Annotated in this window: 47 protein-coding genes, 1 tRNA gene and 1 pseudogene (2 of these 49 only partly in view); 24 read left to right on the top strand and 25 right to left on the bottom strand. The window is 72.9% G+C overall.

All coding sequences use genetic code 11. The features are described 5' to 3' along the window. Together QWJ41_RS04665 and pyk are read left to right on the top strand one after the other, a co-directional pair. Window positions 1–679, top strand: partial view of a glutamate synthase subunit beta gene (locus QWJ41_RS04665; RefSeq protein ID WP_302706019.1) — the 3' portion only. Its footprint begins 788 nt before the window's first position; the window shows 679 of its 1467 coding nt (coding positions 789–1467); the start codon falls outside the window, past its left edge; the stop codon is at window positions 677–679. Window positions 680–771: 92 nt separating this feature from the next. Further along, the gene (gene pyk / locus QWJ41_RS04670) at window positions 772–2229 is read left to right on the top strand and encodes a pyruvate kinase (protein WP_302706021.1); all 1458 of its coding nucleotides are present in this window, start codon (window positions 772–774) and stop codon (window positions 2227–2229) included. Between the two features lie 12 nt (window positions 2230–2241). On the opposite strand, the gene QWJ41_RS04675 is transcribed toward pyk, so the two are convergent. Both QWJ41_RS04675 and QWJ41_RS04680 read right to left on the bottom strand, forming a co-directional pair. Then, window positions 2242–2820 carry a transcriptional regulator gene (locus QWJ41_RS04675; RefSeq protein ID WP_302706023.1) on the bottom strand — a complete coding sequence of 193 codons (579 nt, stop codon included), beginning with the start codon at window positions 2818–2820 and terminating at the stop codon, window positions 2242–2244. Window positions 2821–3057: 237 nt separating this feature from the next. Continuing rightward, window positions 3058–3133: transfer RNA gene (locus QWJ41_RS04680), tRNA-Leu, on the bottom strand. Window positions 3134–3236: 103 nt separating this feature from the next. Here QWJ41_RS04680 and QWJ41_RS04685 point away from each other — a divergent pair. From QWJ41_RS04685 to QWJ41_RS04705, 5 genes are all read left to right on the top strand, one after another. Beyond that, a complete protein-coding gene (locus QWJ41_RS04685) occupies window positions 3237–3887 on the top strand; it encodes an ANTAR domain-containing response regulator (protein WP_302706025.1) in 651 nt (216 codons plus the stop codon). Between the two features lie 213 nt (window positions 3888–4100). Continuing rightward, complete coding sequence (locus QWJ41_RS04690) at window positions 4101–5399, top strand: ABC transporter permease subunit (protein ID WP_302706027.1); 1299 nt, start codon at window positions 4101–4103, stop codon at window positions 5397–5399. A gap of 14 nt (window positions 5400–5413) precedes the next feature. Beyond that, a complete protein-coding gene (locus tag QWJ41_RS04695) occupies window positions 5414–6610 on the top strand; it encodes a branched-chain amino acid ABC transporter permease (RefSeq protein ID WP_302706029.1) in 1197 nt (398 codons plus the stop codon). Further along, a complete protein-coding gene (locus tag QWJ41_RS04700) occupies window positions 6603–7616 on the top strand; it encodes an ABC transporter ATP-binding protein (protein WP_302706031.1) in 1014 nt (337 codons plus the stop codon). Before QWJ41_RS04695 ends, QWJ41_RS04700 begins: the two co-directional genes overlap by 8 nt. Beyond that, window positions 7613–8395 (top strand): ABC transporter ATP-binding protein, encoded by a 783-nt coding sequence (locus QWJ41_RS04705; RefSeq protein ID WP_302706033.1) that lies wholly within the window; start codon window positions 7613–7615, stop codon window positions 8393–8395. The genes QWJ41_RS04700 and QWJ41_RS04705 overlap by 4 nt, the downstream gene beginning before the upstream one ends. 475 nt (window positions 8396–8870) lie before the next feature. On the opposite strand, the gene QWJ41_RS04710 is transcribed toward QWJ41_RS04705, so the two are convergent. From QWJ41_RS04710 to QWJ41_RS04735, 6 genes are all read right to left on the bottom strand, one after another. Continuing rightward, window positions 8871–9476, bottom strand: a complete 606-nt coding sequence (locus QWJ41_RS04710) for a cadmium resistance transporter (protein WP_302706351.1) — start codon at window positions 9474–9476, stop codon at window positions 8871–8873. Further along, complete coding sequence (gene cmtR, locus QWJ41_RS04715) at window positions 9473–9832, bottom strand: Cd(II)/Pb(II)-sensing metalloregulatory transcriptional regulator CmtR (protein ID WP_068123217.1); 360 nt, start codon at window positions 9830–9832, stop codon at window positions 9473–9475. The genes QWJ41_RS04710 and cmtR overlap by 4 nt, the downstream gene beginning before the upstream one ends. A 99-nt stretch (window positions 9833–9931) precedes the next feature. Continuing rightward, window positions 9932–11581, bottom strand: coding sequence for a 3'-5' exonuclease (locus QWJ41_RS04720; RefSeq protein WP_300401234.1), 1650 nt, complete (start codon window positions 11579–11581; stop codon window positions 9932–9934). Next, window positions 11578–13611 carry a hypothetical protein gene (locus QWJ41_RS04725; protein WP_302706036.1) on the bottom strand — a complete coding sequence of 678 codons (2034 nt, stop codon included), beginning with the start codon at window positions 13609–13611 and terminating at the stop codon, window positions 11578–11580. Before QWJ41_RS04725 ends, QWJ41_RS04720 begins: the two co-directional genes overlap by 4 nt. Window positions 13612–13764: 153 nt before the next feature. Next, a complete protein-coding gene (locus QWJ41_RS04730; protein WP_302706038.1) occupies window positions 13765–15090 on the bottom strand; it encodes an ABC transporter substrate-binding protein in 1326 nt (441 codons plus the stop codon). 187 nt (window positions 15091–15277) lie between these two features. After that, a complete protein-coding gene (locus QWJ41_RS04735; RefSeq protein WP_302706040.1) occupies window positions 15278–16057 on the bottom strand; it encodes a DUF554 domain-containing protein in 780 nt (259 codons plus the stop codon). Window positions 16058–16203: 146 nt separating this feature from the next. Here QWJ41_RS04735 and QWJ41_RS04740 point away from each other — a divergent pair, with 146 nt between their 5' ends. After that, window positions 16204–16770 carry a GNAT family N-acetyltransferase gene (locus QWJ41_RS04740; RefSeq protein WP_302706042.1) on the top strand — a complete coding sequence of 189 codons (567 nt, stop codon included), beginning with the start codon at window positions 16204–16206 and terminating at the stop codon, window positions 16768–16770. Here QWJ41_RS04740 and QWJ41_RS04745 read toward each other — a convergent pair. Continuing rightward, complete coding sequence (locus QWJ41_RS04745) at window positions 16767–17186, bottom strand: hotdog fold thioesterase (protein WP_302706353.1); 420 nt, start codon at window positions 17184–17186, stop codon at window positions 16767–16769. The two genes, QWJ41_RS04740 and QWJ41_RS04745, sit on opposite strands and share 4 nt — an antisense overlap. Before the next feature lie 58 nt (window positions 17187–17244). Here QWJ41_RS04745 and polA point away from each other — a divergent pair, with 58 nt between their 5' ends. After that, complete coding sequence (gene polA, locus QWJ41_RS04750) at window positions 17245–19965, top strand: DNA polymerase I (protein ID WP_302706044.1); 2721 nt, start codon at window positions 17245–17247, stop codon at window positions 19963–19965. Window positions 19966–20022: 57 nt separating this feature from the next. Here polA and QWJ41_RS04755 read toward each other — a convergent pair whose 3' ends face one another. Continuing rightward, on the bottom strand, window positions 20023–21297 hold the full coding sequence (locus tag QWJ41_RS04755) for an MATE family efflux transporter (RefSeq protein ID WP_302706045.1): 1275 nt from the start codon (window positions 21295–21297) through the stop codon (window positions 20023–20025). 79 nt (window positions 21298–21376) lie between these two features. Between QWJ41_RS04755 and QWJ41_RS04760 the strand changes: the two genes are divergently transcribed. Together QWJ41_RS04760 and QWJ41_RS04765 are read left to right on the top strand one after the other, a co-directional pair. After that, window positions 21377–23104 (top strand): MmpA family trehalose lipid delivery protein, encoded by a 1728-nt coding sequence (locus QWJ41_RS04760; RefSeq protein WP_302706046.1) that lies wholly within the window; start codon window positions 21377–21379, stop codon window positions 23102–23104. A 67-nt stretch (window positions 23105–23171) separates the two neighbouring features. Then, entirely contained in the window at window positions 23172–23351 is a 180-nt protein-coding gene (locus tag QWJ41_RS04765) for a hypothetical protein (RefSeq protein ID WP_302706047.1), read from the top strand. Window positions 23352–23370: 19 nt separating this feature from the next. Here QWJ41_RS04765 and QWJ41_RS04770 read toward each other — a convergent pair whose 3' ends face one another. After that, entirely contained in the window at window positions 23371–24534 is a 1164-nt protein-coding gene (locus tag QWJ41_RS04770; RefSeq protein ID WP_302706048.1) for a glycosyltransferase family 4 protein, read from the bottom strand. A gap of 41 nt (window positions 24535–24575) precedes the next feature. Between QWJ41_RS04770 and QWJ41_RS04775 the strand changes: the two genes are divergently transcribed. Together QWJ41_RS04775 and QWJ41_RS04780 are read left to right on the top strand one after the other, a co-directional pair. Further along, window positions 24576–25343: a class I SAM-dependent methyltransferase gene (locus QWJ41_RS04775; RefSeq protein WP_302706049.1), complete on the top strand. Its 768-nt coding sequence runs from the start codon at window positions 24576–24578 to the stop codon at window positions 25341–25343. Then, window positions 25340–29545: an alpha-(1->3)-arabinofuranosyltransferase domain-containing protein gene (locus QWJ41_RS04780; RefSeq protein ID WP_302706050.1), complete on the top strand. Its 4206-nt coding sequence runs from the start codon at window positions 25340–25342 to the stop codon at window positions 29543–29545. The genes QWJ41_RS04775 and QWJ41_RS04780 overlap by 4 nt, the downstream gene beginning before the upstream one ends. On the opposite strand, the gene QWJ41_RS04785 is transcribed toward QWJ41_RS04780, so the two are convergent. Further along, window positions 29431–30663 (bottom strand): acyltransferase family protein, encoded by a 1233-nt coding sequence (locus tag QWJ41_RS04785; RefSeq protein ID WP_302706051.1) that lies wholly within the window; start codon window positions 30661–30663, stop codon window positions 29431–29433. The genes QWJ41_RS04780 and QWJ41_RS04785 overlap by 115 nt on opposite strands. Then, window positions 30660–32477, bottom strand: coding sequence for a hypothetical protein (locus QWJ41_RS04790; protein ID WP_302706052.1), 1818 nt, complete (start codon window positions 32475–32477; stop codon window positions 30660–30662). The genes QWJ41_RS04785 and QWJ41_RS04790 overlap by 4 nt, the downstream gene beginning before the upstream one ends. A gap of 106 nt (window positions 32478–32583) precedes the next feature. On the opposite strand from QWJ41_RS04790, the gene QWJ41_RS04795 reads away from it, so the two are divergent. After that, window positions 32584–33507, top strand: a complete 924-nt coding sequence (locus QWJ41_RS04795) for a PorA family protein (RefSeq protein ID WP_302706054.1) — start codon at window positions 32584–32586, stop codon at window positions 33505–33507. Window positions 33508–33547: 40 nt separating this feature from the next. Here QWJ41_RS04795 and QWJ41_RS04800 read toward each other — a convergent pair whose 3' ends face one another. After that, window positions 33548–34408, bottom strand: coding sequence for a class I SAM-dependent methyltransferase (locus tag QWJ41_RS04800; RefSeq protein ID WP_336623275.1), 861 nt, complete (start codon window positions 34406–34408; stop codon window positions 33548–33550). Next, the gene (locus QWJ41_RS04805) at window positions 34405–35097 is read right to left on the bottom strand and encodes a hypothetical protein (RefSeq protein ID WP_302706056.1); all 693 of its coding nucleotides are present in this window, start codon (window positions 35095–35097) and stop codon (window positions 34405–34407) included. Before QWJ41_RS04805 ends, QWJ41_RS04800 begins: the two co-directional genes overlap by 4 nt. Window positions 35098–35155: 58 nt before the next feature. Between QWJ41_RS04805 and QWJ41_RS04810 the strand changes: the two genes are divergently transcribed. Continuing rightward, on the top strand, window positions 35156–36112 hold the full coding sequence (locus tag QWJ41_RS04810; RefSeq protein WP_302706057.1) for a phosphotransferase family protein: 957 nt from the start codon (window positions 35156–35158) through the stop codon (window positions 36110–36112). A gap of 121 nt (window positions 36113–36233) precedes the next feature. Here the strand turns inward: QWJ41_RS04810 and QWJ41_RS04815 are convergent, their stop codons facing one another. Next, window positions 36234–38867: a hypothetical protein gene (locus QWJ41_RS04815; RefSeq protein ID WP_302706058.1), complete on the bottom strand. Its 2634-nt coding sequence runs from the start codon at window positions 38865–38867 to the stop codon at window positions 36234–36236. Between the two features lie 449 nt (window positions 38868–39316). On the opposite strand from QWJ41_RS04815, the gene rpsA reads away from it, so the two are divergent. Then, a complete protein-coding gene (gene rpsA, locus QWJ41_RS04820; protein WP_302706059.1) occupies window positions 39317–40819 on the top strand; it encodes a 30S ribosomal protein S1 in 1503 nt (500 codons plus the stop codon). A gap of 101 nt (window positions 40820–40920) precedes the next feature. On the opposite strand, the gene QWJ41_RS04825 is transcribed toward rpsA, so the two are convergent. After that, the gene (locus QWJ41_RS04825) at window positions 40921–41088 is read right to left on the bottom strand and encodes a hypothetical protein (RefSeq protein ID WP_193670284.1); all 168 of its coding nucleotides are present in this window, start codon (window positions 41086–41088) and stop codon (window positions 40921–40923) included. 91 nt (window positions 41089–41179) lie between these two features. Here QWJ41_RS04825 and QWJ41_RS04830 point away from each other — a divergent pair, with 91 nt between their 5' ends. Beyond that, window positions 41180–42124, top strand: a complete 945-nt coding sequence (locus QWJ41_RS04830; RefSeq protein WP_302706062.1) for a helix-turn-helix domain-containing protein — start codon at window positions 41180–41182, stop codon at window positions 42122–42124. Between the two features lie 12 nt (window positions 42125–42136). Here QWJ41_RS04830 and QWJ41_RS04840 read toward each other — a convergent pair. The 3 genes and pseudogenes from QWJ41_RS04840 to QWJ41_RS04850 all read right to left on the bottom strand — a co-directional run bounded on the left by QWJ41_RS04840 (window position 42137) and on the right by QWJ41_RS04850 (window position 46578). Then, window positions 42137–43788 (bottom strand): annotated as a pseudogene (locus tag QWJ41_RS04840) (SLC13 family permease). Between the two features lie 22 nt (window positions 43789–43810). Continuing rightward, the gene (locus tag QWJ41_RS04845) at window positions 43811–45085 is read right to left on the bottom strand and encodes a class I adenylate-forming enzyme family protein (protein WP_302706067.1); all 1275 of its coding nucleotides are present in this window, start codon (window positions 45083–45085) and stop codon (window positions 43811–43813) included. 335 nt (window positions 45086–45420) lie between these two features. Then, window positions 45421–46578 (bottom strand): hypothetical protein, encoded by a 1158-nt coding sequence (locus QWJ41_RS04850; protein WP_302706069.1) that lies wholly within the window; start codon window positions 46576–46578, stop codon window positions 45421–45423. 599 nt (window positions 46579–47177) lie between these two features. Here QWJ41_RS04850 and QWJ41_RS04855 point away from each other — a divergent pair. Together QWJ41_RS04855 and QWJ41_RS04860 are read left to right on the top strand one after the other, a co-directional pair. Further along, the gene (locus QWJ41_RS04855; protein WP_302706071.1) at window positions 47178–48071 is read left to right on the top strand and encodes a DMT family transporter; all 894 of its coding nucleotides are present in this window, start codon (window positions 47178–47180) and stop codon (window positions 48069–48071) included. Between the two features lie 64 nt (window positions 48072–48135). Next, complete coding sequence (locus tag QWJ41_RS04860) at window positions 48136–48639, top strand: hypothetical protein (RefSeq protein ID WP_302706073.1); 504 nt, start codon at window positions 48136–48138, stop codon at window positions 48637–48639. Here QWJ41_RS04860 and QWJ41_RS04865 read toward each other — a convergent pair. Both QWJ41_RS04865 and QWJ41_RS04870 read right to left on the bottom strand, forming a co-directional pair. After that, the gene (locus QWJ41_RS04865) at window positions 48636–49067 is read right to left on the bottom strand and encodes an SRPBCC family protein (RefSeq protein ID WP_302706075.1); all 432 of its coding nucleotides are present in this window, start codon (window positions 49065–49067) and stop codon (window positions 48636–48638) included. The two genes, QWJ41_RS04860 and QWJ41_RS04865, sit on opposite strands and share 4 nt — an antisense overlap. Before the next feature lie 43 nt (window positions 49068–49110). Further along, window positions 49111–49533 carry an SRPBCC domain-containing protein gene (locus QWJ41_RS04870; protein WP_302706077.1) on the bottom strand — a complete coding sequence of 141 codons (423 nt, stop codon included), beginning with the start codon at window positions 49531–49533 and terminating at the stop codon, window positions 49111–49113. Between the two features lie 116 nt (window positions 49534–49649). Between QWJ41_RS04870 and coaE the strand changes: the two genes are divergently transcribed. Both coaE and QWJ41_RS04880 read left to right on the top strand, forming a co-directional pair. Then, window positions 49650–50240: a dephospho-CoA kinase gene (gene coaE, locus QWJ41_RS04875; protein WP_302706078.1), complete on the top strand. Its 591-nt coding sequence runs from the start codon at window positions 49650–49652 to the stop codon at window positions 50238–50240. Next, window positions 50237–51580, top strand: coding sequence for a glycoside hydrolase family 3 N-terminal domain-containing protein (locus QWJ41_RS04880; RefSeq protein WP_302706079.1), 1344 nt, complete (start codon window positions 50237–50239; stop codon window positions 51578–51580). The genes coaE and QWJ41_RS04880 overlap by 4 nt, the downstream gene beginning before the upstream one ends. Window positions 51581–51589: 9 nt before the next feature. Here QWJ41_RS04880 and QWJ41_RS04885 read toward each other — a convergent pair whose 3' ends face one another. Both QWJ41_RS04885 and QWJ41_RS04890 read right to left on the bottom strand, forming a co-directional pair. Then, on the bottom strand, window positions 51590–52558 hold the full coding sequence (locus tag QWJ41_RS04885; RefSeq protein WP_302706081.1) for a sigma-70 family RNA polymerase sigma factor: 969 nt from the start codon (window positions 52556–52558) through the stop codon (window positions 51590–51592). 271 nt (window positions 52559–52829) lie between these two features. Further along, window positions 52830–55001 (bottom strand): S9 family peptidase, encoded by a 2172-nt coding sequence (locus QWJ41_RS04890; RefSeq protein WP_302706083.1) that lies wholly within the window; start codon window positions 54999–55001, stop codon window positions 52830–52832. 37 nt (window positions 55002–55038) lie between these two features. Between QWJ41_RS04890 and QWJ41_RS04895 the strand changes: the two genes are divergently transcribed. The 3 genes from QWJ41_RS04895 to QWJ41_RS04905 are packed head-to-tail and all read left to right on the top strand — an operon-like array spanning window position 55039 to window position 57250. Beyond that, window positions 55039–55743: a LamB/YcsF family protein gene (locus tag QWJ41_RS04895; protein ID WP_302706085.1), complete on the top strand. Its 705-nt coding sequence runs from the start codon at window positions 55039–55041 to the stop codon at window positions 55741–55743. Continuing rightward, window positions 55740–56390 carry a 5-oxoprolinase subunit B family protein gene (locus QWJ41_RS04900; protein ID WP_302706086.1) on the top strand — a complete coding sequence of 217 codons (651 nt, stop codon included), beginning with the start codon at window positions 55740–55742 and terminating at the stop codon, window positions 56388–56390. The genes QWJ41_RS04895 and QWJ41_RS04900 overlap by 4 nt, the downstream gene beginning before the upstream one ends. Next, a complete protein-coding gene (locus QWJ41_RS04905; protein WP_302706088.1) occupies window positions 56387–57250 on the top strand; it encodes a 5-oxoprolinase subunit C family protein in 864 nt (287 codons plus the stop codon). Before QWJ41_RS04900 ends, QWJ41_RS04905 begins: the two co-directional genes overlap by 4 nt. On the opposite strand, the gene QWJ41_RS04910 is transcribed toward QWJ41_RS04905, so the two are convergent. Next, a protein-coding gene (locus QWJ41_RS04910) for a DNA polymerase IV (protein WP_302706090.1) crosses the window boundary here: on the bottom strand, window positions 57234–57418 show its final stretch. The gene runs 1183 nt beyond the window's last position; the window shows 185 of its 1368 coding nt (coding positions 1184–1368); its start codon lies off the right edge, out of view — the gene reads right to left on this strand; the stop codon is at window positions 57234–57236. The genes QWJ41_RS04905 and QWJ41_RS04910 overlap by 17 nt on opposite strands.

Consider the following 57418-nt stretch of genomic DNA (forward strand, 5'->3'; position numbering starts at 1 on the left):
CTTCCTGCCGCAGGCCAACCGCGTCGCGGTCGGCGAGAGCGTGGAGGGCCAGGTCACCGCCGAGGGCAAGCACGTGGTGATCATCGGCGGCGGCGACACCGGTGCCGACTGCCTGGGCACCTCGACGCGCCAGCAGGCGGCCTCGATCACCCAGCTCGAGATCATGCCGGAGCCGCCGGGCACCCGCCCGGAGGGCCAGCCGTGGCCGACCTACCCGATGACGTTCCGGGTCTCCTCGGCCCACGAGGAGGCGGGGGAGCGGGTCTACGCCGTCTCCACGAAGCGCTTCATCGGCGACGACGACGGGCACGTGCGCGCGCTCGAGCTCGTCGACGTCGTCCTCGAGGACGGTCGCCCGACCGAGGTCGAGGGCAGCAGCCGCGAGATCCCGGCCGACCTGGTGCTCTTCGCGATGGGCTTCACCGGTCCCGAGCGCGAGGGCCTGGTCGAGCAGCTCGACCTCGAGCTCGACGAGCGGGGCAACGTGCGGCGCGACGCGTCGTACGCCGCCTCGCGCCCGGGTGTCTTCGTGGCCGGTGACTGCGGTCGCGGCCAGTCGCTCATCGTGTGGGCGATCGCCGAGGGCCGCGCGGCGGCGTCGTACGTCGACGCCTACCTGACCGGCGAGACCGCGCTGCCCGCGCCGGTCAAGCCGACCGACCGCCCGCTGACGGTCTGACGCGCGCCCGCCGGGCCGGGGGTCCCCGGTCCGGCGGGGCGCGTGGCGGTGACCCCTGTTTGAACGTTCCAACGGACAGGTAGGGTGAGCGCGTGCGTAGAGCCAAGATCGTCTGCACCCTCGGTCCCGTCACGTCCTCGCGCGAGAGCATCCGTGCCCTCGTCAGCGCCGGCATGGACGTCGCCCGACTCAACATGAGCCACGGCAGCCATGCCGACCACGCCGAGGTCTACCGCCTGGTGCGCGAGGCCGCCGACGAGACCGGCCACGGCGTCGGGATCTTCGCCGACCTCCAGGGCCCGAAGATCCGGCTCGAGACCTTCGCCGAGGGCTCGGCGCGGCTCGAGGTCGGGGCGGAGTGGACGATCACCACCCGCGACGTGCCGGGCGACGACGAGATCTGCGGGACGACGTACAAGGGCCTGCCCGGTGACGTGGCCCCGGGCGACCCGCTGCTGATCGACGACGGACGGGTGCGCCTCGAGGTGCTCGAGGTCGGCGAGACCGACGTGCGCTGCAAGGTCGTCGTGGGCGGCAAGGTCAGCAACAACAAGGGCATCAACCTGCCCGGCGTCGCGGTCTCCGTGCCGGCCCTGTCCGAGAAGGACATCGAGGACCTGCGCTTCGCGCTGAGGCTCAGCGTCGACTTCGTCGCGCTCTCGTTCGTGCGCGACGCCGCCGACGCCGAGGACGTGCGTGCGATCATGCGCGAGGAGGGCGTGCTCGTCCCCGTCATCGCCAAGATCGAGAAGCCGCAGGCGATGGACAACCTCGACGAGATCATCGCGGCCTTCGACGGCTTCATGGTCGCCCGGGGCGACCTGGGTGTGGAGTGCCCCCTCGAGGACGTCCCCTTCCTGCAGAAGCGGATCATCGAGCAGGCCCGACTCAACGCCAAGCCCGTCATCGTCGCCACCCAGATGCTGGAGTCGATGATCAGCGCCCCGGCGCCGACGCGGGCCGAGGCCTCCGACGTGGCCAACGCGGTCCTCGACGGCGCCGACGCGGTGATGCTGTCGGGCGAGACCAGCGTGGGGGACCACCCCGTGACCACCGTCGAGACGATGGCGCGCATCATCACCTCCACCGAGAACCACGCCCTGGCCAGCAACGGCTCCGGCGTGGCCACCATCGACTGGGACCCCCACACCCGCTCCGGCGTGATCGCCAAGGCGGCCGCCGAGGTCGCTGAGCGGGTCGGGGCGAAGTACGTCGTCGCCTTCACCACCAGTGGCGACACCGCCCGGCGGATGGCGCGGCTGCGCGGGCGGGTGCCGCTGCTGGCCTTCACGCCCGAGAACATCGTGCGCTCGCAGCTGTCACTGACCTGGGGCGTCGAGACGTTCCGCACCGTCGAGGTGGAGCACACCGACGAGATGGTGCGCCAGGTCGACGAGCAGCTGCTGCAGATCGGCCGGGTCGCCGAGGGCGACCTGGTCGTCATCATCGCCGGTGCGCCCCCGGGCATCCCCGGGTCGACCAACGCGCTGCGGATCCACCAGATGGGCGACGCCATCAACGAGGTGGCCCCGGCCTACCGCCGCGGCTGAGCCCCGCCCCGGTCAGGTCTTCGGCCCGACCAGCTCGTCGAGGCGGGCGACCCCGGCGCGTGTCGAGACGCTCACGGTGCTCGGCCCCGACCGGCGCCACGCCACGCCCGCGAGGTCGAGCGCCCAGCAGCAGAGCCCCAGGATGTCCTCCGACCTGTTGCTGAACTGCCAGCGCGGGTAGTCGTAGCGCTTCAGCTCACCGGCCACCCGCCTGGTCGCCCAGTTGCGGACGCGGGCGCCGTCGGAGTGCAGCAACCCCCGGAGGAAGTCGCCAGGAGCCTGGCACACGGCCTCCTCCTGCCACGGCTCGAGGACGATGGGCCGTTCGTGCTTCCTGCCGGGGCCGTGCTGGGGAAACAGGCACGGCCAGTGCTGCCAGTGCGCCTGGACCACGACGACCCCCGGCGCCTCGACCAGGAAGACGCGGCAGTGCGGACGCACGGCTGTGATGAGGTGCTGGACGTCGGCGACGATGCCGGGATACGTCGCATCGCACGACACCCGGAGCGCGTGGTACCTGGCGGCTCGGGAGATGTGGCCGTCGCCCAGGTAGTAGCCGAGCAGGGCCGGGTACCCACTCCCGAGCGCCACGCCCGCACAGCGTGGGCACTCTCCTCGCCGCGGAGTGGCCGGGGGTCGGGACCAGTCCCGGACCGTCGACCTCGCCAGGCCCAGCTGTCGAGCGGCCTCAGCGACGCCCACGCCAGCCGCGAGCAGCTCCTCGGCGGCTCTGCGGTGAGCGGGTGGGTGCATGATCACCAGCATCGGCGAGAGCACCGACAGTGGCTGCGCTGTGGCGGGCAGCGGTCGCGCGACGACGCGCTGCCGTGGTGCCCCGGGTGGGATTCGAACCCACACTGGCGGTGGTTTGAGCACCGTGTCTCTGCCGTTGGACTACCGGGGCGACAGGTGTCAGGAACGCTACTAGAGCGGGCCCCCTCGGCCGACAGCGGTCCTGGCGCGACCCGTGGCCCCCGCCGGTGGCCGGACGAGGCTAGCCTGCTGTCGTGAGCAGCGCCGCAGCCCCTGACCCGACCGCGACCTCCCGCACCGTCGTCATCGCCGAGGACGAGGTGCTGATCCGCATGGACCTCGCCGAGATGCTCGCCGAGGAGGGCTTCGACGTCGTGGGCCAGGCCGGCGACGGCGAGAGCGCCGTACGCCTGGCCGAGGAGCACCGTCCCGACCTGGTCATCCTCGACGTGAAGATGCCGGTCCTCGACGGGATCGCGGCGGCGGAGGCGATCGCGCGCCAGCGGATCGCGCCGGTCATCGTGCTGACCGCCTTCTCCCAGCGTGAGCTCGTCGAGCGGGCCCGCGACGCCGGCGCGATGGCGTACCTGGTCAAGCCGTTCAGCCACACCGACCTGGTGCCCGCGATCGAGATGGCGCTGAGCCGGTACGCCGAGGTGCAGGCGTTGGAGACCGAGGTGGCCGGCCTGACCGACCGGCTCGAGACCCGCAAGAGCGTCGACCGCGCCAAGAGCGTGCTGCAGCGCGAGCTCGGGGTCTCCGAGCCCGAGGCGTTCCGCTGGATCCAGAAGACCGCGATGGACCTGCGGCTCTCGATGCGCCAGGTCGCCGAGGGCGTCGTCGAGCACGGTGTGGCCGAAGCCGGGGCCGGCGGCGACGACGACCCGCAGCCGCAGGACGGCTGAGCACCCCTCTTGGTCTCGGCTCGGTCACGAGCCGGTAAAGCCCGACACGACGCGGACAGAAGTTGTCGACGTTGTGGTGAGGTGGGTCTCACTGTGCCCCTAGACTGCCGGGCGGCGCCCAGCCGGGCGCGCGAGAGGAGATCGCACGTGAAGGCTTGCCCCAGGCCACCTGGCCTACGACGACGAACGTCCGTGGTCGGTGCCCTCTTGGGCATGCTGCTGGCCCCGCTCCTCGCCCTGGGCCTCGGTGCCTCGCCGGCGAGCGCCGGTGTGGCGACCCTCTGCCTGGCCCAGCCCGGCCAGACCGCGTGTGTCAGCGGCACCGTCGGCAACCGGACCAACCCGGTCGAGGGTGCCGACGTGGTGCTGCGCGACGAGGCCGGCACCGAGGTCAACTCCATCACCACGGCGGCCGACGGCAAGTACAGCTTCCAGGTCACCGAGGCGGGTAACTACTTCCTGTTCGTCGACCCCGAGTCGCTGCCCGACGACGTGGAGATCATCCCGCCCGCGCCGCGGTTCCAGGAGGACGACGGCAGCATCCGGGTGCCGGTCAAGCTGGGCCGCACCGCGACGCCCGACCTCGAGGTCCGCTCGGTCGACTACGACGCGGAGGGCAGTGGGTTCGGTGAGCAGATCGTCCAGAGCATCGCCCAGGGCCTGCGTCTGGGCCTGCTGCTGGCGCTCGCCTCGGTCGGTCTCTCGCTGATCTACGGCACCACCGGTCTGTCCAGCTTCTCGCACGCCGAGCAGGTGACGCTGGGCGGCATGGTCGCCTACGGCCTGGTCAACGTCGCGGGGCTCAACCTGTGGATCGGCATCCTGCTGACCACGATCATCTGTGGCGCGACCGGCTACGTGCAGGACCGCCTGATGTGGCAACCGCTACGACGGCGGGGCCTGGGCCTGACCCAGATGATGATCGTGACGATCGGTCTCGCGCTCGCCGCGCAGTACGCCTTCCAGTTCTTCGTGGGCGCCTCGCAGCAGAAGGTCGTCGTGCGTACCTTCGACGTCGTCGAGATCGGCCCGGTCCGGATGACCGACATGTCCTTCGTGGCGATGGGCGTCGCGCTCGTGGCCATCGCCGTGGTCGGCTTCGTGCTGCTGCGCACCCGGGTCGGGCAGGCCACCCGCGCGGTGTCCGACAACCCGGCCCTGGCCGCCGCCTCCGGCATCGACGTGGACCGCATCATCCGCTTCGTGTGGATCGCGGCCACCGCGCTGGCCGGCCTGGGCGGCGTCTTCTACGCCCTGGTGGTCAGCAACGGCATCCGTTGGGACACCGGCATGCAGATCCTGCTGCTGCTCTTCGCGGCCGTGACGCTGGGTGGTCTGGGCACCGCCTTCGGCGCCTTCGTGGGCGCCATCATCATCGGTCTCGTCGTGGAGCTGGCCGGTCCGCTGGGCGCGCCCGGTGACCTCAAGTACGCGGTGGCGCTGGTCATCCTCATCCTGCTGCTGATGGTCAGGCCCCAGGGCCTGCTCGGACGCGCCGTCCGAGTCGGCTGAGAAGGAGCCTGCAGATGAACGAGTTCCTCGGAATCCTCGATGCCGTGGTCGGCGAGGCCATCTCGCCCGACACCGCGGCGGTCGCCATCGCCGTGATCGGCCTCAACATCCACTTCGGCTTCACCGGCCTGCTCAACATCGGCCAGGCCGGCTACATGCTGCTCGGTGCGTACGGCATGGCCATCTCCATCACCTACGACATCCCGCTGGCCGTCGCCGTGCTCATCGGTCTGGTCGTCTCGGTGCTCTTCTCCTTCATCCTGGGTCTGCCCACGCTGAAGCTACGAGGCGACTACCTGGCCATCGTGACCATCTCGGCGGCGGAGATCATCCGCTACACCGGCCGTCTCGCCGCCTTCGAGGACTTCACCGGCGGCTCGCAGGGCATCTTCGGCAAGGACTACCAGGGTCCGTTCATGGACCTGTCGTTCTTCGGGAGCGGCAGCTTCGACCTGCTGCCCCTGAACTACCGCGACGCGGGTGGGGGTGCCGGCCTGCGGGTCGTGGGCCTGCTCGTGGCCGTCGCGGCCGTCGTCGGCATCGTCGTGATCGCCAAGCGGATGAAGTCGGCTGACGGGCAGGCGCCCAAGATCGGGACCACCGCCACCCCCAAGCTGGTGGTCGCTGCCCTCTTCGTCGTCCTCTTCCTGGCCCTCTTCTTCTCCTTCCCCCAGACCGAGCCGCGCACCAGCGTGGACGGGTGGTGGGTCCGGGTGGTGGCCTGGTCGCTGGTGGGCGTCTCCTGCATCATCGTCTTCCTGCTGGTGCGCAGCCCGTGGGGCCGCCTCCTGCGCGGCATCCGCGAGGACGAGGAGGCGATGCGCAGCCTCGGCAAGAACGTCTTCGCCATCAAGATGCAGGCGCTGATCATCGGCGGCATGTTCGGTGCCCTCGGCGGCATGGTCTACGTGCTGACCGGCTCCGTGCAGGCCGACTCGATGGGTCGCCAGCTGACGTTCTTCGCCTACACCGCGCTCCTGCTCGGTGGCGCGGCGACGATCTTCGGCCCCGTCCTCGGCTCGATCATCTTCTTCTCCGCCCGCATCCTGGTCCGCGAGCTGTCGGGTGCCTACGTGCCCAACAGCATCATGAGCACCCAGCAGACCGAGCAGTTCTCCTACGTCGTCGTCGGCGTGGCGCTGGTGCTGCTGGTGATCTTCCGACCACAAGGCATCCTTGGTGACAAGAGAGAGCTGCGCTTCCATGTCTGAGCCCACGAACCCGAGCACCCCGAGCGGGACCACGACGACCGACGGCCAGGGCGACCTGGCCGATCCCGCCGCGCGTCGCGCCCTGATGAGCGGCGTCGCGCAGGTGCCGGGCGCCGAGAAGCCCGACCCGATCCTGAGCGTCGACCGCATCACCCGGCACTTCGGTGGCATCACGGCCGTCGACGTCGAGCACCTCGAGGTCCAGCGCGGCCTGATCACCGCGCTGATCGGCCCCAACGGTGCCGGCAAGACGACGTTCTTCAACCTCATCACCGGCTTCGACAAGCCGTCGTCGGCCGGCAAGGGCGCGCACTGGTCCTTCAACGGGGCCAAGCTCGACAAGACCTCGGCGCCCAAGGTGGCCAAGGCGGGCATGGTGCGCACCTTCCAGCTGACCAAGGCCCTGAGCCGGATGACGGTGATGGACAACATGATGCTGGGCGCCAAGGACCAGACCGGCGAGAGCCTGGCCAAGGCCATGTTCAAGCCGCTGTGGCACTCCCAGGAGGGCGAGGTGCGGGCCAAGGCCGAGGAGCTGCTGGCCCGCTTCAAGCTGCTGGAGAAGAAGGACGACTACGCGGGCAGCCTCTCCGGCGGCCAGCGCAAGCTCCTCGAGATGGCCCGGGCGCTGATGACCGACCCGACCATGATCATGCTCGACGAGCCGATGGCCGGTGTGAACCCGGCACTGACCCAGTCGCTGCTCGGCCACATCCAGAGCCTGCGCGACGAGGGCATGACCGTTCTCTTCGTCGAGCACGACATGCACGTCGTCCAGCACATCTCCGACTGGGTCGTGGTGATGGCCGAGGGACGCATCGTCGCCGAGGGCCCGGCCGACACGGTGATGGCCAACCCGGCGGTGATCGACGCCTACCTCGGTGCGCACCACGACACCGACCTGGGCGACGACGACCTGCTCCGCGACGAGGTCGTCAAGGATCTGCACCACGAGGCCGACGAGGAAGAGGCGGCCCGACGGGACGCGGAGAAGGGGAAGCGATGACCACCCAGACGAACGCCGAGCTGCCGCCGGGCGTCCCGGCCGGCTCGCGGCCCGTGGTCGAGGCCAAGGACCTCGTCGCCGGCTACCTGCCGGGCGTCAACATCCTCAACGGGTGCAGCCTCACCGCCTACCCCGGCGAGATGATCGGCATCATCGGCCCCAACGGTGCCGGCAAGTCCACGCTGCTCAAGGCGATGTTCGGGCTGGTGAAGATCCACTCGGGCAGCGTGCACCTGGGCGAGCGCGAGATCACCAACATGCGCGCCAACCAGCTGGTGCAGATGGGTGTCGGCTTCGTGCCGCAGACGGAGAACGTCTTCCCGTCCTTGTCCATCCAGGAGAACCTGCGGATGGGGCTCTTCCTGCGCCCCAAGAAGCTGCGCGAGCGCCTCGACGCCATGTGGGACCTGTTCCCCAACCTCCACGAGCGCAAGGACCGCAGCGCCGGCGCGCTGTCGGGCGGTGAGCGCCAGTCGCTGGCGATGGCCCGTGCGCTGATGATGGAGCCGTCCGTGCTGCTGCTCGACGAGCCCTCCGCCGGTCTCTCGCCCGTGCGCCAGGACGAGACGTTCATCCGCACCCGCCAGATCAACAAGACCGGCGTGTGCGTGGTGATGGTCGAGCAGAACGCCCGTCGCTGCCTGCAGGTCTGCGACCGCGGCTACGTCCTCGACCAGGGCCGCGACGCCTACACCGGTAGCGGCCGCGAGCTGGCCAACGACCCCAAGGTCATCGAGCTCTACCTGGGCACGCTGGCCAAGGAGGTCGGCAAGGAGTAGCCACCCCTCCTCCTGCGCGACGTACGCCGCACGGCCCCGGACCTGCTCGGTCCGGGGCCGTTCGTGCGTCCTGGGGGCGTCGCGGCGGGGGTGCTGGGGGAGGACCTCGGCGAGGCGCTGGGGTGGTCCCGCAGGGCTGTCCCCGCGCCCCCGTGTGCGGTCCAGGGGACGACGAAGGGCCCCGCACCAGGATCGGCCTGTTCGGCTTTTAGTGTGGGTTCACGGCGCGCCTATGGCGCATCGAAGCGCCCCCCGGTCCGATCGGACCGGGGGGCGCTTTCACGTCTGCGCCTCCGAGCCGATGGCTCCAGCCTGCACGCGATGGGCGGAGCTCGGGGGCAGGTAGCGGTCGGGCGGCGTGTCGGCGAGCGCTACTCGAGCGTGACCGGCGCGCGGTGGAGCGTTCTCTTGTCGAGGGTGACGGCGACTAGGCCCGCGCTACCTGCACGTGCTCGACCGCTGGCCAGGCGAAGCATCAGAGCCCGAAGGCTCCGCCGCTGTAGAGGATGACCAGGCCCAGGCCGATGAGGACGACCGGGAACAGGATGTGCTCCCAGCGTTCGAGGACTTCGTCGATTCCTGGTCGGGTGGCGACGAACCTGGCTGCGACCACCAAGGCGGCGACGAGGACGAGGAAGACGACGCAGTAGGCGGCTGTCGCGGCGGGGCCCACGTTCAAGAAGACGGGGACGTAGACGCCGATGTTGTCGCCGCCGTTGGCGAAGGTGACGGCGGCGACGGTCCACACTGCGACGGCCTTGCCGGCGACTTTGGCGTCGTCGTCATCATCATCATCATCATCATCGCGCCATGCCTGCCATGCAGCCCAGAGGCCGAGGACCAGCGGGATGAGGCCGAAGTAGGGGATCGCGGCCTCGGGCAGGAAGGCTCCGGCGCCGAGCGACACGAGCACTGCCGCGGCGAGGATGCCGGCGAACCCCAGGTACTGCCCAGCCAGGATGCGCGACGTGGTTCCGGGCCGTCCAGCTCCTCGGGCGAAGAACAGCGACAGCACGATGATGTCGTCGATGTTGGTGGCGATGAACAGGCCGATGGCCTGCGCTGCGGAGGTCAGCATCAGGCGCCGGCCCCTTGGGTGCCACACCCGGGCAGGACACATTGCTGGTCGATGCAGGGTGCGCTCTCGTCGACGGCCAGGGTGACGTCGATGAGCGCAGTGAGAGCCCGGGTGAGGTGCGGGTCAGCGACGGCGTAGCGCGTGTGTCGGCCTTCGGGTTCGGCTACGACGATGCCGCAGTCGCGCAGGCACGCGAGGTGGTTCGACACGTTGGACCGGGTCAGGTCTAGGTCGCGGGCGAGGTCGCCGGGGTAGGCGGGGCCCTCCAGAAGGGCCATGAGTAGGCGGGAGCGCGTGGGGTCGGCCATCGCCCGACCCAACCTGTTCATCACGTCAAGACGGCTAGCAGTGGTCAGCATGTGCTGAATAGTACAGCGTGCGCTGAACATTGCTTTCATCGCGGTGGGAGAACGGGCGCGCGCTTCAACGCCGGCTGGGATGTCCGAGTGGTTCGTCCATCAGCGCGGCAGGTAGGGGTTCGGGTTCACGCGCCCTTCGGGGCGGGCGAGGCGCCGGTGGGTGATGGTGCGCGGCTGCTGGGCCCGGGCGGTGGCGACCGCGGCCTGCTCGTGCCAGGTCATCCACAGTTCGAGCTCATCGTAGGCCGGGTCGGTCGTGCGGCCGGCGAGCACCGTCCCCGCGACCTCCTTCGCTGCGGTCAGCCCGCGGGTCTCCGCGATCGACTGGCACGCGACTCGGGCCAGGCGCGGCTCGAGCAGGTGGAGCCCCTTGCTCATCGCGACGGCGAGGTAGTCGTTCGCGGCGAGGACCCGGTCCTCCTCGACGGTGAAGGTGAACACCATCCAAGCCATGTACGCGGTCTCGCGCGGGTGGGTCGGTGACCAGCGGTTGATGCGACGGTCCTCGCGCTTGCCGAAGAGGCGGTCTCGGATGCCGGTCTTGGTGAGCCTGCCCTGCTCGCCGAGCACCGCGATCCGGGTCACTGGCTGGTACAGCGTGTCGCGGGGGCAACCGTGACCTTCCCAGCAGTCGGGGCAGGAGCGAGACCCGGACGGCTCGCACGGGGTGGAGGCTTCGACCTGGGGCCGCTGCTTGGCCCACCAGCGCAGCGCCCGGGTGTGCGCGAGCGCGGGCGCGGCCGCGGGCGGGTCGGCACCAGGGCTGGAGGCGGTGATGAGTGCGGCGACGGCGCCGAGCAGGGTGCCTGCCTGGCCGGGCTCGGTGACGGTGGCCAGCAGCGCGACGAGTGGGTCGAACAGCGCGGCGCCGTTCTCCTGGGCGGCGAGGGTGGCTTCGGTGCGCAGGTGCGGGCAGCGCAGCCGCACGCACTCCACGGCCAGCTCCAACCACGCCTGCTGCTCGGCCGGAGTGCCCGCGTGGGTGAGCGGGGAGTCGTGGCGGACCAGGTGCTCGGTCGGGACGACGGGCGCTTCGCGGCGGCTGCGGATGTAGCCAGGAAGCTTCGGGTCGTGGGTAGTGCCCCGGGCGTGATCTTCGAGCAGCGCCTCGAGGCTGTCGTAGGCGAACGCCCCGGCGGCGTGAAGGAGCAGCTTGACCAGGGCGTCGGCGGTGGCGCGGGCGTCCGCGCGGGCGTGGTGCGCCTCGGCGTTGGCGACCCCGACGAGCTGGCACAAGGTGGCGAGGCTGACGACGCCGCGCTGACCGACGCCGGGCAGCCGGAGCAGTCGCGGCAGGGTGCTGGTGTCGATGATGGGCAGCTCGGGCAGCTGCTCGAGGCCGACGGGCACCGTCGCGTCCCCGGTTGCCCTCGCCTCGTCGAGCCGCTCCAACTCGCGGCGCAGCACCCGGATGTCGCTGCCGGTGTGGCAGACCAGCACCGCGTCGGGGACGGTGAGGGCGTCGAGCACCGCGGGCGCGTAGTAGCCGAAGCGGCGCTTGCGGGCCACGGCCTCGGTGGTGAAGCCGTGCACCGCGGTGGAGCGGGGGTCAACGGGCACGCCGGGGTTCATCTCGACGTACAGCTCGCCGTCGCGAACCCGTTTCCCGCCGACAACCGGGGTGATGGCCAGGGAGATGATGCGGTCGCCATCCCCGTCGGGGTCGCGGGTGTACTCGGTGTCGAGCACGAGGAAGGTGCGGGCGGTGAGGTGCTGGAACAGCTCGAAGCCGGCGTCGGTGAGCGTCACGGTCGCCCTCCGCTCTGCTGCCCGCCCTGCTGCCCGTCCTGCTGCCGAACGGGTGGTTGGGTGAGCCGCTGCTCGGCGAGCGCGGCGACCAGCAGCGGGTTCAACAGCGAGGAGTACACCGGTGGCGGCTCACCCTCGGCGCGCTGTGGCGGTTGAGCGTCGGCGAGGGTGCGCGGGGCGGGTGCCCACCCGCCGGCGGCCTCGTTGTCTTCGCGCAGCAGCCGGGTGACCTCGTCGAGGTCGGTGAACGCGCCCTGGGCCCGGGCGACCGCGAGATCGAGCAGGAAGTTCGTCCGGGCGAGGTTGCGGTACAGCTGCTTGCGGTTGTCCAGGAACGGCTCAAGCGCGTGCCGGATCCGGTTCTCGACCGCGGCGTTGGACGCCGGCAGCTGCGGCTGTCGGGCCAGGATGGGCAGCGCGGCCGCGACCCGGGGTTCGTAGATGCGGCGCTGCTCCAGCACTCCGGTCACGGGCGCCGGCAGCGTGGCGACGGCTCCGATGAGGTCGTCCCACCACCGTGTCCAGTCGGCGGGGCCGAGGTTGAGCAGCTCGTCGCGAGCGAGCACGTCGAGGTGCTTGGCCAGTTCGGGGACCAGCACGGTGCGCCCCTCGAGCTTGGTGGTCGCCCCTGGCAGCTTCCTCAGTGCGTCGCGGAGGTTGCGCTGGATGTGGAACAGGCTCGGGACCAGTCCGACGACCCCTGCGCCGTACTGCTTCGTCACCGCGTTGCTGATGGCTTCGGCGTTGTCGGCGACGATGAAGTCCGGGCGTTCGCCGAGCTCGTCCAGCACCAGCCGCCACGCCTGTTCGTTCGCGCGCGGGTAGGCGCGCGCCAGCCGGAGCCGGTACTCCCGACGCGGGTAGCTCATCGGGTCCTCGGCCGGGTGCCAGCGGACCTCGACGACCACCAGCAAGCTCCACTGGTTCCGCTCAAGGCGCCGCTGCTGGCCGCGCCGGCGACGGCCGGACAAAATGACCGGCTGCTCGTCGAGCAGCCAGGTGATGGGGGTGGCGAGCGCGGCGTTCGGTGCAGCGGCGAGCTGCTGGTCGTTCGCGGCGCGCTGCTGCCGGTCGCGGTCGCGCATCTGCTGCTCGACGGGGCGCCACAGCAGCGGTGCGTACTGCTCCACCAGGTCGGCGGCGAGGTGCCAGGCGGACTTGCCCTGCGCGGCGGTGTACGACTGCGCGGCCCCGGTCGCCTGCCCGTCGAGCAGCGCGCCGCCGCCATGGTGCTCGAGCAGGTGGCGGCTGGCTCGGTCGCGGTACTCGCGCATCATCAGCGACACCGCCGCGTAGCTGGCGCCCATCGAGAGCTCGTTCAGCGCCCGGGCGTACAACGCGAGCGTCCACGGGGTGTGCCGGGCGCCGGTGAGCGCGCCGCGGTGCGGGGAGAGCAGTTCGTCGCAAGTCGTGCAGCTCTCGACACCGACCTCGACGGCCTCCCGTGCCAGTGGCGGGGTGAAGGTGTGTGGCGCCGTGCCGTCGGCGGGGACACAGCGGTAGCGCTGCCGCTTCGTGGCGCCGCGGCCGTACACGCCCTGCCGGGTCACCTTCGAGACCGCGTGCTCGGGGCACCCCGGCGGGCGGTCGAGCGAGGTGAGCTGGGTGCCGGCCGCCGAGGCGAGCACCTGGAAGAAGTGCGAGCTGCCGTCGGGCCGGGTGCACCGGAACCGCCGCCAGGTGCCCGCCTTCGTCGTGCGCGTGCCTCGTCCCTGGACCCGGGCGTCGGCGTGCCACGGGTCAGGGCACCGCTGCCTCGGTGAGCGTCCAGCCTCGACCGCTCCGGCGGCCGGGGTGGTGAAGAAGTGCCGCTTTCCGGTCTCGGGCAGGCACTCGAACCGCTGCCGTGTGCCGGCCGCGGAGGCCCTGAGCCCACGGCGGCGCACCCGGCTCCCCGCGTGTGACGGGTCCGGGCACTGCGGTGCTGCTGCGTCGGTCAGTTGTCCTCCTGGCGGGACGTCTCCGCCAGACAGCGTGCCGGCGCCGGTCCCACCGGCAGTGCCGTCCTCGAGGTCGCGGGCGGCAACCACCAGCGACCCCCTCCGAACGCGAACCGGCCCTCCCGGGCCCTGACCGAAGGGTCAAGGTTACCGGGAGGGCCGGACAAGGCGCGCCCAAAACCACACTAAAAGCCGAACAGGCCAGGATCGGTGCGGGGCCCTCGTCGGACGAGCGTCAGGGGGTCAGGACTGCTTCTGGCCCTCGACCGTGGCGGTCAGCTCGTTCTTGTTCTCGTCGTTGAAGGTGTAGATGCCGACGAACGCCGAGGACGGGTCGTTCTCCTCGTCGATCGGGCCGATGCCCGAAGGACCGACGTAGCGGATCTCGTTGCCCTCGTCGAGCATGGCGGTGCAGTCGGCGTAGGAGGTGCACTCCTCGCCGCCGTTGGCGCCCGAGACCGCAGCGAAGTTCTGCTGCACCGTCTCGGAGTCGGTCGCACCGCCCTTGTAGGCAGCCAGGGCCGCCAGGATGGTGGCGTCGTACGACTCGGCCGCGTAGGCGAAGTCGGTCAGGCCGTCACCGAAGGCGAACTCGTTCCAGGCGATCAGGCGGTCCTTGAAGTCCTGGGCCGCGTCGGCACCGGGGATGGTGCCCTGGGCGCCGGTGAGGGTGCCCGCCTCGAAGTCCTCCGAGTAGTCGGCGGTGTTGCCGTCGGAGAAGTAGGTCGCCGACATGTCCCACCCGGTCGACGCGAGCTCGGGCACGATGGCCTTGGTCTCGTCGAAGGCGAGGATGACGATGGCGTCGGGGTTGGAGTTGGTGGCGGCAGAGACCTCGGAGGAGAAGGTCGTCTGGCCGGCCGGGAACTCGTCGCCGTCGCCCTTGCAGCCGTAGGTGCACTCGCCGCCGCCGGCCTCGATCGTCTCCTGGACCACGTCACGCAGACCGGTGCCGTAGGTGTCGGAGAAGACGATGAAGGCGACCTTCTGGAAGCCGTCGGAGGAGATCAGCGAACCGAGGGCGTTGCCCTGGATGCCGTCCGGCGGGGCGGTGCGGAAGTAGAAGTCGCTGTAGCCGCTCAGGTCGACCGCGGTGTTGGCGGGCGAGACCTGGGTGACCTTGGCGGCGGTGAGGCGGTCCACGAAGTTCAGCGAGACGCTGGAGGACGCGGCGCCGATGACGACCGAGGCCTCGTCCTGGATCAGCTTGCGCGCCGAGGCGGTGCTGATGGACAGGTCGGTGGTGTCACCGGAGTCCTCGATCTGGTGGCACGCCTGGGCACCGTTGACGCCGCCGGCGGCGTTGATGTCGGAGACGGCCATGCCGACTCCGGCGACCTCGGGCGGGCCGAGGAACGCCAGGTTGCCGGTCAGGGGCAGGATGCCGCCAGCCTTGAACGTGTCGGCGTTCGAGGAGCCGTCGGCGCACTCGTCGTTGGTGAACTCGTCGTCGGCGGGTGCCCCCGACTCGCTCGACTCGCTGGTGGGCTCGTTGTCAGTGGCCTCGGGCTCGGAGTCCTCCGAACCGCAGGCGGTCAGCACCAGGCCGAGCGCGGCGGTGCCGGCCATGAGCTTGACCCAGTGGGATGTGGTCGATCGATTCACGTGGTGAACCCTTTCCTCAGGTGTTGGTGCCTTCACCGGTGCCCGACCCCCGGAGGTCTGGCTTAGCACGGTCACGGTAGACCTACAGGGGTGTGAGGCGCGGCACACTCGGGGAGCGTTGCCGAATCGTGACGTGATCGGGGGATCTCCGTCACCGAAGGAAGACGACCAGCTGCACGAGAAGGGGTGCGACCAGCAGTGCCGGCAGCAGGTCGGAGACCGCGACCTCGCGGATGCGCAGCAGCCGCAGCGCCACCCCGACCAGCACCAGCCCGCCCACGGCGGTGACGGCTGCCAGGTGCGCGTCCGGCAGCAGGTCGCCCAGCCCGAGACCGGCCAGGGTCAGGCCGCCCTGCACGACCACGATCGTGAGCACCGACGCCGCGACCCCCCAGCCGAAGGACGCGGCGAAGGCGATCGCGGCGAAGCCGTCGAGGGTCGACTTGAGGAAGAGCTGGTCGGCCCCGTTGCCCAGCCCGTCGTTGAGCGAGCCCAGGATGGTCAGCGGGCCGGTGCAGAAGACCAGCGAGGCGACCACGAAGCCCTCGACGAAGCGTTGGCGGTCCACCGAGCCCGCCCCGCCCGCGAGGCGGCGCTGCAGCCACCTGCCCAGGCCCTCGACCCGCTGCTCGAGGCGCAGCAGCGAACCGGTGATGCCGCCCAGCAGGACCGACCCCAGCACGATCAGCATCGGAGCGCTGTCGCCGACCGCGGCGGCCAGCTCCGGGGAGAGCACCTCCACGGCGGCGGTGGCCGCGATCAGCAGCGTCACCAGGCCGAGGCCGTCGGTGACCAGCTCGCGGGTGCGCTCGGGCAGACGGTGGCCCAGCAGCACGCCCAGCAGGCAGCCGACCAGCACCGTCACGACGTTGACCGCGGTGCCGACACCGGGGACCAGCAACGGCGGCGGGGTCAGCAGCAGGGGGCTCAACGGTGGTCCTCGGGGCTCCGGCCCGTCCGGGCGGGTTAAAGGTGGTCTCGACCATGCGACAGCACGGCGCGCAGGAGCGTAGTCTCGCCCGGTCGGACGCGCCCACGTGGGCGCGCCACTGTCGAGGGTCCGAAGGGGTGCGCGAGATGAGTCGGAGTCCCGTGAGCCTGCGGTGCGCGGGCGAGCAGGACGCTCTGTTCCTGGCCGAGCTGTGGAGCGAGCACCTGCGCCGCTGCGACCTTGAGGAGCAGGTCGCCGACCTCGAGCAGGTCATCAAGGAGGCTGCCCTCTCGCCGGAGCAGCGGCTCTTCATCGCCGAGCACGACGGCCGCCCGGCCGGAGCGGTGCTGCTGCGGGTGGCGACGCTGAGCCCGATCAACCTCGAGCCCGTCGTCCAGTGCTACACGCCCACCGTGGTGCCCGACCAGCGCCGCCACGGGGTCGGCCGCACGCTGGTCGAGGCCGCCGTCGCGTGGGCCGAGGACCTCGGCATCACGCACGTGATGACCGCAGCGTCGGCGTCCTCGCGCGATGCCAACCGGTTCATGGCCCGTCTCGCCCTGCGCCCCCAGGCCGTGCTGCGGGTCGCCGCGACGCCCGCCGTGCGCGCCAAGGTCGAGGCGCAGCGCCCGGTCTCCGAGCGCCCCCGGTCGGCGCGGGGACAGATGCTCGCCGCGCGACGGTCGTTGCGTCGCCAGCAGAGCCTCGGCTAGAGGCCGACCCGCTCGCGGGGCACCAGCGAGCAGGTGATCCGCGAGGTGCACACGCGCTTGCCGCGCTCGTCGGTGACCACGACCTCCCAGGTCGCGCTCGTGCGTCCCAGGTGGGCCGGGGTCGCGACCCCGGTCACGGTGCCGCTGGTGGCGGAGCGGTGGTGGGTGGCGTTGATGTCGACGCCCACCGCGACCCGGTCGGGATGGGCGTGCAGCGCCGAGCCGATGGAGCCCAGGGTCTCGGCCAGCACCACGGACGCTCCGCCGTGCAGCAGGCCGTAGGGCTGCGTGTTGCCCTCGACGGGCATCGTGGCCACGACCCGCTCGGTGGAGACCTCGAGCAGCTCGATGCCCATCTTCTCGTTCAGCCCGCCCATGCCCTGGGGCATCGAGGCGACGTACTGCTCCACGTCCATCTCGCTCATGGGCTCAACCTAGCGAGGCGCCGTCGGCGCCAACGGTTAGGGTCGCTGCGTGCCCGAGACGACTGCCCCCACCCGCCCGCGGCTGCTCCTGCTCGACGGCCACTCCTTGGCCTACCGGGCCTTCTTCGCGCTGCCGGTCGAGAACTTCTCCACCACCACGGGCCAGCACACGAACGCCGTCTACGGGTTCACCTCGATGCTCATCAACGTGCTGCGCGACGAGCAGCCGACCCACGTGGGCGTCGCCTTCGACGTCTCGCGCCAGACCTTCCGGATGGCGGAGTACTCCGAGTACAAGGCCAAGCGGCAGAAGACGCCGGGGGAGTTCTCCAGCCAGCTCCCGCTGATCGAGGAGGTCCTCGACGCGCTGCGCATCCCCTTCCTCAAGAAGGAGGGCTACGAGGCCGACGACATCATCGCCACCCTCGTGACCCAGGCCCTCGCCGAGGACCCCGAGATGGACGTGCTGATCCTGACCGGCGACCGCGACTCGCTGCAGCTGGTCACCGAGCGCTCCACGGTGCTCTACCCGATGCGTGGCGTCTCCGACCTGGCCCGGATGACCCCCGAGGCGGTCGAGACCAAGTACGGCGTGCCTCCGGCGCGCTACCCCGAGCTGGCCGCGATCGTGGGCGAGACCTCCGACAACCTGCCGGGCGTGCCCGGTGTCGGCCAGGGGTTCGCGGCGCGGTGGATCAACACCTACGACGGGCTCGACAACGTCATCACCCACGCCGACAAGATCACCGGCAAGAAGGGCGAGGCCCTGCGCGAGCACCTGGGCGACGTGATGCGCAACCGGCGCCTCAACGCCCTGGTGCGCGACCTCGACCTCGAGCTGCGCCCCGCCGACCTCGCGCTGCGGCCCTGGGACCGCCAGGAGGTGCACACCCTCTTCGACGGGCTGGAGTTCCGGGTGCTGCGCGACCGGCTCTTCGAGACCCTGACCTCCGAGGAGGTCGTCGACGGCTCGGGCTTCGAGCTCGAGGGGGTCCGCCTGGCGCCGGGCGAGGTGTCCGCCTGGCTGGCCCGGCACGCCACCGAGCGCGTCGGCGTCACCGTGCAGGGCACCTGGCGCGCCGGCACTGGCGAGGTGCACTCGCTGGCCCTGGCCGCCGACGACGGCACCGCCGCCTGGTTCGACGCCGCCGAGGTCACCCCCGACGACGACGCGGCGGTGGCGGCCTGGCTGGCCGACCCCGAGCGCCCCAAGGTGCTGCACGACGCCAAGGGTCCGATGCTGGCGCTGGCGGCCCGCGGCTGGCGGCTCGAGGGCCTGCAGTCCGACACCGCCCTGGCCGCCTACCTGGTGCGCCCCGACCAGCGCTCCTACGACCTTTCCGACCTGACGCTGCGCTACCTCAAGCGCGAGCTCAAGCAGGGCGGCGGCGACGACGGCCAGCTGAGCCTCGACAGCCTCGACGCCGGCCTCGACTCCGGGCTCGAGGGCGCCGGCGACTCCGCGGCACGCACCGCGATGCTGCACGCCCGCGCGGTGCTCGACCTCGCAGAGGCGCTCGACGGCGCCGTCGCCGAGCACGGGGGCACCGAGCTGCTCGCCAAGGTCGAGCTGCCGCTGGTGCACCTGCTGGCCCGCATGGAGACCACCGGCATCGCCGTCGACACCGACCACCTCGAGTCGCTCGAGTCGCACTTCGGTGACGAGGTGCGCGCGGCCGTGGACGCGGCGTACGCCGTGATCGGCAAGGAGATCAACCTCGGCTCGCCCAAGCAGCTGCAGGTGGTGCTCTTCGACGAGCTCGCGATGCCGAAGACCAAGCGCACCAAGACCGGCTACACGACCGACGCCGACGCGCTGCAGGCGCTGTACGTCAAGACCGAGCACCCGTTCCTGCTGCACCTGCTGCGCCACCGCGACGTCATCCGGCTGCGCCAGACCATCGAGGGCCTGCTCAAGACCGTGGCCTCCGACGGGCGCATCCACACCACCTTCAACCAGACCATCGCCGCGACCGGGCGGCTCTCCAGCACCGACCCCAACCTGCAGAACATCCCGGTGCGCACCGAGGAGGGCCGGCGCATCCGCGAGGCCTTCGTGGTGGGCGAGGGGCACGAGTCGCTGATGACGGCCGACTACAGCCAGATCGAGATGCGGATCATGGCGCACCTCTCCGAGGACGCGCTGCTCATCGAGGCGTTCAAGTCCGGGAGCGACTTCCACTCCATCACCGCAGCCCGCGTCTTCGACATCCCCGCCGAGCAGGTCGGCACCGAGGAGCGGGCCAAGATCAAGGCGATGAACTACGGCCTGGCCTACGGCCTCTCGGCCTTCGGCCTGGGCCAGCAGCTCGGCATCGAGCCGGCCGAGGCCAGGGGCCTGATGGACGAGTACTTCGAGACCTTCGGCGGCATCCGCGACTACCTGGGCGGCATCGTCGACGAGGCGCGGCGCACCGGCTACACCGAGACCATCGAGGGACGCCGCCGCTACCTGCCCGACCTGACCAGCGACAACCGCCAGCGCCGCGAGATGGCCGAGCGGATGGCCCTGAACGCCCCCATCCAGGGCTCGGCCGCCGACCTCATCAAGATCGCGATGCTGCGGGTGCAGCGCGCGATCGACGAGTCCTCGCTCTCGTCGCGGATGCTGCTGCAGGTCCACGACGAGCTCGTGCTCGAGGTGGCTCCCGGCGAGCGCGAGCCGCTCGAGGCGCTGGTGCGCGCCGAGATGGGCGCGGCGGCCGACCTGACGGTCCCGCTCGACGTGTCGGTCGGCACCGGCCGCAGCTGGCACGAGGCCGCGCACTGACGAGGGCGTCGATCCGGGCCGGGTCGACGCGAAGTACGGGCCGGGTCGGCGCGAGATTCAGGCCGGGTCGCGCAGGCGGTGCAGGCTCAGCGCCAGCAGGGCGGTGAAGAGGGTCGCGTCGACCGCGATCACCACCAGCACCAGCGCGCTCAACGAGGCGGTGGCGGCCGCCGCGGCGACCAGCACCAGCACCGCCAGCCACACCAGGTACGCCGAGCGGGTGCCGCGGCGGGCCAGCACCGAGTAGACCAGCAGCTGCAGCATCGCCAGCAGCGTGCCGATCACGGCGAAGAGCCACAGCCGCGACTGCACGTCGGCGTACTCCTGGCCTCCGACGAAGACCATGGCCAGCCCGCTGAGCAGCCAGGCACCGAGCGTGGCGGCCACGCCGAGGGCAGCGACCAGGCCCAGGCTGCGCAGCAGGGCCAGGCGCCGCTCCTCGACCGTCGACATGGACGGGAAGGCGACGACCACCACGAACTGAGGCAGGAAGAGCACCGCCTTGGTCAGGATCAGCCCGGCGGCGTAGAGCCCGGCGTCGTGGTCGTCGAGGACGTTGCGGGCCACCACGATGTCGGCGTTGGAGAGCACGAAGAAGGCGAGCAGCGCCAGCGAGGCGGTCACCGCCTCACGGGCCACCGGGCGCCGGGTGTGCGCCTCGCTGTGCCTGGCCTCGTCGCGGGGGCGGCGCAGGGCGAACCAGCCGATCAGCGCAGGCACGAACATCGCGATCATCACGCCGAGCATGGCCGCGGTCTCGGTGGGGGAGACCAGCAGGCACAGGGTGCCGACGACGACGCGCGGCACGCCCATGCCGAGGTAGACCATGCCGAGGGGCAGCCAGCGCCGCTCGCCCTGCAGGATGCCGGCCTGGCCGCCCATCACCGTGAGCGGGACCGCGCTGACCGCGAGCAGCACGGCCGGGAGCATGCTGTCGAGGCGCAGCACCACCATCACCACGGGGGAGAGCACGAGCATCAGCGCGCCCAGGCCGAGCGCGGCGCGGTAGGTCACGCCGAGCACCACGCGCTCGATCTGCGCCACGTGCTCGGGGTCGGCTGAGATGCGGCGGGCGCCGGTGGCCTGCAGGCCCAGCTGCAGCACCGCGACCACCATCAGCAGCGCCATCAGCGGCGCGAGCACGCCGTAGTCGGCGGGGCCGAGCAGGCGGGCCGAGATCATCTGGAACGCGTAGGTCGCCACGTTCATGACGCCCATCGCCACGGCGATGCCGGCGCTGCCGCGCAGCAGTGCCCGCAGTCCGGTGCGACCGGGGGCGCCGGCGCCGGGGGCGGTCGGACCGCTCGGCGCGTCGTCCGTGGTGCTCGTCACGGGTCGAGCGTAGGTCAGCGGACCGCGCGGTGGACAACTTCGGCGGGCTCGGACGGTGACGGTGTGGTTTCCTTCGCGCGTGGACCTGGGGCGGCGGCGAGGACTGGTGGTGCCGCTCTGGTCGGTGCTGCTGGCCGTGCTGCTGCTCGGCCCGGCGCTGGGCCCTGGCTACGTGCTGTCCTACGACATGGTGTGGGTGCCCGACCTGGCGCTGCGCGCCGACGCGCTCGGCACCGGCAGCGGGCTGCCGCGCGCGGTGCCCTCCGACGCGGTCGTCGCGGTCCTCGACGAGGTCGTGCCGGGCATGGTGCTGCAGAAGCTCGTGCTGCTGGGCTCGCTGGTCGTGGGCGGGCTGGGCGCGGCCCGGTTGGCTCCGCGGGGCAGTCTCGTCGGCGCGCTGGCCGCGGTGACGCTGTGGCAGTGGAACCCGCTGGTCGTCGAGCGGCTGGGCCTGGGCCACTGGCCCGTCCTGCTGGGGTACGCCGCACTTCCGTGGCTGGTCGGCGCGGCCCGGCGCTGGCGCGAGGAGGGCCGGATGCCCGGCGTGCTGCCGGTGCTGGTCGTCGTCGCGTCCCTGAGCGCGAGCGCGGGCCTGGCCACCGCGGCGGTGCTGCTGGTCCTCGCGAACCGGAAGGACCCGGCCCAGGTGGCGCGGGTGGCGGCGGTGGCGCTGCTGGCCAACGCGCCGTGGCTGGTGGCCGGCCTGCTGCACGCGGGCGCGGCGCTGGGCGACCCCGCCGGGGCTGCGGTCTTCGCGCTGGCCGACGAGGGCGCCCTGCCCGGGCCGCTGGCGGCCCTGGGGCTGGGCGGGGCCTGGAACTCCGAGGTGCTGCCCGGGTCCCGGGCCGGGGTGGCGGCCTGGTTGTCGACCGGCGTGCTGGTGCTCCTGGTCGCGGCCGGGTGGCGCGGCTGGTGGCGGCGGCTGGGGACCCGCGAGGCCGGCGGGCTGCTCGTGCTGTGGTGGCTGGGGTGGGGGACCGCGGTGCTGACCTGGGCCGCCCCGGCTGCGGTGGGGGCGGTGACGGCAGCGGTACCGGGCGCCGGGGTGGTCAGGGACGGGGCGCGGATCCTCGTGCTCTGCGCGCCCCTGCTCGTCGGGGCGGCCTCCCAGGGCGTGGTCGAGGCCCGCGCGCGGGTCGCACGTGCCTGGCCGGGGCCGGTGCCGGCCGTGCCGCGGCTGCTGCTGGCCGGCGTGCTGGTCGTGTGGCCGGTGACGCTGATGCCCGACGTGGCCTGGGGACTCGGCGGGACCCCGGGCGGCGGGCTGCGCGCGGTGTCGTACCCGCCGTCGTACGAGCAGGCGCGCGAGGCGGTGGAGTCAGCCGCCCCCGGCGACGTGCTGGTGCTGCCGCTGAGCAGCTTCCGCGCTCCCGCCTGGAACGGCGGCCGCACGGTGCTGGACCCGCTGGGCCGCTACCTGGGGCGCGACCACGTGGCCAGCGACGAGCTGGTGGTCTCGGGCACCGTGGTGGCGGGGGAGGACCCCCGGGTGCAGGAGGCGCGGGCCGCGCTGGCGCAGCCCGACCCGCAGGGCCGGGCTGCGGCGCTGGCCCGGGCCGGGATCGGGGTCGTGGTGGTCGACCGGAGCGCCCCGGGCGGCGAGGAGGCCGGCGCCGTCGAGGTGGCGGGGCGCCGGCTACCGGTGGCCGACGACCTGGTGGTGGTCGAGGTGCCGGGAGCGGTCGCGCGCCAGGTGCCGCGGGCCTGGGTCGTGGCGACGGCGGCCGGGTGGGGCGGCTGGCTGGTGCTGCTCCTGGGCCCCTTGCTGCGGGCCGGGCAAAGGATGAGCCACCGTCGTCAACAATGAGTCAAAGATTCGTCGTACCCCTGGGTTCCGCTGTTACTCTCCAGTCACCTTTGAGGGAGGGTCAACTGTGTCTGCTGTTCTCAGTGGCGGAATCGCCACCATCTTCGCCACCGTCACCACCACTGTGGTCGGCGGTGTCGTCGCCGCCGTGACGGTCGTCGGTCTGGTCAACGCCAACACCGGCACCGAGGGTCCGTCCCCGGCGAACGTCAACCAGCCGGTCGTCCAGTACGGCACCAACGGCTGATCCGGGCTGATCCGGGCCGCTAGTCGGAGCCGGCCACCCGCCGGCCCGACAGCACCTCCACCAGCACGTCGGCGAACGACTGCTGGGCACGCGACCACGTGAAGCGGTGGCTCTGCTCCAGGGCCCCGCGACCCAGCTGCTGGCGCAGGTCCGCGTCGTCCAGCAGGCGACCCAGCGTGGCGGTGAACGTCGCCTGGTCGTCGACCAGGACGCCCGAGGTGCCGTCGACCACCGACTCCTGGGTCCCGCCCGCGGAGCGGTAGGCCACGGTGGGCGTGGTGTGCATGCCGGCCTCGCCGATCACCAGGCCCCAGCCCTCCTTCAGCGAGGGCAGCGCCAGGACCCAGGCCCGCTCGTACACCTCGTGCTTGTGCTCCTCCTCGACATGGCCCTCGAACACGACGCTGCCGCCGGCGCCGTGGGCCTCGGCGTAGGCGTGCAGCTCGGCCTCCCACCAGCCCGAGCCGACCACGTGCAGCCGCAGCCCGGGGAAGCGTCCGCGCAGGGCCAGCACGGCGTCGATGGCGTGCTCGACCTGCTTGTGGGGCACCAGCCGGCCCACCACCGCCACCATCGGCGCCGGGCTCTTGCCCGGGTCGACGTGCACGTAGGGGTCGGTGCCGTTGTGCACCACGGCGGTGCGGGCCGGGTCGACCCCCAGCTCGCCGAGCTCGTCGCGGGTCGCGCTGGAGACGGCGACGTACTGCTCGCGCCGGTAGAGCCACGGCGCGAGCCGGCGCTCGATCCACCACCCGACGCGCCCGGCCCGGCCGGGGTAGACCACCGGCCACTGCTCGCGGTGCACGTGGTGCACCAGCACGACCACCGGACGCCGGGTGACCAGGCGCGAGAAGAAGGGCAGCCCGTTCTGCACGTCGACCACCACGTCCGGCGGCCCGTGCGGCCCGTCCAGGTCGCCCCGGCGCAGCGCGCGCATCCCCTGCGCGTAGACGCTGAGCTTCGAGCCCCGGCGCACGAAACGGATCCCGTCGACGACCTCCTCGGGCGCTGCCGCCGCGTGCGCGGCGCAGAAGATCGTCACGGTGCAGCCGCGCTCGACCAGGCCGGCTGCCATCTTCTCCAGGTAGCGCTCGGCACCCCCGCCCTCGGGGTTGGCGGTGTCGCGCCAGCTGAGCAGGACGACGTGGCGGCCGGTGAGCGGTCCGGGGTGGGCCTGGTGCATCGAGCGAACCTACCAAGGGCCGCAGTGGGTAGGGTGCGCGCGTGCCGAGCCCGATGAACCGCCGTCCCCGACCCGGGTCCCACCGGGCGACGCTGCGCCGGTCGGTGCGGCTGCTGCGCGAGTTCCGCCACGAGCAGGACGACCCGGCGCGGTTCTACACGGCCCTGGCGCAGGACTCCGCGGCCCAGCTGGCCTCCTACACCGACCTGGAGGACGCAGTCCTCCTCGACGTCGGTGGCGGTCCCGGCTACTTCCGGGACGCCTTCACCGCCGCCGGGGCGACGTACCTGGCGCTCGACTCCGATGTCGGTGAGCTCGCCGGCCTCGGCACCATCGCCAACGGCACCGTGGTGGGCAGCGGCATGCAGCTGCCCTTCCGCGACGACAGCGTCGACGTCTGCTATTCCTCCAACGTGCTCGAGCACGTGCCGCAGCCGTGGACGATGGCACGCGAGATGGTGCGCGTGACCCGCCCCGGCGGCCTGGTCTTCATCAGCTACACGGTCTGGTTCGGGCCGTGGGGCGGCCACGAGACCGCGCCGTGGCACTACCTCGGCGGCGCCCGGGCGCGACGCCGCTACGAGCGCACCCACGGCCACGAGCCCAAGAACAAGTACGGCGAGTCGCTGTTCGCGGTCACCGTGGGCGCGGGCCTCGACTGGGCGCGCCGGGAGGCCGCCGCCGGGGGCGTGGAGCTGGTCGACCTGAGCCCGCGCTACAACCCGTGGTGGTCGCGCTGGCTGCTGCGGGTGCCGGTGCTGCGCGAGGTCGTGACCTGGAACCTCGTCATCGTGCTGCGCCGACGATGAGCGCGACCGCCGCCACCGACGGCGGTCGCTTCGGGCTGCGCGTGCTCGCCGGCTGCGCGCTGCTGGTCGGCCTGGCCTTCGTGCAGGACCCCGGCCTGCTGGCCGCCGACACGAAGTTCGACCTCGTCGCAGCACCGGGTGACTTCCTGGCCCGGGCCCTGCACCTGTGGGACGGCGAGGGCGCGTTCGGACAGCTGCAGAACCAGGCCTACGGCTACCTGTGGCCGATGGGCAGCTTCTTCTGGGTCGGCGCGCTGCTGGCCGTCCCCGGCTGGGTGGTGCAGCGGCTGTGGTGGGGGCTGGTGCTGGCGGTCGCCTTCGCGGGCACCGCCCGCCTGGCCCGGGCGCTGGGGGTGCGCAGCGACCTGGCCTGCCTGGTCGCGGGAGCGGCGTTCGCGCTCTCTCCACGGGTGCTCACCACCATGGGCCCGATCTCCAGCGAGACCTGGCCGATCGCCCTGGCGCCGTGGGTGCTGCTGCCCCTGGTGACCGGTGCCGAGCGGGGCTCCCCGCGGCGCGCGGCCGCGCTGTCGGCGCTGGCGATCAGCCTCGTCGGAGGCGTCAACGCCGCGGCGTCGTTCGCGGTGATCCCGCTGGGCGCGGTGTGGCTGCTGACCCGCGCCCCCGGCCCCCGTCGGCGCGCGCTGATGCTCTGGTGGCCGGCCTTCACCGTCCTGGGGACCCTGTGGTGGCTGGTCCCGCTGGCGCTGATGGGCTCCTACAGCCCGCCGTTCCTCGACTACATCGAGTCGGCGTCGGTCACCACCTTCCCCACCACGCTCGTCGACGCGCTGCGGGGCACCTCGAACTGGGTGCCCTACATCGAGGAGGGCTCCCGCGCCGGGCGCGACCTGCTCACCACGTCGTACCTGGCGCTGAACTCGGCCGTCGTCCTGGCGCTCGGGCTCGCCGGCCTGATGCTGCGCCACCACCCGCACCGACGCTTCCTGGGCCTGGGGCTGCTCGTCGGCCTCCTGATGGTCACCGCGGGCCACCTGGGTGCCGTCCAGGGCTGGTTCGCCGCGGACCTGCAGGCCCAGCTCGACGGCGTGCTCTCCCCGTTGCGCAACGTCCACAAGTTTGACCCCGTGGTGCGCCTGCCGCTGGTCCTCGGCCTGGCGCTGAGCATCGACGCGCTGGTGCGGGCCGGGCGGCGCGAGGCCGGCCGCGCTCCTGACGGCCGCACCCGCAGCCTGGTGCGGCTCAACACCGCGACCGCGCTCGCGGTCACCGTGGCGGTGGTCGCGGGCGCGGCCGCCCCGGCCCTGGCCGGTCGGATCGCGCCGGCCGACGCGGTGCTCGAGGTGCCGTCCTACTGGAGCGACACGGCCGCCTGGCTCGAGGAGCAGGAGGCCGAGCGGGGCGACGCCACAGCGCTGCTGGTGCCCGGCTCGCCCTTCGGCCGCTACCTGTGGGGCGACCCCGACGACGAGCCGATGCAGTGGCTGGCGGGCTCGCGCTGGGCGGTGCGCAACGTGGTGCCGCTCGTGCCCCCGGGGGCGATCCGCCTCCTCGACGGGATCGAGGCACGCCTGGCCCAGGGCCACGGGTCCCCGGGGCTCGCGGCGGCGCTGCGCCGGGCCGGGGTCCGCTACGTCGTCGTGCGCGGCGACCTCGAGCGCGCCGACGCCACCCCCGACCCGGTGCTGGTGCGCCAGGCGCTGCGCGAGAGCCCGGGCGTGGCCCAGGTGACCGGCTTCGGGCCGCTGCTCGGCGGGGCCTCGCTGCTCGGCCAGGACGACGACGGCCGGGTGCTGGCCGCGGGCGGCTGGCAGAGCACCTACCAGGCCGTGGAGGTCTGGGAGGTCTCCGACGCCGACCCGGCCGTCGCTGCCGACGTCACCGCGCTGGTCGCGGCCGGCCCCGAGGACCTCGCCGACCTCGTCGACGCCGAGGCGCTCGACGACCGGCCGGTGGTGCTGGCCGCCGACGCGCCCGACGAGCTGCCCGAGGCGCTGGACGACGCCCCGGTCGTGCTGACCGACGGGCTGCGGGCCCGCGAGCGGTCCTTCGCACGCATCCACGACGGCAGCTCGGCGGCGCTCGTGGCCGGCGACGTACGTCGCACCGGCAACCCGGTGCGCGACTACCGGCTCGACTCCGACGACCGGTGGTCGACCACCGCCAGGCTCGTGGGCGCGGCCTCGCTCTCGGCCTCGTCCTCGGCCTCCGACGCCGACTCGTTCGGCACGATCCGGCGCGGCTCGTCACCGTGGGCGGCGCTCGACGGCTCCACCGCGTCGGCGTGGCGCTCCGGCGCCGGGCGCAGCGGCACGGCCTGGTGGCGCCTCGAGCTCGACTCGCCCCGCTCACCCAGCACCGTGCGCCTGGTCGGCGGCCCCGACGCCACCGACGAGCAGGAGCTGGTGGTGCGCACCGAGGGCAGCACGTCCGAGCCCGTCGCGGTCGGGCCAGGGGAGAGCCGCACCGTCCCGCTCGAGGGCGGGCCCACGTCGTACGTCGAGGTGCGCGCGCTGGAGGCCGACCGACAGCTGAGCCTTGCCGAGGTGCGGATCCCGGGGGTGCAGGTGCGCCGGCCCCTCGTGCTGCCGCTGCTGCCCGAGGCCTGGGGTGCGCCCGACGCCGTCGTGCTGCGTGCCGACAAGGACCGACGCGCCGGCTGCGTCGAGGTCGGCGACGCCGAGCAGGAGCGGTCGGAGGTGCGCTGCGTCCAGCGCCGCGTCGTCGAGCCGGAGGAGGCCACCGGCCTCGACCGGGTGGTGCGCCTCGCCGGGCCGGCCGACTTCTCCGAGGTCTCCCTGCGGGTGCGTCCGCGGGCCTCCGACGAGCTGTCGGAGCTGGTGCTGCAGGGGCGCGCCCTCTCGGTGCAGGCCAGCAGCAGCGCCGTGCCGGACCCCCGGGCCTCGGCGCTGGCGGCCCTCGACGGCGACCTCGGCACCACCTGGACCGCGGACCCCGCCGACCCCACGCCCACCCTGCGGGTCTCGTGGCTGGGCACCGAGCGGGTCCGCTCGCTGCGCGTGCGCACCGACCCCGACACGGCCGCCGCCGTCCCGACGCGGGTGCGGGTGAGCTGGGAGGACCAGAGCCTCGAGGTCGACCTCGACGACGGGCGGGCTCGGCTGCCCGGCGTGCGCACCGACGCGCTGGCCATCGAGGTGCTCGAGAGCGAGGCCGTCACCGACCTCGGTTTCGACGGCGTCCCGCACCCCGTGGGGGTCGGCATCGGTGAGCTGCGCCTGGGCGGGGTGCCCTACGAGCCGCTGCGCCTCTCCCTCGAGCAGCGGCGCTACGCGTGCGGCACCGGCCCGACCCTGCGCGTCGGCACAACGACGTGGCGCACCCGCGTCGAGGCCTCGCCGGCCCAGCTGGCGGCGGGACGCAGCACCGAGGTCGTGCCCTGCGGGCCCGGCGCCGGCCCCACCCAGCGACGGCTGGCGCTGCCGGCCGGAGAGACCACGGTGCGGATGGGCGACACGGCGGCGCTCGAGGTCGAGTCGGTGGTGCTGGGCGCCCTGCCGACGCCGCCGGCCGGAGCCCTGCTCGACCAAGGACTGGCCGTCGACCGCGAGCCCGCGAGCCGCGTGGTCGCGGCACCGCCGGACGGTGCGTCGCTGCTCGTGGCCCGCGAGAACACCAACCCGGGCTGGGCGGCCACCCAGGACGGGACCTCCCTCACGCCCGTGACGGTCGACGGGTGGCAGCAGGGCTGGGTGCTCCCTCCCGACGCCTCCGGCCCCGTCGCCCTGCGCTTCGAGCCGGACCGGGCCTACCGCTGGGGCCTCCTGGTCGGCGCGGGCGCCCTGCTGGCGCTGCTGCTGGTGGTCGCCGCACCCCTGGTGCGCCGCCGCCGGCCGCGCGACGCCGACCTCCCCCCGCTGGCGGCCCGCGGGGCGCGTCCGGCGACCGCTGCCGCGACCGCGCTGCTGGGCGCCGGCCTGCTGGCCGGGTGGTGGGGGCTGCTGGCCGCCGCGGGCAGCATCGCGCTCGTGGTGCTGCTGCGCCGCCGGGCCCCCGGCTGGGAGCCGTGGGTGCTGGCGCTGCCGGTGCTCCCCGCCGTGGCGGCGTACGCCGTGCGGCCGTGGGGTGACCCCGCCGGCTGGGCCGCGGCCCTGGCCTGGCCCGCCTACCTCGTCGTGCTGCCGGTGGCCGCGGTGCTCTTCTCGGCGGGCGCAGCGCCGCGGCGCCGCAGGGGGTGGAGCGTCTTCAGGCGCAGCGCCGGACGCTCGACGAGCCGGTAGGCCGCCTCGGCGGCGATGACGCTGATGACGAGGGTGAGCACCCAGATCTGCAGCCCGCGGCCAGCGAAGAGCTCCCAGCCCGTCGCCCACATCACCAGGTGCAGCAGCGGCAGGTGCAGGCAGAAGATGCCGTAGGAGACCAGGCCGAGGTGCCGCGCGCCGCGGTTGGTCAGCAGGCGGTCGAAGGTGGTGGCGGGGGCGTCGGCGTGCCGCTGGCGCAGCACGGCCGGCAGCACCAGCAGGCCGCCCACGGCCGCGTAGAGCAGGTTCTTGGTCAGCGACTGGCCCGTCGTGGGGGCGGCCAGCAGCACCGGCCCCGCGACCGGCGTGGAGGCGACCAGCAGCAGGCCGCCGGCGGCGCTCCAGCAGACCCCGGGCTGGGCGGCCAGGCGCACCAGCAGCGTGGTGCCGCGTCCGGCGCGCCCGCGCACCAGGAGCACCTGTGCCAGCGCCAGCCCGATGCCGACCGCGAACCAGCCCAGGTAGGCCGGCAACCACTGCCCCGCGTCGATGCTGCGACCCTCGCCGACGCGCAGCGCGCCGTCGAGGTGCCACCACACGCTGACCACCAGCATCGCCACCAGCACCGCGCAGGTGCGGCGCACGTCGAGGCCCCCGCGGCGTCCGGTGGCCAGCAGCATCAGCAACGGCAGCAGCAGGTAGAAGTGCACCTCGACCATCAGGCTCCACATGTGGGTCAGCCCGGCCGGGAACGAGGGGTCGACCAGCGAGGAGGACAGCAGCAGCGCGGCCGCCCGGTCGCCGGTCGTCAGGGCGGCGTTGGCGTCGATGAACCACAGGGCGGCCAGGACCGCGACCAGGTAGACCGGCACGATCCGCAGGAACCGCTTCCACAGGTAGTGGCCGGTCTCCGGGCGCGGCGACGAGTCGGCCGCCGCCTGCAGCCAGGCGCGCGAGAGCAGGAACCCCGAGAGCACGAAGAAGAGCGCCACACCGACGTCGAGGCGGGCCAGCAGGCGGCCGGCGGTGCCGTTGTCGGTGTACTCGCCGCCCCAGAACGCGGTGTGGGTGGTCAGCACGGCGACCGCGCCGACGGCGCGCAGCGCGTCGAGGTGCGGGAACTGCTCGACGACCCGCTCGGGCGGGGGAGTGGTCACAGCGGTGCCCCGGGGACGGCGTCGCCGACCTCGACCACGTCGACGCACAGGCTGGTGCCCGAGCGCAGCCCGCCGATCGTCAGCGACCCGATCTCGGCCTCCACGCGCCAGTAGAGCGAGTTGGGACCCTGGCGCACCGCAGCGCGCGTCGTGGTGTCCTGCACCGTCACCTCCACCGTGTCGTCCGTCGACGCCGCGAAGCCCAGGTGCACCCACCAGGTGCTGTCGAAGGCCGTGCCGTCCAGGTCGATGGTGACGGGCGCGGAGCCGATCCGCCAACCGCAGCCCTCCTCCGGACCCGGCGGCGCGTCCACCGCGACGTCGATCTCGGCCCGGTGGGCACGGCCGGTGTCGTCGAGGACGACCAGGTCGTCGGTGACCTCGGGGAAGCGCAGGCCGGGCACCTGCAGGGGCAGCAGCAGCTTCGTGGTGTTGGCGGGGAACTGGTAGCCCGGCACGACGTCGGGCGGCACCACCTGGTCGGCGAGGTCGAGGCTGCCCCGGCCGGTCAGCGTCTCCCGCGCCGTCACCAGGTAGGCCTCGCCCGGGTTGTCCTGGTGCCAGGTGCGCACGTACGTCACCGAGCTCAGCACCCCACCCACCAGCACCGCCGCGACCAGCAGCGCCGTGACCGGCAGCGCCAGCTTCGCGTACGGCGCGGCGTACCGCGTGGGCCTCGCGGCGCGGGGCTCGCTCGAGCCCACGGCACCCTCGACCCGGGTGGTGGCCAGCACCAGCGCCAGCAGCGCCACCGGCAGCACGTCGGTGAGGTAGCGGTACTCGAGGCCCACCACGCCGCCGACGACCTGGGCGCGGCTGGTCTGGACGAGCACGAACGCCACCGCGGCGTAGCCGCCCAGCAGCAGCCAGGCCCGGCCGGTGCGGCGGCGCAGCAGGGCCAGTCCGGCGACGAGGGAGAGCAGCACCACCCAGCTGAGCGCGACCGCCCACCCCGGCGGGTCGGCGTACGACGTCGGCGGGTTGCTGGTGTCCCAGCGCCAGGGCCCGCCGAGCAGCCCGACGGGCAGCGTCGAGCCGAGCATCGAGCCGGCCAGGTCGTCGGCGACCTGCTCCCCGGTCTGCGACTCGACGAAGACCTGGGGGACCTGGGTCAGGTAGTAGACGCTGAAGACCGCGCCCAGCGTGCCCAGCGCCAGCGCGGCCTGCCACTGGCCGCGCACCGCGGCGCGCACCCGCTGCCACGGGCCGCCGTCGGTGAACCAGCCCAGCAGGAGGGCGGCCAGCACCAGGGGCACCAGCACCGCCTTGACGTAGGCCAGCAGGCCCACCGCCACCAGCACGGCCGTCGCGGCGGCCCAGCGCCGACGCCCGGACCGCAGGTGCAGCACCCAGGTGGCCACCGAGCCCATCAGCACCGCCTGCAGCGGCAGCTGGTTGAGCGCTGCTGCCCACCACATCGTGGCCGGCAGCACCACCGCCGAGGTCTGGTAGAGCGCCAGCAGCACCACGACGCGCCACCGCACGCCGACCAGCACCACCAGCATCGCCAGGCAGGCCAGCGAGGCGAGCAGGTGGAGCACCACGGTGGTGGTCGCGGTCAGCACCCACCGGTCCGGCGACGTGGTGGAGACCAGCCAGGCCAGGGCGCGGCCCAGCGGCATGAGCTGGGAGTCGAACGGGTCCAGCAGCCGGGCGGGCGAGTCCGTGGTGAGGCCGTCGCGCACCAGCCGGTGGTCGTCGGTGTAGAACCACGAGCCCTGCACCGCCCAGATGCGTCCGAGGAGCCCGCCCACGAGCACCGCGGCGGAGGCGACCAGGACGGCGGGACGACCGGCGAGGAGGGGATGCGGCACGGCGCCGAGTGTGCCACCGGGGGCATGTGTTAGTGACGGATGCCACGAAAGCGGCTACTCGGCAGTATCGTGCTCGCGACACATCATTCTCTGGGGAGGGAAATTCGTGCGCAAGATTCTAGGACCGGTCCTGTTGGGGCTCGGCGGCTTCCTGTTGATCGCCGGCCTGCTGGGCCTCGTCTGGGCGCCGGGCGTCGTCGAGAAGACGCCCGAGCAGGTCGAGACGATCACCTACCTCGAGGGCCGGGCCGGCAAGCTCGACACCTCGACCGGCGAGCTGGTCGAGAACCCCGTCTACGCCATCAGCGACACCCGCACCGACACCGAGCTGTCGACCGACGAGACCAACGCCTGGGTCTCCACCTCGTGCCTGATGGTCGACCGCGGGGGTGAGCGGGAGTGCGTCGACGGCTCCGAGGACATGATCACCGCCTCCGTCGACATCTTCGCGACCGACCGGGTCACCGCCCTGTCCGACAACGAGAGCCTCGACCTGCCGGCCGACGCCGTGCCGCACGAGGGCCTGGTCAACAAGTGGCCCTTCGGTGCCGAGCAGAAGACCTACCCCTACTGGGACGGCGTGACCGGGCAGGCCGTCGACGCCGCCTACGACCGCACGGAGTCCCTCGAGGGCGTCGAGACCTACGTCTACCGCGTCGAGATCGACGAGGCGCCGATCGAGATCGCCGAGGGTGTCCCGGGCACCTACACCACGGTCAAGGAGATCTTCATCGAGCCGCAGACCGGCGCGATCCTCAACCAGACCGAGGACCAGCAGCGGGTCCTCGCCGACGGCACGCCGGCGCTGGACCTGGAGTTCGGGTTCACCGACGAGCAGGTCGCGAGCAACGTCGAGGACAACGCGGGTGACCGTCGCCTGCTCGACGCGCTGACCGTGTGGCTGCCGATCGTCGGGCTCGCCGGCGGCGTGCTCGCCCTGGTCGCCGGGTTCCTGCTGCTGCGCGGCGCCCGCCGCTCGAGCAACGCCGGTCCCAACCGTCAGAAGGACCTCGTCGGCGCCGGTCGCTGACCCGCACCACCCACCGGTCCTGGTGGTCGGCCCGCGCTGCTCAGCGCAGGTCGGCCACCAGGATCGCTGTTCCAGGGGTCACCCGGCCCCGCACGCCCGACCAGCCGCCCCACACCCGCTCGTGGTGCTCAGGCCACTCCGGCTCCAGCAGCCGGGTCAGCGCGAAGCCGGACCCCGCCAGCAGGCCGACCCAGTCGCCCAGGGTGCGGTGGTGCTCGACGTAGCTCACCTCGCCCGTCGCGTCGTCGACCTCGACGTAGGGCGTGCGGTCCCAGTAGGACTGCGAGGCCACCAGGCCCGCCTCACCCGGGTCGTCGGGGAACATCCACCGCGTCGGGTGGGTGATGGAGAAGGCGAAGCGCCCGCCCGGTCGCAGCACGCGCGCGGCCTCGGCCACGGCCTCGTCGATGTCGGCCACGAACTGCAGCGCCCCGAACGAGCTGAAGACCACGTCGAAGGAGTCGTCGCGGAACGGCAGCGCCGTCGCGGTGGCCAGGACCGAGGGCACCGCCACGTCGGTGGCGGCGTCGATGCGACGCGAGTGCTGCAGCTGGCGGTGCGAGAGGTCGAGCCCGAAGGAGCGCCCGCCGGCGGCCCGCACCCACCGCGAGCACTGCCCGGCCCCGGAGCCGACCTCGAGCACGTCGCGGCCCCCGAGGTCGCCCAGCACCCCGGCCTCGGCCTCGGTGAGTCCCTCGGGGCCCCACACGAAGCCGACGTCACCGAGGAACTCGCCGTGGGTGGCCTGGTAGTCGTCGGCGTAGCGGTCCCAGTCGGGTCCGTTGGCGCGGCGCGACTCGGTCTCGTCGACCGCGCGCCGCTCGGCGCGCACCGGTGTCTGCGGCGGGTGGTCGCGGGAGTCGGGGGTGACCGGGGGACGCCCCGGCGGCTGGACGGTCACGGGCCGAGCGGGGTCGGCTTGCGCCGCGACATCGGGAACCGCCCGGCCAGGTCACCCAGCGGGCCCACGGCCCGGCCCAGGGCGTCGGCCGACGACGACAGCGTCGGCACCACCTCGGCCAGCTCGGCGAGCCGGGGCTGGATCGCCTCGAGGGTGGCGCCGAGCTGGACCAGCTGGTCGAGCGTGCCGCCCTCGTCGAGCAGCTTCTCGATGAACGAGTCGTCGGTGAGCAGCCGGTCGGCCAGCCCCCCGGGCCGCAGCACCCGGTCGAGCACGCCGTCGGCGGCCACCACCCGCTCGAGCGCACCGTCCTCGGCGAGCAGCCGGTCCAGCGAGCCCCCCGGCGCCAGCAGCCGGTCGACCGGTCCGCCCTCGACGAGCAGCCGGTCGACGACGCCGTCGCGGGCCAGCATCCGGCCCAGCGGCCGGTCGGGGGCGACGAGCTCGTTGACCGCCCCGGCCAGCCGCATCGGTCCCTGCTCGTCGGTGAGCAGGTCGGTGAGCTGCTGGGCGTAGCCCCGCTCGCCGATGACCCGCAGCAGCAGGTCGGCGTACCCGCCGGGTCGGCGCAACGGCCCCTCGGGCGAGGCCAGCACGCCCAGGGCCAGCGTGGTGCGGGTCGCGGCGACACCGACGCGCCACGGCAGTAGCGCGGCCTCGCGGAGCGCCGGGGGCAGGGGGAGCAGCATGGGACAACCGTACGGTCACGCGCCCCCGTGCGGGCGCCGGCGTGGCAGCATCCGGGCCGTGGACACCCCTGATCCGAGCCCCGACCCGGACTTCGCCTCGCTGCACCCCCTCGAGGGAGGCTGGTCGGGGGAGACGTTCGTGGCCGAGGCCGGTGGCGAGCGCACGGTGGTGCGGATCTACGCGGGTCGCCGCGGGCCCGAGGCGCCGGCCATCGACGCGGCGGTGCTCGCGCACGCGGCCGGCGTGGTGCCGGGGGTGCCGCCGGTGCTCGAGGTGCGCCGCGCCGACTCGAGCCAGGGGCTGCCCGGCCTGCTGGTCACCGGCTTCCTCCCCGGCGAGCGCGGCGACCTGCTGCTGCCGCGCCTCGACGACGACGAGGCCGCCCGGGCCGGGCAGGCGCTGGGGCGGGTGCTGGTCGCGCTGGCCGGGGCGGCGCTGCCGCGAGGGGGAGCGTTCGTCGACGCCGCGCTGACGATCGGCCCGCACCCGGCGCCGTACGACGTCGACGGGCTCGTCGAGCTGGTGGAGGTGCTCGTGGACGTGCCCGGGTCGCGCCTGCCCGACCTGGGCCGCCCGGCGCTCGACACCCTGGCCGGCCTGGCCCGTGAGGCGCAGGACCTGCTCGACGAGGTGCCGCAGCACTGCCTGGTGCACAGCGACCTGAACCCCAAGAACCTGCTGCTGCGCGTCTCCGACGAGGCCGGAGTCGAGGTCGGCGTCGAGGTCACCGGGGTGCTCGACTGGGAGTTCGCGCACGCCGGCCACCCGTTCACCGACCTGGGCAACCTGCTGCGCTTCGAGCGGCGAGCGGCCTTCCACGACGCCGTCGTCTCGACGTACGCCGACCTGCGCGGCCTCGACGTGCGCCGCGCGCTCGACCTGGCCCGGGCGGCCGACCTGCCGGCCCTGGTCGAGCTCGCCTCGCGGGCGGGGTCGAACCCGGTCAGCGACCGGGCCGCGGCCCGGCTGCGCGCCATCATCGCGACCGGTGACCTGCACACGAGCGAGGACTGACGCCGCGAGCTCCCGGCAGAGGCCCCCGGAAGGGCCCCGGACGCACCACGCGGGCACGTGGCGCCGAGCGCCACGTGCCCGCCCCGCCCCGCCATGGTGCGGTCTGGGTGGGGGACCGGTCTCAGCCGGTCACCCCGCGCGCGGCGGTGCCGCGCGGGTTCTTGGGCGTGCTGCTCGGGTCGAGGGGGTCGCTGCCGGCAGCGATCTCCTTGCCGTCGCTGGCGCCGCCGTCGTCGGTGTCGCGGTCACAGGGGTTGGTCTTGAACTTCTTGATCTCGCGCCGGTCGCTGAGCCCGTCCTTGTCGGTGTCCTTCTTGCGCGGGTTGGTCGGGCACTTGTCGTAGCGCTTGTTGGCCAGGCCCTTGATCTCGCGCCGGTCGTTGAGCCCGTCCTTGTCGGTGTCGGAGCGGTGCGGCTTGGTCCGGAAGCGCTTGACCTCGCGGCCGTCGTTGAGACCGTCGCCGTCGGTGTCCTTCTTGAGCGGGTCGGCCTTGGTCTCGAAGACCTCGAAGCCGTCCTCGAGGCCGTCGTCGTCGGTGTCGGGGTCGAGGGGGTCGGTGGCGAAGGTGTTGACCTCGGCCCCGTCCTCGAGGCCGTCGTCGTCGGTGTCGGCGTCGAGCGGGTCGGTGCCGTGCGTGTCGACCTCGGCGCCGTCGAGGAGCGTGTCGTCGTCGGTGTCGGGGTCGGTGGGGTCGGTGCCGAGCGCCAGCTCCTCGACGTCGGTCAGGCCGTCCTGGTCGGTGTCCAGCACCGAGCCGTCGGTGTCGTCGCCGGCGTCGTTGGGGTCGGTGCCGGCCTCGACCTCGTCACCGTCGCTCACGCCTCCGTCGTCGGAGTCGGCGTCGGTGGGGTCGGTGGGCTCGTTGTCGAAGGAGTCGTTCTCGGAGCCGGTGACCTCCTCGCCGTTGCTCAGGCCGTCGGCGTCGGCGTCCTCGTCGAAGTCGGAGGTGCCGTCACCGTCGGTGTCGGGGTCGTTGGGGTCGGTGCCGGTCTGGTCGATCTCCTGGCCGTCGGTGAGTCCGTCGTCGTCGGAGTCGGCGTCGGTGGGGTCGGTGGGCTCGTTGCCGTAGCCGTCGTTCTCCGAGCCGCTGGTCTCCTCGGCATCGGTGATCCCGTCGCCGTCGGTGTCGCCGTCGGGGTCGGTGCCGTCGTCGCCGTCGTCACCGGCGTCGTTGGGGTCGGTCGCGGGGTCGGCGCCGGTCTCATCACCGTCGCTGGAGCCGCCGTCGTCGCTGTCGGCGTCGTTGGGGTCGGTGGGCTCGTTGCCGAAGGCGTCGTTCTCGGAACCGCTGGTCTCCTGGCCGTCGGTGAGGCCGTCGTCGTCGGAGTCGGCGTCGGTGGGGTCGGTGGGCTCGTTGTCGAAGGAGTCGTTCTCGGAGCCGGTGACCTCCTCGCCGTTGCTCAGGCCGTCGGCGTCGGCGTCCTCGTCGAAGTCGGAGGTGCCGTCACCGTCGGTGTCGGGGTCGTTGGGGTCGGTGCCGGTCTGGTCGATCTCCTGGCCGTCAGTGAGGCCGTCGTCGTCGGAGTCGGCGTCGGTGGGGTCGGTGGGCTCGTTGCCGTAGCCGTCGTTCTCGGAGCCGGTGACCTCCTCCAGGTTGGTGACCTGGTCGCCGTCGGCGTCCTCGTCGCCGTCGGGCGTGCCGTCGTCGTCGGTGTCGGGGTCCTGGGGGTCGGTGCCGATGACCTCCTCGACGTCGTCGGTCAGCCCGTCGCCGTCGGAGTCGGGAGCGCTGCCGCAGGTGACGCCGCCGGCCGGGGCGGTGACCTGCGCGGCCATCGGGAAGAGGTCGATCTCGGCCACGTCGACCAGCCCGCCCAGCGTCACCTTGAGGTGCAGGGCGGTCGCCTCGGCGACGATCTTCGTCGGCGTCCGCTCACTGACCACCAGCTGACCGGCCGACAGCTCGACGAGCATGCCGGCCTCGGCGGGCAGGCTGGCGGCCCCGTCGGCGAGGTCCACGACCTCGCCGCCGATGGCGACCAGGGGAGCCGTGTACGTCGCCCGGGTGCCGTCGGCGGTGCCGTCGCTCTCGACGACGAGCTCGGGCGCGGTCAGCACCTCGACGACCTGCTGGCCGCCGATGGAGAGGTCCACGGTGCTGCCTCTCACGCTGCTGACCACGGTGCGGCCGCCGTCGGGGCGGCCGTTGGCGACCAGACGGGTGGACTGCGAGGTGGCGGCCACGCCGGGCAGCTGGACCAGCCCGAGCAGGTCGACGTCGGCCGTCGAGACCCTCGAGGTGGTCACCGGCACCGGGCCGGGCAGGCACAGGCCGCTGTCGAGGAAGCGGGCGTGCGCCGAGGCGTTGGAGAGCCCGATGGCCAGCGGGTCGAGGGTGTCGGCCGGGAGCAGGGAGTCGGTGGCCGGGGCGTCGTTGCTGGGCGGCGCCTCCTGGTGCGCGTCGGCGAGCACGGCGTCGAGCTCCCCGAGCGGGAGGGCGGTCAGCAGGGAGCCGTCGATGTTGCGGGCGTCGGCCACCGCGCGCGGCGCCGTGGCGGCCATGGTGCCGGTGACCTGGGCGACCCCGGCGTCGACGGCGGAGACGCCGAGCTGCGGCACCGACAGGGCGGTCACGCGGGCGACCTCGCCGGTGGCCGACGAGGTCGCGCCGACCGGCACCGGCAGCTGGTCGGCCTGGGCGGCGGGCACGGCGGTCAGGGAGTAGAGGGCAGCGGTCGAGAGCGCGACCCCCACGGAGAGGGGACGCAGGGGGCGGGGACGTCCGCGGCGTGCGCGACGTGGATCGGTCGTCATGTCTGGCTCCTGGTGGTGCATCGGGGGGGGAATGGCGGGGCACGCCGCAGTGCCCGGCGGAGCTGACCAGTTCGGAGGGAGCGGTGACGGGTCGGCCTGCGGCATCGGGGGGCGCACCGGGCAGTCCTGGGGGAGGACCGGTGCGACCCCGTCGTGCTGGGTCCGTACCCAGAGGTACCGTCGGTATGCAGAGGGCTCCTTACCGGTCTGGACCAGTGGGTGCCGTGCTGGTTGGACGGGGCTGCGACGCGCGGCGTACGCTGTTACAGCGCCTGGAGTCTGCCTTGGTCCCATACGGAGCGGACCTGGCTCACCGCCGCCCGGCCTCGCCGGCCGGGTTCGTCGCAGCCGCACCCCTCACGGTGCCGGCACAGCGTCGTCGGTGGTGGACGAGGACCCCCGGTGCACGTCCGCACGATCCCTGACCACGTGAAGGTTCCACTTCCCTTATGACGAGCACCATCTCCACTCTTCCTGACTACGACGCGCCGCAGATCGCGATCAACGACATCGGGTCGGAAGAGGACTTCCTCGCCGCGATCGACGCGACCATCAAGTACTTCAACGACGGCGACATCGTCGACGGCACCATCGTCAAGGTGGACCGCGACGAGGTCCTGCTTGACATCGGCTACAAGACCGAGGGCGTCATCCCCTCGCGCGAGCTGTCGATCAAGCACGACGTCGACCCCAACGAGGTCGTCGCCGTCGGCGACAAGGTCGAGGCCCTCGTCCTCCAGAAGGAGGACAAGGAAGGCCGCCTGATCCTGTCCAAGAAGCGCGCGCAGTACGAGCGGGCCTGGGGCACCATCGAGCAGGTCAAGGAGGAGGACGGCGTCGTCGAGGGCACCGTCATCGAGGTCGTCAAGGGCGGCCTCATCCTCGACATCGGCCTGCGCGGCTTCCTGCCCGCCTCGCTGGTGGAGATGCGTCGCGTCCGCGACCTGCAGCCCTACGTGGGCCAGACGCTCGAGGCGAAGATCATCGAGCTCGACAAGAACCGCAACAACGTGGTCCTCTCGCGCCGCGCCTGGCTCGAGCAGACCCAGTCCGAGGTCCGCCACGGCTTCCTCACCCAGCTGCAGAAGGGCCAGATCCGCAAGGGTGTCGTGTCCTCGATCGTCAACTTCGGTGCCTTCGTGGACCTCGGTGGCGTCGACGGCCTCGTGCACGTCTCGGAGCTGTCCTGGAAGCACATCGACCACCCCTCCGAGGTCGTGGCCGTGGGCGACGAGGTCACCGTCGAGGTCCTCGACGTCGACATGGACCGCGAGCGGGTCTCGCTGTCGCTCAAGGCGACGCAGGAGGACCCCTGGCAGCACTTCGCCCGCACCCACCAGATCGGTCAGATCGTGCCCGGCAAGGTCACCAAGCTGGTGCCCTTCGGCTCGTTCGTCCGCGTCGAGGAGGGCATCGAGGGCCTGGTGCACATCTCCGAGCTGGCCGAGCGCCACGTGGAGATCCCCGAGCAGGTCGTCCAGGTCAACGACGACGTCATGGTCAAGATCATCGACATCGACCTCGAGCGTCGCCGGATCTCGCTGTCGCTCAAGCAGGCCAACGAGACCGCTGCCGCGGCGGACGTCGAGGAGTTCGACCCGACGCTGTACGGCATGACCGCGACCTACGACGAGCAGGGCAACTACGTCTACCCCGAGGGCTTCGACCCCGAGACGGGCGAGTGGCTCGAGGGCTTCGACGACCAGCGCGCCGTCTGGGAGGAGCAGTACGCCAAGGCGCACGCTCGCTGGGAGGCCCACGTCAAGCAGCAGGCCGAGGCCAAGGTGGCCGAGGTCGAGGCCGGCGAGGCCACCTCGTACTCCAGCGGCGGTGCCAGCAGCAGCAGCACCGACGAGGTCGAGGGCGACGAGACCGACAGCGGCTCCGGCTCGCTGGCTTCCGACGAGGCGCTGCAGGCGCTGCGCGAGAAGCTCACCGGCGGCGGCAACTGATCGGCTGAACCCCAGCCGGTCGGCGCCACGCTGACCTGACGACGAGGGCCCGGTCACCGAGAGGTGACCGGGCCCTTGTCGCGTCCGCGGACGCCGCCGGCTCAGTGGTACCAGGAGCCGGAGTGGTCGAACGGCTCGTCCGGGTGGCTCCTGGGCGGGCGGTAGTCGGTGTGGAAGAAGGGGTCGTCGGCGTCGATGACCTCGAGGAGCGCCAGTGCGACGCCCGTGACCAGCAGGACCAGGGTGATGAAGAAGAGTAGCTCGCTCATGGCAGTAATCCTGCGCCTGAACTGATCCTGCCACCAGTGGCAGAGATGTCAGGTGTCGACGTTTTCCTGCCATCCGTGGCACACTGGCGCCATGCTCGGCAACGTCGCGGTCCTCGTCTACGACGGGGTCGCGCCCTTCGAGCTCGGCGTGGTCTGCGAGGCGTTCGGGGTCGACCGGCGAGACGACGGCGTGCCCCTGGTCGACTTCGCCGTGTGCGCACCGCGACCAGGACAGGTCGCGACGGACGGCGGCTTCTCGATCGTGGTCGAGCACGGGCTGGACCGGCTCGAGCAGGCCGACCTGGTCTGCGTGCCGGCGATGCCGCGCGCTCCCGGTCTCCCGGAGGGCGTCGCCGAGGCGCTGCAGCGCGTGGTGGCTCGCGGCGCGCGGGTGCTCTCGGTCTGCTCGGGCGCCTTCACGCTCGGGGAGGCGGGGCTGCTCGACGGCCGGGCCTGCACGACGCACTGGCGGCACACGACCGAGCTCGCCGAGCGGTTCCCCCTGGCGCAGGTGGTGCCCGAGGTCCTGTACGTCGACGCCGGCCAGGTCGTGACCGGCGCCGGCACCGCGGCCGGCATCGACGCCTGCCTGCACCTGTGGCGCCAGGAGCACGGGTCCCGGGTCGCCGGAGCGGTCGCCAGGCGGATGGTGGTGGCCCCGCAGCGCGACGGGGGACAGGCGCAGTTCATCGCGCGGGCCGTGCCCGACTGCGAGGCCGAGACGCTGGGCCCGCTGCTGACGTGGATCGTCGAGCACCTCGACGAGGAGCTGGGTGTCGATGCCCTGGCGCGCCGGGCGCTGATGTCGCCGCGGACGTTCGCACGACGCTTCCGCGAGGAGACCGGCACCACCCCGCACAGCTGGGTGACCCACCAGCGGGTGGCCGCGGCCGAGGAGCTGCTCGAGCGCAGCGACCTGTCGGTCGAGCAGGTCGCCGCCCGGGTCGGCTTCGGCAACGCCGCCACGCTGCGCCAGCAGTTCAGCCGGGTGCGGGGGATCAGCCCGCAGCAGTACCGGCGCCAGTTCGCCTGCTGAGCCCTTCGCGGGTCACAGCACCAGGCCGAGGGCGAACGGGCCGATCGCGACGGTGAAGATCGTGATCAGCACGATGCCCAGCACGTTGAGCACGGCTCCGCCGCGGGCCATGTCGGCGATGCGCACCGCGCCGGTCCCGAAGACGATGGCGTTGGGCGGGGTGCCGACGGGCAGCATGAAGGCGCACGTCGCCGCGAGCGCCGCCGGGATCAGCAGGGTCACCGGGTCGACGCCGAGGCCGGCGGCGACGCCGCCGAGCACGGGGATGAAGGTCGCGGCCGTGGCGGTGTTGCTGGTGACCTCGGTCAGCAGCAGCACCAACGTGACGACGGCGGCCAGCAGCAGGACGATCGGCAGGGCGCCGAGTGCGCCCACCTGCTCACCGAACCAGGCGTCGAGCCCGTGGCGGCCACGGCGCCGGCGAGGCTGAGCCCGCCGCCGAAGAGGAGCAGCACGCCCCACGGGAGGCCGCGCTCGGCGTCGTGCCACTCCAGGGTCATCCGGCCGCGGTCGTCGCCGGGGATCAGGAACATCACCAGGCCGGCGGTGATGGCGATCGCGGTGTCGTCGAAGCCGTCGAGCCAGGGGGCCCGCTCGCCGAGGTCGCCGATGCTGGCCAGCACCCCGGGCACGACCCAGAAGAAAGCTGCGGTGGCGAAGACGGCCAGCACCACCTTCTCGCCCTGGCTGGCGGGGCCGAGGTCGTCGATCTGGGAGTCGATCAGCTCGCGTCCGCCGGGGATGGAGTCGAGCCGGAAGCGGAAGATCACCCGGGTCACCAGCAGCCAGGCGAGGGTCAGGAAGACCACGACCAGGGGCAGGCCGAGCATCATCCACTCGGCGAAGCCGATGTCGCGGTCGAGCTCGGTGGCCAGGTAGCCCGCCACGATCGCGTTGGGCGGCGAGCCGAGCAGGGTGCCGAGCCCGCCGACGGAGGCGGCCCAGGCCACCGAGAGCAGCAGCGCGACGCCGAAGAGCCGCACGTCGGGGTCGTCGATCACCTCGTGCAGGCTCTCGCGCCCACCGAGGCGCTCGGCGAGCTCGGCCTCGTCGGTGCTCTGCCCGCTGCCGACGCTGTTCTCGACCACCAGCGCCAGCACCGACAGGGCGATCGGCAGCATCATCAGGGTGGTGGCGGTGTTGGAGACCCACATCGACAGGAAGGCCGTCGCGATCATCATCCCAAGGATGATCCGGCGCGGGTGGGTGCCGACGCGGCGCAGGGTGAGCAGGGCGATGCGCCGGTGCAGGTCCCACTTCTGCATGGCGATGGCGATCAGGAAACCGCCGAGGAAGAGGAAGACGATGGGGTCGGCGTACGGCGCGGTCGCGTCGGGGACGGCGACGCCGTCGGTCAGTGCCGGCAGCAGGGCGATGGGCAGCAGGGCCGTGGCCGCCAGGGGGAGCGCCTCGGTCATCCACCAGGTGGCCATCAGGGCGCCGACGGCGGCGACCACGCGCCCGTCCTGGGACAGCTCGGCCCCGCCCAGGGCGACGTAGACCGCGGCGGCGATGACGACGCCGAGCACCCGCACCCCCCACGTGTGCCGGGCCGAGCGGGTGGGCCCGTCCTCGTGCTGTGCTGGGGCCGTCTGGTCCGTGCTGGTCGTCTTGCCTCCCGAGAGAGACCGGCCCAGGAAGTCAGCCGATCCGCTACACCCCACACCCCGCTCGGCCGGAGCGGGCTCACCCCTGACGGTGGGACGCGAGCTGGTCGCGGCGTACCTTGCCGGTCGCCGTGCGGGGCAGGTCGGGCACGTGGGTCCAGGTCTTCGGCCGCTTGGGCGGAGCGAGGTGCTGACGGGCCCAGTCGTCGAGCTGGTCGTCGGTCGCCTCGCCCACGACCGCCGCGCAGACCCGCTGGCCCCAGTCGGGGTCGGGAGCGGCGTAGACCGCCACGTCGTCGACCGCCGGGTGCTCGCGCAGCGCGTGCTCGACCTCGAGCGGGTAGACGTTGACGCCGCCGCTGATGATCAGGTCGGTGCGTCGTCCGTCGAGGTAGAGGTAGCCGTCGTCGTCGAGGCGGCCGACGTCGCCGACGGTGAACGCCGGGCCGGCCGGCGTCTCGCGCCAGGCGGCGGCGGTCTTGTCGGGTGCGCCGTGGTACTCGAATCGGGCATGGTCGGGCACCGTGCACCAGATGGTGCCGTCGTCGTCGACGTGGAGGCGGCGCCCGGGTCGGGCCCGCCCGACGGTGCCGGGGCGATCGAGCCACTCCTCGCTGCGGCACGCGGTGAACTGGCCCTCGGTGGAGCCGTAGAACTCCCACGTGGTGCCAGGCGGGAAGGTCTCGAGGAGTCGTCGCTTGGTGGCCACCGGGCAGGGTGCCCCGGCGTGGGCGACGAGACGGAAGCTGCTCAGGTCGGGGGTGCCGACCTCGTCCCAGTGCGTGAAGAGGCGCTGCAGGTGCGTGGGGACGCAGAACATGGTGGTCGGGCGCTCGGCCTCGATGGCCAGGGTGACCCGGTCGGGGGCGAAGGGCCCGGGGACGACCACGCGGCCACCGGCCAGCACCGTGCCCATCGCGAACCGGAGCGGCGCGGAGTGGTACAGCGGGCTGAGGACGAGGTTGACGTCGGTGGCGGCGAACCCCCACAGCTCGCGCTCCTCCGCGACGAGCGCGGCAGCCGCGGTGGGGGAGAGCAGTCCGCTGCTGACGCCCTTGGGGGTGCCGGTGGTCCCGCTGGTGACGTGCATCGGACGAGCCCGAGGCGTCCAGCCGCTCATCGGGCCCTCGGGTCGGACGTCGTCGAGCAGCGCAGCCAGGTCGTCCTCGTCGGTGACCACCAGAGCGGGGTCGAGGCCGCCGAGGATCCGCTCGCGCTCGTACGCCGTCAGCCGCGGGTCGAGGGGCACGGGCAGGACGCCGCGAGACAGCAGCGCCATCACCGTCTCGAGGAGCAGCAGCGAGCCGGGCACCAGCAGCGCGACGCGCGATCCCTCGGGCAGCGGGGTGGGCATGGGCCGATGGTAGGTGGGGACGTGCAGCTGCCGGTGGGCGGTTCAGCGCCTGCGGCGGTCGCGTGTGCTCAGCTCCCAGCCGCGGAGTGGGTGTTGGGTGAGGTGCCATCGGGGGTCGTGGGCGCGGTGGTGGTGCCAGGAGCAGAGTGGGATGGCGTCGAGGTCGGTGTCGCCTCCTCGTCCCCAGGGGATGAGGTGGTGTATCTCGGACCAGGCGAACGGTCTCTCGCAGGTCCCGATCGCACAGGTGTCGTGGACCAGTGACAGGGCTCTTCGTTGGTGGTGGCTGTGCAGCCGTTTCGTTCGGCCCAGGTCGAGTGGGACTGACTTCGAGTTCAGGACGGCGGGGACGAGGCCGGCCTCGCACGCCAGGCGAGTCGGCGCAGGTCGCCGGCGGCGGTGCGGGTGCCGGTGTCGAGCTTGGCGGTGCCGGTCTCGTCGGGCCCGCGCCAGTCGGGCCAGTCGGCGGGGTCGAGCTTCCCGGCCTGGGTGAGGTCGTGGGTGAGGTCCTCGGCGGTCATCGTGACCAGCAGGGTCAGGGCGTTGGCGCCGTTCCAGCCGTCGGTGGGCAGGTGCTCGATGAGCTCGCACAGGGCGTTGCCGTGGATCTCCCAGCCGGAGAGCCCGTAGCCGGGTCCGGTGGGCGCGGAGTCGTCGTACCCGGAGACCTGTTCACCGTCGGCGGTGGTGCGGGTCTTGTTGAGCCGTCGTGGGGCGGAGAGGGTCTCGAGCGCGGTGCGCAGCAGGGAGCCGTGCAGCTCGGGGATGGTGAACTTGCCGGAGTAGGTGCCGTCGCCGTTGTCGTGCAGCGCGAGGTAGGTCTCGTGCTTCGCCCGGCGTGATTCACGCCCGAGCATGATCGCTTCGTGCTTGTCGGCCAGGTCGCGGTCGACGACGTCGAGCATCCGCCGCGCTGCCTGGCGTAGCCGTTTGGGGTTCATCGGGCGCCCGGTGCGGGTCCCGATGCCGCTGGCCTTGCCGACGAGGACCTCCTCGGCGGCGGCGAGCTGCTCGGGGGTGGTCTCGAGGGGTGCCTGTTCGGCGGCGGCGACGATGACGCGGACCTGGCGGGTGGTGATCGCGCCGATGGCGTAGGCCTGCCGGGCGTGGTGGTACTTGGTGCGCAGCAGCTCCGCGATGCGCGCGCCGCCTGCGAGGACCTCGCGGGACTGTCCGGTCAGTGCGGCGGCCCAGGCGTCGGTGCCGGTGGCGGCCTCGCTGTCCGCGACCTGGCGGCGTTCGGCCTCGCCGAGCACGTCGCCCATCAGGGCGGAGGCCTCGGCCTCGAGAGCGGAGAGTGCCTGCACCAGGCCGGCGAGGTCGCCGACCGGCTGGTCCTTCAGGTCGCCTTCGCGTGCCGCGGCCATCGCGGCCCGAGCGGTCGCGACGGCCTGCGCCACCGGACCGGCCTCCGCGGTCGGGAGGCTGCTCGCGGGCACCCCGGCACCCGGGGCGGGGGCCCGGTCGCTGGTGGGGTTCTGGAGCAGCCTCATGCCCACCATTCTCCCAAGCAAAGACGCCGATGGGAACACCAGTTCGACAATCTGTGGAGAACTTCTCGGCCCGGGTTGAGCGAGGCCCCGTTGTCCGACAGTGGCCGTTGGGGCACGCCTTGAGCAGCGACGGCTTTGTCGAAGACGGTGATCGCGGCTTGAAGTAGTACGAACCCCGATGGCCTGCTGCTTGACCTCGATGGTCAGCTTCGACGGGCTCGTCGTGGGACGTCGGGTCCGGGGGGCTCGAGCACGGCGGCCGGCCCGTCGACCCCCGCGCGTTTGCGCAGCTCGTAGAAGGACTTGCGGAACACGTCGTGCTCGGCACAGCACGTCGAGATCCCCCGCGGGCGCGTGATCGAGCCAGTGCCAAATCGAGCCGGGCACGGGGATGAATGGGTTCACTGGCAGCCACCGCCGAGGCCTCGGGGCTGAAGTGTCACCCCCAAGACGATTCGAAGTGTCACCGATGTCTTGATGCAGAGCTGTCACCGACGTCCTGAGACATGACACTTCTCGGCGCCGCCCGGCCGCGACCGCTCGGGCCGACGTGCGGACGTGCCGCGGGACGCCCGGGGAGGCCGTGCGAGGCTTACGGCGTGGTCAAGCCGGCGAGTGTCGCCTTCGTGGCGCTCGGTGTCATCTGGGGCAGCAACTTCATCTTCATGAAGTGGGCCACGGAGACCATCTCGGCGGGCCAGGTCACGCTTCTCCGGGTCCTGTTCGGGTTCGTGCCGGTGATGGCCTACGCGCTGCATCGGCGGGTGCTCGCGAGGCGCCACCTGCGCCACGCGCACCACTTCTTCGTCATGTCCTTGCTGGCGACGACGGTCTACTACTTCGCCTTCGCCGCAGGGACCGCGCTGCTCCCCTCAGGGGTCGCAGGGGTGCTCAGCGGTGCGATCCCGCTCTTCACCTTCATCAGCGCCGCGATCTTCCTGCGCAGCGAGCGAGTCACCCCGCTACGTCTCGTCGGGGTCCTCATCGGCTTCGGTGGGGTTCTCCTGACAGCTCGCCCGTGGGAGACGGGTGGCGGCGTCGATCCGGTCGGCGTGCTGTACATGCTCCTCGGGGCAGCCAGCGTCGGAGTGTCCTTCGTGTACGCGCGGAAGTTCGTCTCACCCCTCGCCATCGCTCCCGCTGCGCTCACGACCTACCAGGTCGGACTCGCGCTCCTCACCCTGCTGCTCGTGACGGACCTCGACGGGGTCACCGCCCTCACGCAAGACACCCGAGCCACGGTAGGGGTGGTCCTCGGGCTCGGCCTGCTCGGAACGGGCGTGGCGTACATCCTCTACTACTTCATCGTGGCGACGCTCGGCGCGGTGACAGCGTCGAGCGCCACGTACATCCCTCCCGTCGTCGCACTCGTCATCGGCTGGCTGCTCGTGGACGAGCCGCTGCACCTCCTCGACGGCGTCGCGGTGCTGCTCATCCTGAGCGGCGTAGCGGTTCTGCGAGTGCCACAGCGCCAGACTCTGCCGCGGACGTGACAGCTCCCTTGACCCCCGTCGCCCGCGGAGAGAAACTCGAAGCAGAGCTGAGGAGGCGGTCCTGGTGGATGAGTACCTGGTCGTGGCCAACCAGACCTTGGGTGGCGAGAAGCTCGAGCGCACGGTGCGTGAGCGCATCGAGCGAGGAGACAGCAGCTTCTTCGTGTTGGTGCCGATGACACCTCCGCACGACGAGAGCGGGTGGGCCGGCGGCTTCGTCGCCTACGAGGGCATGTCCGGCGACGAGGCGCGGGCGTGGTTCGAGCAGGACGGTGAGCACCGGCGGGCGCAGATGGAAGAGGCTCGCAGCCTGGCGGAGCGGCGGCTGGCCAGGATGGTCCAGGCGATCGAGGAGGCCGGTGCCCGGGCGGAGGGCGCCGTCTGCGACGCCGACCCGCTCGACGCCGTCAAGAAGCGGCTGGCGGAAAGCTCCTACACGGAGGTGATCGTCTCGACGCTGCCGGAGCGGCTCTCGCGCTGGCTGAAGATGGACCTGCCCAGCCGGGTGGCGCGCGCCTCGAGTGCGCCGGTGACGACGATCGAGGCGGACAGGACGGCTGACGTCTAGCAGCCGCGGTTGACTTCGCTGTCGGTCTTCAACGCCAGGGCGAACCTGTCGAAGGAGGTCTGGAGGTCGGGCAGCACCCTGACCACCAGGGGCGAGAGCGGTCCGGTGACGTCCTCCACCATGCTGAAGCTGCAGGTGTCTCCCGTCGCCTCGACCTGGAAGGTTCGGCGCCCCGTGCACAGCCCGAGCGGGAGCCCCCCGGTCCACAGCATGGTGGCGGGTGCGTGGATCTCGGTGACGCCGAGCTCGGAGCCCCGGTCGGGCGCGTCCTCGGAGACGACCAGGACCCGGCGTCCCTCCAGGATGGTGCCCTCGAGACGCAGCACGCCGTTGTCCGAGGCCTCCCACCAGCCACGGTCGGTGAGCAGCCCCCACACGCGTTCCGCCGACGCCGAGATGGCGGTGCTGGTGCTGGCGGTCGTGGTCATCGGTGGTCCTCTCGTGCGATCGGACCCGAGAGCTGCGGTTGGATCAGGCCTCGCTGTCTGTCTTCAGCGCGGCGGCGAACTGGTCGAAGGAGCCCTGGAAGTCGGGCAGCGAGCGGATGATGAGCGGGGCCAGGGGGCCGGTGAAGTCCTCGGCCATCGTGAAGCTGCAGCGGGCGGGCCCGTCCGGCTCGATCCGGAAGGTCCGGCGCCCGGTGCACAGGCCCAGGGGCATGCCCCCGGTCCAGGTCATCGACCGGGGCTGGTCGACCTCGGCGACCTTGAGCTTGAAGCCGCGCTTGGGGTCCAGCTCGGAGACCAGCTTGACCTGCTGGCCCTCGCGGATGGTGCCGGCGACGTCGACGACCCCGTTGTCGGCCCGGTTCCACCAGTCGGTGTCGGTGAGCAGGCGCCAGACCTCCTCGGAAGGGGCGGCGATCGTGGTGCTCGTGCTCGTGGTGGTCGTCATCGTGTGCCCGTCGTCAGGTGGTCGAACCCCGATCGTCCCAACACCCCAGCCGCCCGGGAAGGCGCGCCCCGGGTCCGATGGGCAAAATCCTCCGGCCACGACGTAGCGTGGCGCCCATGCGAGTGGGTCTCACGGGGGGTGTCGCGTCGGGCAAGAGCACCGTCGCGACGATGCTGGCCGAGCTGGGTGCCGTCGTCATCGACGCAGACGCCCTGGCGCGCGAGGTGGTCGAGAAGGGCACGCCGGGACTGGCTGCGGTCGTCGCCGAGTTCGGCGCGCAGCTGCTGACCCCCGAGGGCGACCTCGACCGGCCGGCGATGGGCCGCCTCGTCTTCGGTGACGACGCCGCGCGCAAGCGGCTCGAGGCGATCGTGCACCCGCTGGTCTTCGAGCGGTACGCCGAGCTGGAGGCGTCCGCTCCCGAGGGTGCCCTGGTCGTGCACGACATCCCGCTGCTCGCCGAGTCGGGGCGCGCCGACGGCTTCGACGCCGTGATCGTCGTCGACGTGCCCACCGAGACCCAGGTCGAGCGGATGCTGGGCGAGCGCGGTTGGACCCGCGAGGACGCCGAGTCGCGCATCGCCGCCCAGGCCACCCGCGAGCAGCGCCTCGCCGTGGCCACCCACGTCATCGACAACACCGGCACCCTCGACGACCTGCGGGCCCAGGTGCGCGCCGTCCACGACCAGCTGCAGGTGACCGCGTGAGGCGCCCCGGCGCACTGGCTGCCGCCGCGCTGAGCCTGGGGCTGCTGGTCACCGGCTGCTCCGGCACCACTGGCACCACGGACGAGACCACCACCGTCGGCAGCGGATCGGGCACGCCGTCGGCCGACGCGACCACCGAGCCCGGGGAGCAGTCCCGGGAGCTCGAGCAGCCCGAGGAGACGGTCGACCCCGACCAGCCCACCTCGTGGGGCCCCACCGAGGGCGAGCTCGCCGAGGCCCGCGAGGTCGTGGTGCAGATGAGCCCCGAGGAGCTCGCCGGCCAGGTGATCGTGGGCCGCTACGCCGGCACCGACCCCGCCGAGCCCGCCCGGCTCGTCTCCGACCTGCACCTCTCGGGCGTCTGCGTCACCGGCGACAACGTCGTCGACGAGGCTCAGGTGCGCGCCACCACGGCCGCGGTCTCGCAGGCCGTCGCCGACAGCGGTCGCGACTTCCCGGCCGTGATCGGTGTCGACCAGGAGGGAGGCACGGTCTCCCACCTGCGCGGCATCGCCACCGAGTTCCCCGCGTTCCGCGCCGCCGGCGAGGCCGTCGACGGCAACGGGCGTCGCGGGAAGACGGCGGTGCGCGACGCGGCGTACACGACCGGGCTCGAGCTGCGCGAGCTCGGCTTCACCTGGGTCTACGCCCCGGTCGCCGACGTCACGATCGGCGCCGCCGACCCCACCATCGGCAGCCGATCGCCCTCCACCGACCCCCGTCTCGCCGCCAAGGCGACCGCGGCCGCCGTCGACGGCTTCGACCGCTCCGGCACGGTCTCGACGACCAAGCACTACCCCGGCCACGGCGGAGCCACGGCCGACAGCCACCTCACGCTGCCCGCCCTCGACGCCCCGGCCGAGGAGCTGGAGAAGCGTGACCTGAAGCCGTTCCGCGCCGCCACCAAGGCCGGCGCGCCGTCGGTGATGATCGGCCACCTCGACGTCGAGGCACTGGCTCCGGGCACCCCCTCCAGCATCGCGCCCGAGATCTACGAGCACCTGCGCGAGGAGGTCGGCTTCGAGGGCGTGGCCATCACCGACTCCCTCGGCATGGGAGCCGTGGCGGGCATCCCCGACCTGGCCGTCAAGGCGCTCGTGGCCGGGGCCGACCTGCTGCTGATGCCGGCCGACACCCGCCGCACCCACGCCCGCGTCACCAAGGCGATCAGCGACGGCGAGGTCACCCCCGAACGCATCGAGGAGGCGGCGGTCCGCGTCGTGGCGCTGCAGATGTGGCAGGCGCGGGTCGCATCGGAGAAGAAGGTCCCCGACGACATCAGCGCCCGGGCGGCCGAGGCCGCCCGGGCGCTGGAGGTCGCGGCGTACGCCGCTCCGTGACCGGTCCGCTCAGGCGGCCAGGTCGGGGTCGGCGAAGCGGCGCAGCTTCTGCAGCGCCTCGCGCTCGAGCTGGCGCACCCGCTCGGCGGAGATGCCGTGCTTGGCGCCGATGTCGGCCAGCTTGTGCTGGCGGCCGTCGCTGAGGCCGTAGCGCGAGCGGATGATGTCGGCCGCCCGGTCGTCGAGGTGGCCCACCAGGGCGTTGAGGCGGTCGCGGGACTCCACGTCGATGACGTTGAGGTCGGGACCGGGCGAGGTCTCCTGGGCCATCAGGTCACCCAGCGAGGTGTCGCCGTCCTCGTCGACGGGGGTGTCGAGCGAGACGTGCTCGCGGCCCCACGACAGCAGGTCGAGCACCCGGTCGATCTCCATGCCCAGCTCGAGGGCGATCTCGGCCGGCTCCGGGTCGCGACCCAGCTGGCGCTCCAGGGTGCGGCGTGCGCCGCCGACCTGGTTGAGCTCCTCGACCACGTGCACCGGCAGCCGCACGACACGCGCCTGCTGGGCGATGCCGCGGGTGATGGCCTGGCGCACCCACCAGGTGGCGTAGGTGGAGAACTTGTAGCCCTTGGTGTAGTCGAACTTCTCGACCGCACGGATCAGGCCGGTGTTGCCCTCCTGGATCAGGTCGAGCATCGGCATCTGCGCCCGGCCGTACTTGCGGGCGATCGAGACCACCAGGCGCAGGTTGGCGGTGATGAACGTGTCGACCGCCTGGCGCCCCTGCTCGGCGAGCCACTCCAGCTCCTCCTGGGTGGCCCGGCCCGGTGCGCCGCCCTTGCGGCGACCCACGCGGCCCTCGGCCAGCAGGTGCTCGGCGTACAGGCCGGCCTCGATGGTCTGCGACAGGTCCACTTCGGCGGCGGCGTCGAGGAGCGGGTTGCGGGCGATCTCGTCGAGGTACAGCCCGACGCTGTCGCGGCCCTCGATCTCGCGGCCGGCGGCAGGTGCGGTACGGGTGGCGGTGCGGGTGGCCATGGAACCCCTCCTCAGTCACGTGGTCGCTCTCGCGCTCCCACGTCGTGTCCAACGCTCCCGCAGTGGCCCGGATTCCCGTACCGCCGTGGAGCCTTCACCATCAAGGACGTCCGGCCCGACCCCGGAGTTGCATCGTCGAGCAACTCTCAGGGACTTCTCAGGGCCTCGCATCCTCGCTAGTTGTTCGGTGCCCCGCACGCACCGGATGCCTCTCACCCGCCGGGGTGGGACAGGTCACGTCCTCGTCACCCCCCGCGTCACGTGCACAGCCTCAGGCGTCGGCCAGACCCATCCGGTCGAGCATCCACGCCAGTGCGAAGGCCCGGTCGTGCCAGGCCTTGTAGCGGCCCGAGACGCCACCGTGCCCGGCCGACATCTCCGTGCGCAGCAGCACGTCGGGCCGGTGGTCGGGGGCCGTGGCCCGCAGCCGCGCCACCCACTTGGCGGGCTCGACGTAGAGCACCCGGGTGTCGTTGAGCGAGGTCTCGGCCAGGATCGCCGGGTAGTCCTGCTCGGTGACGTTGTCGTACGGCGCGTAGGAGGCCATGTAGTCGTAGACCTCGGGGTCGGCCTCGGGGTTGCCCCACTCGTCGTACTCGGTGACGGTCAGCGGGAGAGTGGCGTCGAGCATCGTGGTGAGCGCGTCGACGAACGGCACCTGGGCCACGATGCCGGTGAACAGCTCGGGCGCCTGGTTGGCCACCGCGCCCATCAGCATCCCGCCCGCGCTGCCGCCCTCGGCGACCAGCGTCTCGGGGCGCGACCAGCCGGTCGCGACGAGGTGGCGGGCGCAGGCGATGAAGTCGGAGAAGGTGTTCTGCTTCTTGGCCATCTTGCCGTCGTCGTACCAGCGCCGGCCCATCTCGCCGCCACCTCGCACGTGGGCGATGGCGAAGGCGGCACCCCGGTCGAGCAGCGAGAGCCGGGCGATGGAGAAGTAGGGGTCGATGGAGGCCTCGTAGGAGCCGTAGCCGTAGAGCAGCGTCGGGACGGGGCGGGTGCCGCCGCCGTCGTCCTCGCGCGAGCCGCGCCGGGCCACGATCGAGATCGGCACCTGCTCGCCGTCGTCGGCGGTGGCCCAGAGGCGGTGCTCCTCGTAGTCGGCCGGGTCGTAGCCGCCGAGCACGGGGGTGCGCCGCAGCAGCGTCAGCCCACGGCTGCGCACGTCGTAGTCGTAGACCGAGGAGGGCACCGCCATCGAGGTGAAGCCCAGGCGGACCGTCGGCTGGTCGAATGTCAGGTTGCCGCCGGCGCCGACGGTGTAGACGGGCGCGTCGAAGGGCACCAGGTAGTCGTCACCGACGCCGTCGGGGCCCAGCTCGATGATGCGCAGCTGGGTCAGGCCCTGGCTGCGCTGGTGCACCACGAGGTGGCCGGCGAAGGCGTCGACCTCCTCGAGCCGCACGGCAGGGTCGTGGGCCACCAGCGGCTGCCAGTCGGCGGCCGGGGTGGGGGAGACCGGTGCGCTGGCGATCTCGAAGTCGGGACCGGTGGCGTTGTGCAGGACCAGGAAGCGGTCCTCGCCGGCGATCACGGCGTGCTCGAGGGAGTACTCCACGTCCTCGACGCGCTCGGCGAAGACCTGCCAGCCCGCCTCGGGGGCGTCGGCGTCGAGGAAGCGGTACTCCGAGGTGGTCTTGCTGCCCGAGGCCACCACCAGGAAGCGGTCGGAGCGGGTGCGCCCGACGCCGACGAAGAAGCGCCCGTCCTCCTCGTGGTGCACCAGCTCGTCCTGCGACTGCTCGGTGCCGAGCCGGTGGCGCCAGATCTTGTCGGCGCGCCAGGACTCGTCGACGGTCGCGTAGTAGAGGTTCTCGCCGGCACGGTCCCAGGTGGTGCCGTGGATGACGCCCTCGATGACGTCGGGCAGCAGCTCGCCGCTGGTGAGCTCCTTGATGCGCGCGGTGTAGCGCTCGTCGCCGACCACGTCGACGCTGTAGGCCAGCAGGGTGGCGTCGGGGCTGATGCTGGCGCCGCCCAGGGAGAAGAACTCGTGGCCCTCGGCCAGCGCGTCGAGGTCGAGCAGCACCTCCTCGCCCGGCAGGGCCGGCTGGTCGGGGGCGCAGTCCTCGGCGGGGGTCGGCGGGGTCCAGTCGTCGGGCCCGGCGACCGGCACGCGGCAGGTCGCGCCGTACTCGCGGCCCTCGAAGGAGCGCCCGTAGTACCAGTGGTCGCGGTTGCGGGTGGGCACCGACAGGTCGGTCTCGCGGGTGCGGGCCCGGATCTCCTCGAAGATCCGGGTGCGCAGGTCGGCCAGGTGCGCGGTGCGGGCCTCGGTCCAGGCGTTCTCGGCCTCCAGGTGCGCGCGCACCTCGGGGGAGTCCTTCTCGCGCAGCCACTCGTAGTCGTCGTGGCGGGTGCGGCCGTGGAGCTCGCGCTGCGTGGGACGCCGCGGCGCCACCGGGGGAGCCGTGGGCGGGTGCGGGGACGTGGAGGAGGACATGGCTGCCAACCTAGAGGCGGGGCGATAGCGTCCGCACATGCGGTACGTCGACCTGAACGCCGACCTCGGCGAGGAGGTCACCGACGACGCGGCGCTGCTGGGCGTGGTGACCTCGGCGAACCTGGCCTGCGGCTACCACGCGGGCTCGGTGGCGATCATGCGCGCGGTCTGCGACGAGGCGGCCCGGCTGGGCGTCTCCATCGGCGCCCAGGTCTCGTACGCCGACCGGGAGCACTTCGGCCGGCGTCCTCTCGACGTCGCCCCCGACACGCTGCGCGAGCAGGTGGCCGACCAGGTCGGCACCCTGGCCGCGATCGCGCGGGCGGCGGGCACCACGGTGCGCTACCTCAAGCCGCACGGCGCGCTCTACCACCGCACCGCCACCGACGCCGAGCAGGCGCAGGCCGTGATCGAGGGGTCCGGCGACCTGCCGGTGCTCGGCATGCCCGGCGTGCTGCTCGACCTGGCGACCGGGCGCGGGCGCGAGGTGCGGCACGAGGGCTTCCCCGACCGCGGGTACGACGCCAGCGGGCGGCTGGTGCCCCGCGGCGAGCCCGGCGCCCTGCTCGAGGGCGCCGACGCCGTCGCCGAGCACGCGCTGCGGCTGCTGCGCGAACCGCCCGGCGGCGTGCCCGGCCTCGCCTCGCTCTGCGTGCACGGCGACAGCCCCGGCGCGGTCGAGCACGCCCGCGCCGTGCGGGACGCCCTCGAGGCCGCCGGCTGGACGCTGCGCGGGCTGTGAACGTGGACCCCGTGCACGTGCGCGCCTTCGGGCCCACCGCCCTGCTGGCCGAGGTCGACGACGCGGCCGCCGCGCTCGCCCTGGCGACCTGGCTCCGCGAGCACCGGGTCGCGGCCACCGAGGTGGTGCCGGCCGCGCGCACGGTGCTGCTCGACGGCCTCGACCCCGCCGACCTCGGGGGCGCCCGTGCGCTGCTGGCGGGCTGGCGCGACGAGCCGGCCGCGGGCGACGACGCGGGACAGGGGCGCGGCCCCGTCGGGCCGGTCGTCGAGCTGCCGGTGGTCTACGACGGTCCCGACCTCGACGACGTCGCCGACCTGTGGGGCGTCTCGCGCGAGGAGGTCGTGGCCCGCCACACCGGGCTCGAGCTGCTCAGCGTCTTCTGCGGCTTCGCGCCCGGCTTCGCCTACCTCTCCGGGCTGCCGCAGGAGTGGGCGGTGCCGCGGCTGGACTCGCCGCGCACCCGGGTGCCGGCCGGGTCGGTCGCGGTCGCCGACACGTGGTGCGGCGTCTACCCGACGGTCTCGCCGGGCGGCTGGCGGCTGCTCGGTCGCACCCGCACCCCGCTCTGGGACGTCGACCGCGACCCGCCGGCGCTGCTGGCGCCCGGCACCCGGGTGCGCTTCGTCGTCGAGGACCCGTCGTGACCGGAGGGGTCCTCGAGGTGCTGGCCACCGGGCCGCTGTGCACCGTGCAGGACCATGGCCGCCCCGGGCTGGCCCACCTCGGCGTGCCCCGCGCCGGCCCGCTGGACCGGCCGGCCGCCGACCTCGCCAACCGGCTGGTCGGCAACCGGCCCGGGGCGGCGCTGCTCGAGGTGGTGCTCGGCGGGCTCGAGCTTCGGGCCACCGTCGACACGTGGGTCGCGGTCACCGGCGCCCCGGCCCCGGCGGCGGTCGGACGCCGCTCCGCGGGGCTGGCCCGGGCCGAGCGGCTGCCGGCCGGCGCGGTGCTGCGCCTGGGCGCTCCCGCAACAGGGGTGCGCAGCTACGTCGCCGTGGCCGGCGGGGTCGACGTCGCACCCGTCCTCGGCTCGCGCTCCACCGACACCCTCGCCGAGGTCGGGCCGCCGGTCGTGGCGCCCGGGCAGCGGTTGCCCCTGGGGTCCCCGGCGGGGCCGCCCGCGGCCGTCGAGGCGCCGGTGGCGCCGACCGGCCCGCCCACCGGCCTGCTGCGGGTGCATCCCGGCCCGCGCCTCGAGCGCCTCGGCCCGCACGCGCTCGCCGAGCTGTGCGCGACGGCGTACGTCGTCGGGGCGGAGGCGGACCGGGTCGGGCTGCGCCTCGACGGGCCGCCGCTCACGCGCGCCGACGCGGGCGAGCTGCCCAGCGAGGGGATGGTGCTGGGCTCGGTGCAGGTGCCGCCGAGCGGGCGGCCGGTGGTCTTCCTGGCCGACCACCCGCCCACCGGTGGCTACCCGGTGGTGGCGGTGGTCGACCCGCGTGACCTGTGGCAGTGCGGCCAGCTGCGCCCGGGGGAGCCGGTGCGGTTCACGCGGGCCCGCTGACCGCGTCGTCCTCCGCGGGCTCCGTCGGCGACCACGGCGTCAGCGCGGGGTCGTCGTCGGGGAAGGAGCGCACCGGCCCCGCGGGTGTCTCGCGGGTCTCGAACCGCACGGTGACCACGCCGCGTCCCGCGCCCCAGACCCAGCCGCGCCCGAGCTCGGCGTGCTCGA

Origin of the sequence: Nocardioides cremeus (assembly GCF_030518195.1) — a bacterium.
GTDB classification, from domain to species: domain Bacteria; phylum Actinomycetota; class Actinomycetes; order Propionibacteriales; family Nocardioidaceae; genus Nocardioides; species Nocardioides cremeus.

Bases quoted from the DNA above. Each gene is read 5' to 3' on its own strand.
- QWJ41_RS04780 (WP_302706050.1), top strand. From the start codon at position 25,340: ATGAGCGCGACCGCCGCCACCGACGGCGGTCGCTTCGGGCTGCGCGTG.
- QWJ41_RS04805 (WP_302706056.1), bottom strand. From the start codon at position 35,097: ATGCTGCTCCCCCTGCCCCCGGCGCTCCGCGAGGCCGCGCTACTGCCG.
- QWJ41_RS04705 (WP_302706033.1), top strand. From the start codon at position 7,613: ATGACCACCCAGACGAACGCCGAGCTGCCGCCGGGCGTCCCGGCCGGC.
- QWJ41_RS04830 (WP_302706062.1), top strand. From the start codon at position 41,180: ATGCTCGGCAACGTCGCGGTCCTCGTCTACGACGGGGTCGCGCCCTTC.
- coaE (WP_302706078.1), top strand. From the start codon at position 49,650: ATGCGAGTGGGTCTCACGGGGGGTGTCGCGTCGGGCAAGAGCACCGTC.
- QWJ41_RS04845 (WP_302706067.1), bottom strand. From the start codon at position 45,085: ATGCCCACCCCGCTGCCCGAGGGATCGCGCGTCGCGCTGCTGGTGCCC.
- QWJ41_RS04870 (WP_302706077.1), bottom strand. From the start codon at position 49,533: ATGACGACCACCACGAGCACGAGCACCACGATCGCCGCCCCTTCCGAG.
- cmtR (WP_068123217.1), bottom strand. From the start codon at position 9,832: ATGCTGACCACTGCTAGCCGTCTTGACGTGATGAACAGGTTGGGTCGG.
- QWJ41_RS04850 (WP_302706069.1), bottom strand. From the start codon at position 46,578: ATGAGGCTGCTCCAGAACCCCACCAGCGACCGGGCCCCCGCCCCGGGT.
- QWJ41_RS04885 (WP_302706081.1), bottom strand. From the start codon at position 52,558: ATGGCCACCCGCACCGCCACCCGTACCGCACCTGCCGCCGGCCGCGAG.
- QWJ41_RS04890 (WP_302706083.1), bottom strand. From the start codon at position 55,001: ATGTCCTCCTCCACGTCCCCGCACCCGCCCACGGCTCCCCCGGTGGCG.
- QWJ41_RS04690 (WP_302706027.1), top strand. From the start codon at position 4,101: ATGCTGCTGGCCCCGCTCCTCGCCCTGGGCCTCGGTGCCTCGCCGGCG.
- QWJ41_RS04895 (WP_302706085.1), top strand. From the start codon at position 55,039: ATGCGGTACGTCGACCTGAACGCCGACCTCGGCGAGGAGGTCACCGAC.
- rpsA (WP_302706059.1), top strand. From the start codon at position 39,317: ATGACGAGCACCATCTCCACTCTTCCTGACTACGACGCGCCGCAGATC.
- QWJ41_RS04700 (WP_302706031.1), top strand. From the start codon at position 6,603: ATGTCTGAGCCCACGAACCCGAGCACCCCGAGCGGGACCACGACGACC.
- QWJ41_RS04865 (WP_302706075.1), bottom strand. From the start codon at position 49,067: ATGACCACGACCGCCAGCACCAGCACCGCCATCTCGGCGTCGGCGGAA.
- QWJ41_RS04745 (WP_302706353.1), bottom strand. From the start codon at position 17,186: ATGGACGTGGAGCAGTACGTCGCCTCGATGCCCCAGGGCATGGGCGGG.
- QWJ41_RS04770 (WP_302706048.1), bottom strand. From the start codon at position 24,534: ATGCACCAGGCCCACCCCGGACCGCTCACCGGCCGCCACGTCGTCCTG.
- QWJ41_RS04825 (WP_193670284.1), bottom strand. From the start codon at position 41,088: ATGAGCGAGCTACTCTTCTTCATCACCCTGGTCCTGCTGGTCACGGGC.
- QWJ41_RS04740 (WP_302706042.1), top strand. From the start codon at position 16,204: ATGAGTCGGAGTCCCGTGAGCCTGCGGTGCGCGGGCGAGCAGGACGCT.
- QWJ41_RS04695 (WP_302706029.1), top strand. From the start codon at position 5,414: ATGAACGAGTTCCTCGGAATCCTCGATGCCGTGGTCGGCGAGGCCATC.
- QWJ41_RS04730 (WP_302706038.1), bottom strand. From the start codon at position 15,090: ATGGCCGGCACCGCCGCGCTCGGCCTGGTGCTGACCGCCTGCGGTTCG.
- QWJ41_RS04815 (WP_302706058.1), bottom strand. From the start codon at position 38,867: ATGACGACCGATCCACGTCGCGCACGCCGCGGACGTCCCCGCCCCCTG.